The sequence below is a fragment of the Dactylosporangium sp. NPDC051087 genome, assembly GCF_055586325.1.
The window spans coordinates 1-55,085 of sequence record NZ_JBVJIJ010000052.1; the positions used below are offsets into that span (position 1 = coordinate 1).

Genomic DNA, 55,085 nt, shown 5'->3' on the forward strand with positions numbered 1-55,085 from the left:
TAGATGCCTCAAGAACCTCTATCTTTCCAGCTCGCGGGGGCATTGTCGCGTCCGAGATGCCTCCGCCACATCAATCTCATCGGTGGATCAGGGCTAAGGCTGGTTCTTCCATTCGGTGTACATGTACGGGTTGTCGAGCACCTTCGTGGCTGGGACGTCCGGGTTCATGCCTTGCCGCCACGCTTCGGGGCCCATGGCCGTGATGAGGTGCTCGACGGTCCGCTCGACGTCGAGGCGGGCCTTGGCGAGGTCCGCGCCGACGAGCCTGCCGTCGCGCTTCACGATCCGCCCGTTCACGAGCACCGTGTGCACGTCGCCGCGCTGAGCCTGGAAGGCGACGTGGCCGTACGGGTTGAGGATCGGGAACATGACGGGGGAGTCGTCGTTCTTGAGCAGCACCACGTCCGCCGCGCGACCGGGCTGGAGGCTGCCGACGACGCCGTCCAGGCCGAGGGCCCTGCTGCCGCCGCGGGTCGCCCAGTCGACGACCTGCTCGGCGCGCAGGTGCAGGTGCGTGACGGTCTCCGCCCGGTCGTGCGCCCGCAGGTGCTCGCGGGAGCGGTCGGCGCCGAGCGTGGCCCGCATCGCGGAGAACAGGTCACCGCTCCACCACACGCTGGTGTCCATCGACAGCGACACGGGGATGCCGTGGTCGCGCAGCTGCCAGGTCGGCGGGTAGCCCTGCCCGGCGCTCTGCTCGCTCTCCGTCGACACCGAGACGGACCCTCCGGTCGCGGCGATGCGATGGTACGAGTCACCGGACAGCGTCGCGGCGTGCACGTAGATCGTCGACGGGGTCATGAACCCGTGCTCGTGCATGAGCCGGATGCCGTCGTCGTTGGTGGCGCCCCACACCCCGGCGTGCGTGGTGACGGGCACGTCGAGCTCGCGGGCCACCTCGAACGCCGCCCGCTCCGGGAACGCGGGGTCGCCGGTCACGTCGAACGCCATCTGGAAGCCGAGCGCGCCGCGCGTGCGCCGCTCCACGAAGTCGCGGAAGCCGGGACTGGTCGCCCACTCCCACGGGCCCTGCTGGATGTTGCCGTAGGCGAGGACGAACCTGCCCGGCACCGACTCGAGGGCGTCGGCGGCGGCGTCGGCGTGCTGCGGGGTCTGCAGGCCGTGTGACCAGTCGACGGTCGTGGTGACGCCGGCGTCGAGCGCCTCCCAGGCGCCGAGGACGTTGCCGGCGTGGATGTCCTCGGGCCGGAAGTGCCGGCCGGACTCCAGGTAGTACCAGACGAAGTACTGGGTGAGCGTCCAGTCGGCGCCGTAGCCGCGCATCGCGGTCTGCCACAGGTGCCGGTGGGTGTCGATCATGCCGGGCATGACGATGCCGCCGCTCGCGTCGATCTCGACGGTGCCGGGCGGGGCGGTGAGGCCGACGCCGACCTCGGCGATGCGCCCGTCCACTGCGAGGACGTCGGCGCCGGGCAGGACGGTGTGCGCGTCGTCCATCGTGAGGACCAGACCGTTGCGGAACAGCACCGGCTGTGCGTCCATCGCTGTCAACTCCTTCCGGACAGATGTCCGTGTAGCGGTCAGAGGAGCGATCGGCGAAAGTGTGTGCCCCGTCACGGGCGCTGTCAAGGCACCCGCCTCGCCTTCCCGTGTCGTACCGGCGCGGCAAACGACGACGGTGCGGCGGTTGACATCGCGAGGAGCATTCTTGAGACTGGCGTGGCGGACAAGTGTCCGTATCGCGGACGAGAGGAAACCGATGGCGGCGCCAGAGCGCGAGGGACCACTCAGCGGGCTGCTGGTCGCCGACTTCTCACGGATCCTCGCCGGGCCGTACGCCACGATGCTCCTCGCGGACCTCGGCGCCGACGTGATCAAGGTCGAGGGGCCCGGCGGCGACGACACGCGCACCTGGATGCCGCCGACCCGCGACGGCGTCTCCACGTACTACCTCGGCGTCAACCGCAACAAGCGGTCCATCGCCCTCGACCTGCGCGACCCGGAGGACCTGGCGGCGGCGCGGGCCCTCGCCGCCCGCGCCGACGTCATGATCGAGAACTTCAAGCCCGGCGGACTGCGCCGCTTCGGCCTCGACCACGCGACCGTCGCCGCCGGCAACCCGGCGATCGTCTACGCCTCGATCAGCGGATTCGGGTCCGGCGCGGGCGCGGCGATGCCGGGCTACGACCTGATGGTGCAGGCGGTGTCCGGCCTGATGAGCCTCACCGGCGACCCCGGCGGCCCGCCGTTCCGCGCCGGGATCTCCGTCTTCGACGTGATGGCGGGCATGCACGCGAGCATCGGCATCCTCGCCGCCCTGCATCACCGCACCGCGACCGGCGCCGGCCAGCACGTCGAGGTCAACCTCCTGTCCTCCGCCCTGTCCGGCCTGGTCAACCACAGCAGCGGCTACGTCGCCGGCGGCACCGTGCCGTTCCGCATGGGCAACGCGCATCCGAGCCTGTTCCCGTACGAGCCGCTGCCCACCGCCGACGGCGACCTCATCGTCATCGCCGGCAACGACGGGCAGTTCCGCAAGCTCTGCGCCGTCCTCGGCTGCGAGGACCTCCTCGACGACCCCCGCTTCCAGCACAACCAGGACCGCACCGCGCACCGGGAGGCACTGCGCCCGCTGCTCGTCGAGCGGCTGCGGGCCAAGGGCAAGCAGGAGTGGTTCGACGAGCTGATCGCCGCCGGGGTGGCGTGCGCGCCGATCAACACCGTCGACGGCGGCGTCGCCCTCGCCGAGTCGCTCGGCCTCGACCCGGTCGTCGAGACCGGCGAGGTGCCCGGCATCCGCAACCCGATCACGCTGTCGGCGACCCCGCCGCGCTACGAGCTGCCGCCGCCCGGCCTGGACGAGCACGGCGAGGAGATCCGGCAATGGCTGAAGAGCTGAGCTTCCCCACGTCCATCGGCACCTCCGACGCCGACCGCATCACGCTGCTGGGCCAGGACCTCGCCGCCGACCTGATGGGCAACGTCGGTTTCGGGGAGCTCGCGTTCTGGCTCGTCGCCGGGCGCCGGCCCTCGGCCGGGGAGACCCGCGTCTTCGAGGCGGTCCTGGTCGCGCTCGCCGACCACGGGTTCACGCCCACCGCCATCGCCGCCCGGGTCACGTACGCCAGCGCACCCGAGTCCCTGCAGGGCGCGCTCGCGGCGGGGCTGCTCGGCGGCGGCTCCCGCTTCCTCGGCGTCACCGAGGACTGCGGCGTGTTCCTGCACTCGGTGGTGTCGTCGCTCGCTTCGACCCCCGCCGACGACGCCGGCTGGGACGAGGTCGCCGCCGGCGCGATCGCCGCCCGCCGTGCCGCCGGACAGTTCGTGCCCGGCCTCGGCCATCCGGTGCACAAGGTCGAGGACCCCCGCACGCCGGTGCTGATCCGGATCGCCGCCGACGCCGGTGTACGGGGGCCGCACCTGCGACTGTTCGAGGCCGTCGGCCGGGCGCACCCGGCGATCCTCGGGCGGACCCTGCCGCTCAACGGCGCCGGCGTGTGCGGCGCCGCCCTCGCCGACCTGGGCCTGCCGGTCACCATGCTGCGCGGTTTCGCGCTCCTCGCCCGCGCCGCCGGGCTCCTCGGGCACCTCGCCGAGGAGCAGCGCACCGGCCTCGGCCTCGAGATCTACCGCACCGTCGACCGCAACGCCCGCTACGTCAACCCACCCGACTGAGAGGATCCGCGCCATGGCCCAGGTTGTCGCGGTCATCGCCTCGACCCACCATCCGTTCTACTTCAAGGCCAGCACCGCCACCGGCGAGGACCGCCCGCCGTTCGCCGACGAATGGGTCCGCAAGGTCACCGCGTTCCGGGAGACGCTGACCCGCGCCCGCCCCGACGTGCTCGTCATGGTCGGCTCCGACCACTTCCACCAGCTGTGGCTGGACAACATGCCGCAGTTCCTCGTCGGCAAGGCCCCGTTCTACGACGCCAACTGGTACAACGAGGAACGCGAGTTCGGCCTGCCGCGCATGCTGCTGCGCGGCCAGGAGGACCTGTCCGCGCACGTGCTGCGCGAGGGTCTCGACGCCGGCTTCGACCTCGCCTTCAGCAACGAGCTGCGCATCGACCACAGCATCACCTGTCCGATCATCACGCTGCGGCCCGAGGCGGACCTGCCGATCGTGCCGATCTACACCAACATCTTCGCCCCGCCCCTGCCGCAACCCCGCCGGTTCGTGCAGCTCGGACGGACCATCCGGGAGCTCGTCGAGTCGTGGCCCAGCGACCTGCGGGTCGCGGTCGTCGGCACCGGGCACCTGTCCCTGGAGCTCGGCGGACCCCGCCAGTTCGGCCCGCACGGCCCCGACCCCGAGTTCGACCGGCGGGCCGTGGAGTGGATCGCCAACGGCGACCTCGACGGCTGCCTGTCCGAGGTGACCCTGGACAGCCTGCACGCGCCCGGCAACGCCACCCACGGGTTCATGGACTTCATGCTCATGATGGGCGTCGCCGGCGACGGCGTGAAGGCCGACTACGTCGACACCTACGACCTGTTCCACACCATGGAGGCGTACTTCACCTGGTACCCGCAGGGGGCGTTGTCATGAGCAGATACCTGCTGAACAAGTTCCTGTACACGGTGGACAGAGACCCGGCACTGGTGGAGCGCTACCGGGACGATCCTTCGGGGACCGTCACCTGGTGGGAGAGCGGTCCCGGCCTGTCCCTGCTCAACTGCCACTCCGGCGAGGCGAGCAGCTGGCTGCGGTTCACCGACGAGGAGCGGGCCGCGCTGACCGGACACGACCACATCGCCCTGTTCGGCCTCGGCGCCCACCCGTTCCTCACACTGACCCTGTTCATCGCGATGTTCGAACGCGACCACGACGAGCCGCTCGCCTACCAGAAGCAGTACGGCGCCCTGCTCGCCCACTTCGATCTGCCGTACCCCGACATCGCCACCTGATGCGCGCCGCCACCATCGTCCGCTGCGGTGCGCCGCCTGTCGTCGTCACCCGCCCGGCGCCGGTCGCTCCGGCCGGTGCCGTCACGGTCACGGTCACCGCGGCCCCGATCACGCCGCTGGACGTGCTGTGCGCGTCCGGCACGTCCTACTTCGGGACGCCCGCGCTGCCGTACGTGCCCGGCGTGCAGGGCGTCGGCACCCTCGACGACGGCACCGCCGTCTGGTTCCCGACCGACGCCGGGATGCGCCCCGGCGACGGCAGCATGGGCGAGGTCGTCACCGTGCCCGCCGCCGACGTCGTGCCGCTGCCGGCCGGCGTCGACCACCGGCTCGTCGCCGCGCTCGGCCTGTCCGCCGTCGCCGCCTGGCAGGCCCTCACCTGGCGCGGCGCGCTCCTGCCCGGCGAACAGGTCCTCGTCCTCGGCGGCGGAGGCGTCGTCGGGCAGGCCGCGATCCAGCTCGCCCGGCTCGCCGGCGCCCGCAGGGTCATCGCCGCCTGCCGGTCCACGGCCGCCCGGGAACGCGCGCACCGTCGCGGCGCCGACGCCGTCGTCGCCCTGCACGACACCGACGACGTCGCGACCCTCGCCCGGCGGCTCCAGGACGCCACCGACGGCCCCGTCGACCTGGTCCTCGACCCCCTCTTCGGGATCCCGGCCGCCGCGGCGCTGCGCACCCTGCGCCGCGGCGGCCGCCTCGTCAACCTCGGCAGCGCCGCCGGGGAGACCGCGCCGCTGGACTCCGCGACGCTGCGCAGCGGCTCCCTGCGCGTCCTCGGCTACACCAACTCCGAGCTCAGCGCCGCCGAGAAGGGCGCCACCATGCGGTACCTCGCGGACCACGCCGCCGCCGGCCGCCTCGTCGCCGACCACGACGCGGTGCCGCTGTCCGAGATCGGCACCGCCTGGACCGCACAGGCCGCCGGCGTGGCCACCCGGCGGCTCGTCGTCGTCCCCTCGTTGCCGTTGCGCAAGGACTAGTGTTCGCTGGGCGAACTCCAACCACGATTGAGGCGGCGATGGCACAGCGCGGAGAAGGACCCGACTTCATCGAGGCCCTGGCACGAGGGCTCGACGTGATCCGGGCGTTCCACGCCGACCACCCGCGGATGACCCTCGCCGAGGTCGCCACCGCCACCGGCCTCGCCCGGCCCACCGCCCGCCGCATCCTGCTCACCCTGGAGGAGCTCGGCTACGTGCGGGCCACGGCCGGCGTGCACGAGCTGACCCCCCGCGTGATGGAGCTCGGCATGGCATACGTGGGCGCCCTCTCCCTGTGGGACATGGCCCGCCCGCACATGGAGCGGCTGGTCGCCGCGACCGGCGAGTCGTCCTCGATCAGCCAGCTCGACGGCTCCGACATCGTCTACCTGGCCCGCGTCGCCGTCCCGAAGATCATCGCGCTGCGCGTGCAGATCGGCACCCGTTTCCCGGCCGTCGCCACCTCCCAGGGGAAGGTCCTCCTCGCCGCACTGCCCCCCGACCGCCTCGACGCCGCGCTCGCCACGCCGAGCCGGTCCGGCATCCAGCCATGGGTCCAGCACGGCCGCCGCGCCGTCGACGCCCTGCTGCGCGAGGTCAACACGCGGGGGTTCGCGGTCGCCGACAACGAGCTCGCCCCCGGCATCCGCTCCGTCGCCGTCCCGATCCGCGACGGTCGCGGCGAGGTCCGCGCGGCGATGAACGTGACCGTCAACTCCGCCGAGACCACGCTGAAGGAGCTTCTCGACAAGCACCTGCCGCACCTGCAGCGGTCGGCGGGCGCGATCAGCTCCGACTGGGCACTGTGGCAGTCCCGCCCGCAGGTCGACCTGCCCACCAGGGACCCCGCCCCCGCCCACCCGTGACCCCGCTCGCGCCCTGACCTCTGCCCTGCCCCGGCCCCTGCAGCGGTCAGCGGGTGGCCGCGCGGCGGACGAGGGTCCGGATGCCGGGCAGCGTGACCGCACGGACGGTGACGTCGCCGAGCCAGACGTGGAAGCGGGTCGGCGGGGCGTATTGCCGCATGCCGCGCCTGGCGAGCGCCTGCCGCCGGGTGACCTCGGGGCGCAGCGCCCGCTCCCACCCGGCCAGGGCGGCAGGGACGTCGTCGTGGGCAGACAGGGCGGCGCCGAGGGCGTCGGCGCCGGCGAGGGCGAGGCCCGCCCCGTGGCCGGCGAACAGCGTGACGCACCAGGCGGCGTCGCCGAGCAGCACCACCCGGCCGGCGCTCCACCGTGGCATGACCACCTGGCTGACCGTGTCGAAGTAGGCCGCGCCGGGGTTCAGGGCGAGGTGCCGCAGCGCGCCGGGCACGCCGCCGCCCAGGTCGCCGAACGTCCCGCCGAGCGCGCCGGCGGGACCGCGGTCCAGGTCCGAGCCCGGGGTTTCGCTGCGGTACGCGAAGAACGCCGACGACCGTCGCGGCCCCAGGTTGATGACGGCCGCGGTGCGGCCCGGGCCGATGAACGTCGTGCCGGACCGTTCGGGGACTTCCGGCGGCGGGCCGGGCAGGTCGACGGCGCCCACCACGTACGGCAGCGGCACCCGCCAACCGTCGCCGAACACCGCGGTCCGGGTGGCGGAGTGCACGCCGTCGGCGCCGATGAGCAGGTCGGCGCGTTCGACGCTGCCGTCGCTCAACGTCACCCGGACCTCGTCGTCGTCCTGCGTGACCGCCGTGACGGTGGTGCCGAAGCGGAGATCGGCGCCTGGTCGTACCTCCGCGAACAACGCCGACTCGAGGTCGCCCCGGAAGACCGTGAGGGCCCGCTTGCCGAGGGCGGCGGCCGCGAGCTCCGCGGGCACCGTGAGCTTGGCCCGGCCGTCGGCGCGCACGAGGACCGTGGTGAACAGGCCCAGGTCGCGGTCGGCCAGGCCGGGCAGCAGCCGCTCGGCGGCGTCGAACCCGGGGCCGAGGAGGTTCACCAGGTAGCCGCCGCTGCGCCGGGCCGGGGCCTGCTCCACGACGAGCGTCTCCCAGCCGTCGCGGCCGAGCCTGACGGCGGCGGCGAGACCCGCCACGCCCGCTCCGACGATCACCGCACGCATGTGTCCCCCAAAGAAATGAGCGAGTGTTCAAACTAGTATGAGCAGATGCTCATTCTGTGCGCAACGCCTAGAATCCGGGGATGCCCCGCGGAGTCGCCATCCTTGAGCCCAGGCAGCGGCTGTTCGCCGCCGTCGAGCGCGTGATCGCCGCCGAGGGGCCGGGTCACCTCACGGGACGTGCCGTGACCCGCGAGGCCGGCGTCGCCACGGGGCTGCTCTACGCGCACTTCGCCGACTTCGACGACTTCCTCGTCGGGTACGCCGTCGACCGCGCCTTCCAGCTGGCGGCCGCGGTCGCGGGCCTGCCGGAGCGGGCGGGGTCCGGCACGGTCGCGGGCAACCTCGCCGACGCGCTGCTCGCCGTCCCTTTCGAGGGGCTGATCCCGCTGACCCGGCTGGCGGCCGCGAAGCCCGGACTCGCCGCCGCCGTCCGCGCCGTACTGGGGGAGCGGACCGCCGGCCTGGAGGCGGTCGAGGCCGCCGCGGCCCGGTACCTGGCCGCCGAGCGGCGCCTCGGCCGGGTCCCGGCCGGCCTGGACACCGACGACCTCGCCCTCGCGGCGGTCGCCGTCCTGCACCACGTCGCGCTCACCGCCCCGGACGCCGACCGGGTCCGGCGCGCGATCGCCGCTCTGACCAGTGGATTTCCGGTCGCCGCCGGGCCGTGACCGGGGATCGGCACGGGCGTCGCCAGGCCAAGCGCGCGGATGTATTGACAGATATCTGTTAGTCAGGTTACCTGTCCGGTACCCCCGCCGCCCGCCCGACGACGTCTGGAGCCCCCATGCGCAGAACCGTCCTGGCGCTCGCATCGGTCGCGCTGACCCTGGTCGCGACCGCCGCCTACGCCCTGACCAGCACCTCCCCGGCACTCGCCGCCGGACCCACCGCCGCCCAGCTGCTCGCCAAGACCGCCACCTGCAGTCAGGTGTCCAACGGGAAGTACGCGACCGACGACGGCGCCGCCGAGACCGTCGCGATCTGCAAGAACGGCTCGGCGTACTTCTGGACCGCCGACATGGACATCGACTGCGACGGCATCTCCACGTCGCGCTGCAACGCCTCGACCGACCCCTGGTACCAGGCGCAGACCTCGTTCACGACGTCGACCGGCGCGTACTTCACCTCCGACGTGACCCGCTACTTCGTCGTCCCGCTGCCCAGCAGCCGCTTCACGTACTCCGCCAACGGCATCCGCGCCGGCAGCGTCGCCGCCGTCGTCTACAACGGCAAGGTCGCCTACGCGGTCTTCGCCGACGAGGGTCCGAGCAGCATCATCGGCGAGGGCTCCTACGCCCTGGCGGTCGCGCTCGGCATCGACCCCAACCCGGCCAGCGGCGGCACCGCCGGGCCCGTCACGTTCATCGTGTTCCCGAGCAGCGTGCCGAACCCGGTGGAGAACAACGCGACCATCGACACGGTCGGCGCCGCCGCGGCCAACGCCTGGGTCGGCGGCACCACGAACCCGCCCACCACCCCGCCGGCCGGCGGCACCGGCCCGATCCGCGGCTACGGCGGCAAATGCGTCGACGTCGCCGCCGCCAGCACCGCCAACGGGGCCGCGGTCCAGATGTACGACTGCAACGGCACCAACGCGCAGAACTGGACCCGCGCGTCGGACGGCACGCTGCGCGCCCTCGGCAAGTGCATGGACGTGACCGGCGCGGGCACCGCCAACGGCACGAAGATCCAGCTGTGGGACTGCAACGGATCCGGCGCGCAACGCTGGACCCGCAGCGGCTCGACGCTGGTCAACGCCGGCTCCGGCAAGTGTCTCGACGCGACCGGCCCCAGCTCGGCCAACGGCACCCGCCTGCAGATCTGGACCTGTACCGGCGCCGCCAACCAGCTCTGGACCTACTGACGCACCGCGTCGTCGCACGGCCGGACGGCACCGGCCCGCCGGTCGTGCGACGATGCAGCGGTGCCACCGCCACCGCGCCCGTCCCGGGTCTTCCACGCCAACGACATCGCCACCGGCCGGGCCGTCCTCGACGGCTACCCGTTCCGGTACATCGTCCTGGGCCCGTCGATGACGGTGTCGACCGCGCTCGGCGCCACCTTCAATCCCTCCGCAGGCCAGAACGCGTTGTTCGACGAGGTGCTGACGGCGGTCGAATACCTGGAGGGCCGCGGCTGGGAGCTCGTCAGCATGGACCAGGGCTTCGTCGCCTGCCTGCGCCGCGTCGCCCCGCGCTGAGCCTCCCCCTTCCGTGCCGGACGGTGGTCACAGCTCCAGGCGGTAGCCGAGCCCCGGCTGGGTGACGAGATGCTGCGGGCGGGCCGGGTCGCGTTCCAGCTTGCGGCGCAGGTTGGCGAAGTGGACCCGCAGGTAGTTGGTCTCCGTCTCGTACCTCGGCCCCCACACCTCCCGCAGCAGCCGGCGGTGCTCGACGAGCGTGCCGGGGGAGCGGGCCAGGACCTCGAGCAGATGCCACTCGGTGGGGGTGAGGCGCACCTCGCCGGACGGGCCGACGGCGCGCTTCGCGGCCAGGTCCAGGGTGAACGCCGCCGTCGTGACGACCGACGGACCGGCCGTGGCGCCGGCGGCCGCGGTACCCCGGCGCAGCGCCGCACGGACGCGGGCCAGGAGCTCGTCGACGCCGAACGGTTTCGTGACGTAGTCGTCGGCGCCGGCGTCGAGGGCGGCGACCTTCGCCGGCTCCGAGTGGCGCGCCGACAGGACGATGATGGGCACCTCGCTCCAGTCGCGCAGGCCCTTCACCACCTCGATGCCGTCGAGGTCGGGCAGGCCGAGGTCGACGATGGCGAGATCGGGGTGGTGGTTGCCGGCCGAGATGAGGCCCGCCGCGGCGGTGCCGGCCGTGTCGACCTGATAGCCGCGGGCGGTGAGGTTGATCCGCAGCGCCCGCAGCAGCGGCTCGTCGTCGTCGACGATGAGGATCCTGCTCACGATCCGTATTGTCCCCCGCCCACCACGGCCGCCGCACCGTGGTCCGGCCCACGCCCGCCGGTGGCCCGCGCCCGCCGGCAGGGCCCGCGCTCGCCGGCAAGGCCCGCGGTCACCGGCAGGGCCCGCCGGTGCGGGGCACGGGTAGGGTCGCGAGGTGTCGTCGCCCATCTCGCTGACCGGACCCGGCAGCCACCGCATCGTGCGGAAGCCCGGCGTCGGTGTCGTCGTCATCGGGCCGCCGGGCAGCCGGCCGCGGCCGGACCTGGTCGTCGAGGCCGGCGACGCGATCGACTGGACCGTGTTCGACCCGTTCACCGTCCCGGCGGGCTATCCATGGCCGCGCCGCATCGTGTACGACGGCGACGACACCAGCTTCGTCCGCTGGGCGGACAGGCGTCCGATCGAGACGTTCGACTGGCGGCCCCGGGCGGCGCACGTCGTCGACGCGGGCACGGCGGACATCGGCACGTTCGGCATCACGCTGCGCGACGCGCCGCTGCACCTGAACGTGCCGGTGCCGCGGTACGCGCGCCTCGCCGTCACCGGCGACTGGGACCTGCTGACGGTCACGCTCCCGGACGGCGCCGAATGCCCGGCGCTGACGTTCGCGCCGGACACGGCACCGTCGCCGGACGCGGCACCGTTGCGGCTGCCGGACCTGCCCGCGTTCGCCGGCGCGCGCACGGTCGGCGTGACGGTCGCGCCGCTGCGGCAGCCGTTCGACTGCGCGAGCCTGCTGCGGTTCCCGGACATCCGCGGCCTCACCCTCAGCGGGCGGCTGGCCAACGTGGACGCCCTCGCGCACCTGCGGCACCTCAGCGGCCTGCACCTGACGTACTGCCCCGACCTCACCGGCCTGCCCGCCCTGGACACCTGGCCGGACCTCGAACGGCTCCTCGTGTCCAATGTGGACGACGTCGCCGGCCGCCGGTTGCGGGCCGCGTGGCCGCACGCCACGGTGACGAAGCTGCGCAAGCCGGCGTGGTTCGCCACCGGGTACGGGCTGCCGTTCTCCGGCTGGCCCACCCGCACCGCGAAGGCGGCGACGACGGCCTACCGCGCGGCGGAGCAGGCGATCGGGGCCGCCACGGCACCGGCGGCCGTCGAGGCGGCGGTCGTGGCGTTCGTCGAGGCCGTCAACGCGCTGCCGGGCATCGAGACCACGCAACGGGAGGATGCCGGCGAGGCCGTACACCGGCTGACCGCGCAAACCCCGGCGGGCGACCTCACCGAGGCGGCGGCCCGCTGGTTCGACGCCACCAGGGACTTCTAGGCCAAGTCGATCCGGGCGAAGTCCGCGGACAGTTTCGCGGCCGCGCGCCGCAGCGGCCGCCGGAGGTCCTCGGCAGTGGCGCCGTAGAAGTCGGCGGTGCACACGGATCCGTCGCGGGTGAGCGTGTGGTAGATCCGGGCGGCCTCGTCCTCGGGGCGGCCGAGCCGCAGCTCGGTCAGGTGCCCGCTCAGCTTGTCCGACAGGCGCCGGACCGCGTCCACGGACAGCGGGTCGGTGAACGTCGCCGTCAGTGTCGGGGCGTCCACCGGCGGCGGGCAGCGCAGGTCCAGCAGCGCCGCGAACCGGGCCGCCTCGCGCAGCACCGGCAGCGGCCGCGGCCCGGCGTCCGCGACGACCCGGTCGAGCAGGTCCTGGGCGAGATCCGGCGCGCCGGCGGTCGCGGCGAGGTACACGTGCCGCAGCCCCGGCGTCTCCGGTGCCCGCGACCCCGGTGTGTCCGGTGTGGCCGGTTTCTCTGGGGGCCGCCGCAACGGTGACTCAGGTGTCGTCACTGTCCGCCGCAGCCAGTCGAGGACGCCGGCGTCGGTGGCGAGCCGGTCGAAGCACGGCAGTGCCCCGTCCCGCACCCGTGCACCGGCCTCCGCGCCGAGCGCCCGCAGGTCGGTGGCCGCGCCGAACGTCCACCAGTGCCGCTCGCCGGGCGCCGCGAACCACCCGCCGGCGGCGACATCGCCGATCCCGCAACGGATGTGACACCGGAGCTGGTCCGGCGGCTCCCCGGGCGGCGCCGGCGACGCGGCGGCGTCGAGCGCGTCGACGAACACCCCGAGGTCGACCGTGAACGCCCCGCCGTGCCGGCTGTTCCACCGGTGCGGCTCGACCGTGAGCAGCTCCTGCCGGCCGGGCGTGACCCGGCGGAAGGTACGGCCGTGGCCGGTGAACCCGTGCCGCCGCAGCACCGGCGTGACGTCGCGGGCCAGCAGCTCGGAGATGACGGCCTTCGCGGACCGGTCCATGGCCGGCCCGCGCTCGTCGGGCGGCACCAGCATCAGCGCGCCCGCCTGCTCCTCGACGGTGCCGTCACCAGCGGCGGTGAAACCACGGGCGGTGGTGGCGTCATGCGCGTGGGGGAGCGGTGCTGGCGCGGACGACGAGCTGCGTGGCGAGCTCCACCCTGGACGGCTCGACCGGCTCACCGACCGCCAGCTGCAGCACCATGCGGGCCGCGGTGGCGCCCATCTCGGCGAACGGCTGCCGGACCGTCGTCATCGGCGGGCCGCACCACCGGGTGACCTCGATGTCGTCGAAGCCGACGACGCTGACGTCGTCGGGGACGCGGCGGCCCAGGAGCCGGGCGGCCTCGTAGACGCCGAGCGCCTGCAGGTCGTCGCCGCACAGGATCGCGGTCGGCGGGTCCGGCAGCGCCAGCAGCTGGCGGCCGAGCAGGACCCCGTCGTCGAAGTCGAACCGGCCGTGCCGCAGCAGCATCGGGTCGAGCGGGACGCCCGCGGCGTCGAGGGCGCCGCGGCACGCCTCCAGACGGGCGCGGGCGCACAGGTGCTCCATGGGGCCGGTGATGACGCCGACCCGGCGGTGACCGAGGTCGAGCAGGTGCCGGGCCGCGGCGATCCCGCCGCTCCAGTTGGTGGCGCCGACCGACGGGATCGCGTGCATCGGCTCACCCGTCGGGTCGAGGACCACCATGGGCACGCCGCCGGCGGTGAGCTGCTCGTACTGCCGGGTCCGGAACGCCGTGTTGACGGCGATGACGCCGGTCGGCCGGCGAGCGAGGAGCCGGTCCGCGGTGCGCCGGCCGCCCGGGGCAGGACCCTGCAGGTCGGTGAAGCCGACGGCGAGCCCGCGGTCGCGGACGACCCGCTCGACACCGCGGAGGATCTCCATCGCGAGGTGGCTCTCCAGGCCGTAGAACGCCACCTCGACGCTCGGCGACGCGGTCGCGGGCTCGCCGCGCCGGTAGCCGTGCTCGCGCAGCAGCGCCTCCACCCGGTCGCGGGTCTCCACCGCGATGCCGGACCGGCCGTTGAGGACCTTCGAAACCGTCGGCGGGGACACGCCGGCGAGCTGTGCGATCGCCGCGACCGTCACCTCGCCGCGGCGCCGGCGGCCGCCCGGACCCTGCGGCCTCCCGGAATCCACGGCGCCAGTCTATGACCGTGCCGAAGACATGGAAATGTCTCCAAGCGCCGCCGTGCCGGCCCGCACCACCAGCGGGAGGACGGACCGCACCGGCCGCGTCCCCGTCAGGACTGCTGCTGCAGCGCCCGGCGGATCGTGGCGGCGACGGCGTCGGGGTCGCGCTGGTCGTGCAGGACGATCACCGCGGTCCCGTTGCTCTTCCCGCCCGGCGGCTCCGCGAACAGCGCCACCACCTCCGTCATCGCGGCGTCGAGCTCCGCGGCCGGCTCGGTGGTGTCGCGCCGCAGCCACCGGCGCAGCACGTGGTTGTGCGCCGACACGACGGCCGCCGCCATGAGCTCGGCCCGCAGCGCCGCGCCCGGGGCCTGACCCATCCACTCGGCGATGAACTCGCGGAAGAGTCGCTGGTACCGCGCGACGCTGGCGATCTCCCGGTCCCGCAGCGTCGCGATCCGGCTGGTCAGCGCATACCGCAGGCGGGCCCGGTCGCCCTCCTCCACGTACCGCAGCAGCACCAGCCGGACCGTCTCGGTGACCGCGACGATCGCGGTGTCGGCCTTGCTCGCCGTGGCCAGGCGCTCCTTGACGATCGCGAGCATGCGGTCGTGATCGGGGAAGATCACGTCCTCCTTCGACCGGTAGTGGCGGAACAGGGTGGTGCGGCCGACGCCCGCCCGGTCGGCGATGTCATCGGCCGTCGTCTGCTCGTAGCCCCGCTCGTCGAACAGCGCGAGGGCGGCGTCGACCAGTCGGTCTCGTACGGGAATCGCGGTCACGGTCCCATCCTTGCGCATCGCTCTGACCTGTTGCTTTCCGGTCGCGGTATCCAGTACCGTCCCAATGGTACGCAGTACCGCACCGTTCTGGGGAGAGCACATGGTCCTGACGTTTCCGTCCGGCGCAGCGACGTCCGGGACCGTCGGTGCGCTCGCCTATGACCCGACGCTTCGCTCCACCGACCTGTTCCGCAGCGTCGACCCCGACTCCGCCGCCGCCCTGGCGCAGGAGTTCGAGCGGCTCGACGCGGAGCGCGGCACGGTCCTGTTCGCCGAGGGCGACCCCGGCGACCGGCTCTACATCGTGCTGTCCGGCAAGGTGAAGCTCAGCCGCAGCTCCCGCGACGGGCGCGAGGGGCTCATGGCGCTGCTCGGGCCGGCCGACCACTTCGGCGACTTCGAGCTGCTCGACGGCGGCCCCCGGGTCGTCGCCGCGGCCGTCGTGGCCGACGCCCGCCTCGCGGTGCTGCCCAAGACCGTCCTGGACCGGTGGATCGCGCACCACCCGCACGTGGCGGAGCAGCTGCTGCGCGTCATCGCCCGCGGCATCCGCGGCCACCGCGCCGCCGTCGACGACCGGCTCTTCAGCGACGTGCCCGGCCGGGTCGCCAGCCGGATCATCCAGCTCGCGCAGCGCTTCGGCGTGGCCGAGGACGGCGCGACCCGGGTCATGCACGACCTCACCCAGTCGGAGCTGGCGCAGTTCGTCGGCGCGTCACGCGAGTCGGTGAACAAGGTCCTCGCCGAGTATTCCAGCCGCGGCTGGCTGCGCCTGGAGCACAAGTGCGTGGTCATCCTCGACAACGCGCCCCTGGCGCGCCGGGCGCAGCACGGCAGGCGCCGCTGACGTCACGCATCTACGCTGGTCGGCGTGGATCTGGAGTTCAGCGGCGAGGTGTGGCACTGGCGCGGCCCGGCACCGTTCCACTTCGTGACGGTGCCCGAGGACGACTGTGCGGTGCTGCGCTCGGCGGCGTCCTTCGTCACGTACGGCTGGGGCATGATCCCGGTCTCGGTGCGGATCGGCGGCACGACGTGGACGACGTCGCTGTTCCCCAAGGACGGCGGCTATGTCGTGCCGCTGAAGGACCGCGTGCGCAAGGCCGAGGAGATCGACCTCGGCGACACCGTCACGATCCGCCTGGTCGTCGACGCCTAGATCGGCCAGTGCCGCAGCGCCCGGTCCAGCCACGGGATGACGATCAGCACCGTCGGCAGCACCAGGATCGCGACGGCGAGCACGTAGACCGCGGCGCCGAGCCGGGCGTCGGTGCGCGGCGCGCCCGGCGCCAGCCGGTCCAGGCGCCACCGGCGCTCGCGGTCGGGGTCCTCGGTGCCGGTGACGCCGGGCGCCTCGGCGAGGGTCCGCAGTGCCTCGCGCACCGGCCCGTCGCCGTGCCGGCGTCCGGCGTCGTCGTCCGCGAGCGCCTCCAGCAGCAGGTGTACGGCGTCCAGCGGCGCCCGGCTGCGCAACGGCCGCGGCACCGCCTCGTAGAAGGCGGTGAACGACTCCATCACCACGTCGTGCCGGGCGCGCAGGTGCGCCCGCTCGTGGGCGAGGACGGCGGCGACCTGGGTCGCGTCCAGCAGGCGGAGGGTGCCCTGACTGAGCACGATCCTGGGGGAACGGCCGGGCACGCAGTACGCGAACGGCAGCCCGCCGTCGAGGACCCGCACCTGCTCGTCGAGGTCGGCCCGGTCCTCCGCCCGGTCCAGCAGGTCGGCGAGGAGCCGGTGACGGGCGCGGCGCACGCGTGAGCGGTACGCCACCTGCCACAACGACACGAGCAGCCGCACGACGATCACGGCGGCCACCGCCAGGGCGGCGATGAGCGCGGCGACGGCGAGGGTCTGGTCGGCGCCGCGCGCCCTGACGACCTCCTCGGGCGCGGCGAGCACCACGCCGAGCGCGCACAGCACCGCGGCGAGGGTCACCGCCTGCCACAGCGCGACGGCGGCACCCGGCGCCCGGGCCGTCCAGCGGGCCCGCGCGAGGGGGCCGGGCACGACGAGCGACAGGGTCAGCCCGAGCGCGCCCAGCAGGAGCGCGGTCACCGCTTCGCTGCGGCCTTCAGTGCCGCGGCGAGGGCGTCGGCGCCGATCCGGCCGACGAAGTGCGCGAGGGCCGCGTCGCGGGCGGCGCCGTCGGGAGCCGCGCTGAGCGCGTCGAGCATGAGCGCCGCGGTCATCTCCTCGCGGGTCTGGGTGGCCGCGTACCGGTAGGCGCGGTCCGCCTTCTGCTGGGTGACGACGCCCTTCTTCGCGAGCCGGTCCAGCACCGTCATCACGGTCGTGTACGCCAGACCCCGGTCAGGGTCGAGCCGCTCGTGCACCTGCCGGACGGTCAGCGGCTCCCCGGCGTCCCACAGCCGCGCCATGACCTCGCGCTCCAGCTCCCCAAGCCCGCTCATGCCGCCACCTCCGCTGCGCTCCGGCGTCGGCCTGAGCTGAACCTGTCACATGATGAGCGGCCCGAGCCGCTGCGCTGGCCGCTCATGCCGCCACCTGCGCTGCGCTCCGGCGTCGGCCTGAGCTGAACCTGTCACATGATGAGCGGCCCGAGCCGCTCCGCTGGCCGCTCATGCCGCCACCTCCGCTGCGCTCCACTGCCTCGAGTGTAACCGGAATTACGGTGCGCGTCGTACTACGGCACGTAGTATGTACTACGAAGTGTCGTAGAGGGGGGTGTCATGGACGTGCTCGACCTGACACGGCTGCAGTTCGCCGTGGTCACGATCTATCACTACCTGTTCGTGCCGCTGTCGATCAGCCTGTCCGCGACCACCGCCGGGCTGCAGATCGCCTGGCTGCGCACCGGCAACGACCGGTACCGGCAGCTCACCATGCTCGTCGGCAAGCTGCTCATCGTCACCTTCGCCGTCGGCGTCGTCACCGGCCTGGTGCAGGAGTTCCAGTTCGGGCTCGCCTGGAGCGAGTTCGCCCGCTTCTACGGCGACGTGTTCGGCCCGACCCTCGCCATCGAGGGCATGCTCGCGTTCTTCCTCGAAGCCACGTTCCTCGCCCTGTGGTACTTCGGCTGGGACCGGCTGTCGCGCCGCGTCCACCTCGCCACCATCGTCGTCGTCGCGGTCGGCACCCTGCTCTCGGCGTTCATCATCCTCGCCGCCAACTCGTTCATGCAGCGCCCGGTCGCCTACGAGCTGGACCCGGTCACCGGCCGCGCCCACCTCACCAGCTTCCGCGAGCTGCTGCTCAACGAGGTCAACCTGGCCGCGTTCCCGCACACCATGTCCGGCGCCGTCATGGTCGGCGGCGCCCTGCTGCTCGCCGTCGGTGCCTGGCGCCGCGGCGACCTGCGCGACGGCGCCGCGTTCACCACCCTCGCCCGGATCGGCGCCTGGATGACCGCGGCCGGCGGCGCGCTCACCGCCCTCACCGGCGACCACCTCGGCAAGGTCATCACCCAGGTGCAGCCGATGAAGATGGCCGCCGCGGAGGCGCTCTACAGCACCACGACCGGCGCGCCGTTCTCCATCTTCTCCACCGGGGCCGGCGGCTTCAGCATCGAGGTGCCCCGGCTGCTGTCGATCCTCGCGTACGGCAGCCCGAACGCCACCGTCGCCGGCATCGACGACCTGCAGGCGCAGTACAGCGCCGCGTACGGACCCGGCAGCTACATCCCGATGGTCCCCGTCGCGTTCTGGACGTTCCGCCTCATGATCGGCGCCGGCATGCTCGCGATGGGGTTCGCGCTGCTGTACCTGTGGGCCACCCGCCGCGGCCGCACGCCGAACCCGTGGCTGGTCCGGGGCGCCCTGCTGCTGCCCCTGCTGCCGTCCGCCGCCAACAGCCTCGGCTGGATCTTCACCGAGACCGCCCGGCAGCCGTGGATCGCGTTCGGGCTGACGAAGGTCGCCGACGGCATCTCCCCGGGCCTGACCAGCGGCGAGGTCCTCGCGTCGCTGCTCGCCTTCGCCGCCGTCTACGGGGTCCTGGCCGTCGCCTGGCTGCGCCTCGTGCGCCATCTCGCCCGCAAGCCGCTCAGCACCGCCGACGCGGGCGCACCGGCACCGGCCGAGCCCGCCGCCGTGAGCTACTGAGGAGACCTCGATGAGCCTGGTCGTCATCTGGTACGCGCTGATCGTCCTCTGCTGGGTCCTGTTCTTCGTCCTGGAAGGCTTCGACTTCGGCGTCGGCCTGCTCAGCCCGCTGCTCGGCCGCGACGAACACGAGCGCGCCGCCGCCGTGCGGACCATCGGCCCCTTCTGGGACGGCAACGAGGTGTGGCTGGTCGCCGCGGTCGGCGTCACGTTCGCCGCCTTCCCGTCCTGGTACGCCGCGCTGCTGTCCGGCCTGTACCTGCCGATGGTCGCGATCCTGCTGCTGCTCGCCGGGCGCGGCGTCGCCCTGGAGTTCCGCGGCAAGCACGCCGACCCTCGCTGGCGCCGCCGCTGCGACCTCGTGCTCGCCGGCTGCTCCGCCGGGGTCGTGCTGCTGTGGGGCGCGGTGCTCACCGTCTTCGTGCGGGGCCTCGCCCTCGACGCCACCGGCGACGTCACCGGCGGCGGCCTCGGCCGCACCCTCGCCCCGATCCTCACCCCGGCCGCCCTCGCCGGTGCGCTGGTCGCGCTGGTCGCGGCGGTCCTGCTCGGCGCCACCTTCCTGGCGCTGCGCACCACCGGCCCGGTCCGGCGGCGGGCCGCGCTGCTCGCCCGGCGGGTCTCCCTGGGCGCCGCGGTCGCCGCGCTCGTCGTCGCGGCCGGGGCCCTGATCACCGGGGGGCCCGCGCTCGCCGCCGTCTTCGCGGTGCCGCTGGCTGGCGTCGCCGTCCTGAGCCGCCGCCCGGGCACCCGCTGGGAGGCGTCCGCGTTCGGGCTGACCGCGTTCGCCGTGGCCGCCGCCGTCGTCGTCGTGCTGACCGCCAACGGCGACGTCGTCCTGCCCAGCACCCTGTCCGGCGCGTGGTCGCTCACGATGGACGAGGCCGCCGCGACCGGGCCCGCGCTGCGGCTCATCAGCGCCGCCGCCGTCGTCGTGCTCCCCGGCGTCCTCGTGTACCAGGCCTGGTCCTACCGCGTGTTCCGGCAGCGCGTGGCGAGCGAACGGATCGCCTCATGAGCACCCCCGCCGCCGCCGCGCAGGCGGCTGACCGTTTTGTCGGGGCCGAGCCCGCGTCCGGGGGGTCCGCCGCGACCGCGAGGCCAGCGCCCACCGAGCCCGGTGTGACAGGTCCGGCCGCGACGCCGCCGGAAACCGCGCCCGGCGCGATAGGTGTGGCCGTGACGTCGGCGGAAGCCGCGCCTGGTGCGACAGGTGCGGTCGTGACGCCGGGGCGGACCGCGCCAGGTGCGACAGGTGCGGTCGTAGCGCCGGCGGAAGCCGCGTCCGGTGCGATGGTTGTGGCCGTGACGCCGGCGCAGACCGTGTCCGGTGCGGCGGTGACGCCCACCGAGGTCGATTCGACGGGTGCGGCCGCTCGCAAGGCTCGGGGGCCGGTCGACCCGCGGCTGCTGCGGCACGCCCGCAGCAGCCGGGCCGGGATCGCCGCGCTCGCCGTCATCGGCGCCGCGCAGGCCGCCGCGACCGTCGTCCTGGCCGTCGTGCTCACCGGCATCGTCGTCGGTCTCGCGGGCTCCGGCCGGGTCGGTGCCGGGGCGGTCGCCGCGCTCGCCGCCGTGTACGCCGCCCGGGCCGCGCTCGCCTGGGCGGAGCAGGTCGCCGGGCGGCGCACCGCGGCCCGCGTCACCGACGAGCTGCGCCGGTCCGTGCTGCACGCGGCGCTGCGCCGCGGACCCGCCTGGGTCGCCGGCTACGGCACCGGCCGGCTCGTCGCGGTCCTCGGCGGCGGGCTCGACGCGCTGCGGCCGTGGTTCAGCGGGTACCTGCCGTCGCTCGTCCTCGGCGTCGCCCTGCCGCCGCTCGTCGTGACCACGATGCTGTTCGTCGACCCCGCCTCGGCCGTCATCGTCCTGGTCACCCTGCCGCTGATCCCGCTGCTCGGCGCGCTCATCGGCTGGGCCACCCAGCGGCGCGCCGAGGAACGCTGGCAGGCGGGCGCCCGCCTGGCCGGCCACTTCCTCGACGCGGTCCGCGGGATCGCGACGCTGCGCCTGTACGGCCGCGCCGAACGCCAGACCGCCGCCGTCGCCACGATGACCGCCGGGCACCGCGCCGCGACCGTGCGGGTGCTGCGGGTCGCGTTCCTCTCCTCGACCGCCCTGGACCTGGTCGGCACGCTGTCCGTCGGCCTCGTCGCGGTCGAGGCCGGCCTCCGCGTCGCCGCCGGCCGCCTCGACCTCGGCCCCGCCCTGCTGGTCATCCTCCTGGCCCCGGAGGCGTACCGGCCACTGCGCGAGGTGGCGGCCCGCTTCCACGCCTCCGCCGACGCGGGCGCGGTCATCGCCGACGTCGACGCGATTCTCACCGGTGTCGCCGCCGCCCCGGATCCGGCCACCGTCCCGGGCCCGGCGACCGCGCCGGGTCCAGCCGCCGCGGTGAGTCCGGGCGCCGTTCCGGGTCCGGGTGCCACGGCGGGTCAGGGCGCCACGGCGGGTCCGGGCACGGCGGATCCGGGCGCGGCGGCCGGTCCGGGGGTCGAGCTGGGTCGAGCCGTCTCGGCGGGTCCGGGTGTCGCGGCGGCGGGCCTGCGGGTCCGGCACGAGGGCGCGGCCGTCGACGCGCTGCGGCTGCCGCACCTGACCGTCCACAGTGGAGAGCTGGTGGCCCTCGGAGGGCCTTCGGGTGCGGGCAAGACCACGGCGCTGCGGGTGCTCGCGGGACTGCACCAGCCGGCGGCGGGCACGGTGGCGGTGCGCGGGGAACGGCCGCTGTACCTGCCCCAGGACCCCACCCTGCCGCACGCCCGGACCGTCGCCGAAGCGGTCGCCCTCGACGGCGAGACCCGGCCCGACGACCGCACCGTCCTCGCCGCGCTGCGGACCGCCGGCCTCGACACGGAGATCCTCGCCATGCCCGGCGGGCTCGACACCCCGCTCGGCGAGCGCGGCCAGGGCCTCTCCTCGGGCCAGCGGCAGCGGCTCGCCCTCGCCCGGCTGCTCCGGCAGGCCCGGACCGCCCCCGCGGTGGTGCTGCTCGACGAGCCGACCGCCCACCTAGACGCCGCCGCCGAACGTCTCGTCATCGCCGAACTCCGCGCCCTCGCCGCCCAGGGCTGCGCGGTCCTCGTCGTCGCGCACCGCCCCGCCGTCCTCGCCGCCGCCGACCGGACCGTGCGGGTCACGCCTCCCGGACGTACCGTCGCCGCAGCGAATCCCGTCCAGGAGAACCCCGCCGTCGCGTCTGAGACAGTCGCCCCTGAACCCGCGGCAACCGCTCCTGAACGGGGCACTGCGCCGCGGTGGATGAGCAGCGCGGGCGTGGCCGTCGTGCTCGGTGCGGCGTCGTGGCTCGCCGGGATCACGCTCACCGGGGCGGCGGTGTGGCTGCTCGTCCGGGCCGCGGACCTGCCGCCGGTGCTCACCCTGTCCGGTGCCGTGGTCCTGGTGCGGGGCAGCGCCGTGGCCAGGCCGCTGCTGCGCTACCTGGAGCGGCTCGTCTCGCACGAGGTCGCGTTCGCCCGGCTCGGGGCGTGGCGGGCCGAGGTGTACGCCGCCCTGGTCCCGCGCATCCCCGGCCCTGCCCTGCACCGCCGCGGCGACCTGCTCACCAGGGTCGTCGACGACGTGGACGCGCGGGTGGACGGGGTGCTGCGGGGGAGGCTGCCCGCGTACGCCGCCTGGGCCGCGCTTCTCGTCGCCGTCGCCGCAGCGGCGATGGTCAGCCCCGCCGCCGCTGCCGCGCTGGCCGCCGGGATCGCCGTCGCGGGGCTCCTCGCGCCGTGGCTCGCCGCCCGGCACGCGGCCCGGGCCGACGCCGCCACCGGCCGGGCCCGCGCCGAACTGCGTGACGCCGTCGTCGAGACCGTCGAAGGCGTCGAGGACCTCGCGACCCGCGACGCCGCAGCCGCGCTCGCCGTCCCCGACCGCCGCAGCCGGGCCCTGTCCCGCCTGGAGGCGACGGCCGCGTCCACCGCCGGCGCCGCCTCGGCCGTCGCCCACCTCGGCTGGGGCGCCGCCGTCACGGGCGTGGCCCTCGCCGTGCCGGCGGCCACCCACCCCGCCGAGGTCGCCGCGATCCTGCTGCTCGGCGCGGTCGTCCTCGCCGAACCGGCCCTCACCCTCCCGGACGCGGCCGTCGCCCGCCGCGCGGCCACCGGTGCCCGCGCCCGCCTGCACGCCCTCACCACCCTGCCCCGCCCCGTCACCCCGTCCTCCCCGTCCACCTCGGACGATCCGGCCGGACCGCCCGCCCCGACCGCGCCGGAAGAGCCGCACCGCGCCGGCGACGCCGCCGGACGCGTGGACGGTGCGGCCGGACCGCCCGCTGTGACCGTGGCGGAAGAGATGCGCCGTGCCGGCGACGCCGCCGGACGAACGGGCGCGGGCGAGCGACCGGCCGCCCGGAGCGGCACGGTGGGGGAGTCCACTGTGGATGGCGGGGTCGTGCTGGCGGTGGAGGGGGTCACGGCGGGGTGGGATTCGCGGCGGCCGGCCGCGTTGCGGGGGCTCGACCTCGAGCTGCGGCAGGGGCGGCGGGTCGCGGTGTTCGGGGCGTCCGGCAGCGGCAAGTCGACCCTCGCGGCCGTTCTCGTCAGGATGCTCGACCCCCGCGAGGGTCGGGTGCGGCTCGGCGGGGACGACCTGCGGGACCTGCCCGACGCCGTCCTGCGGGCCAGGATCGGGCTGGTCGGGGATGCCGCGGACCACGTGTTCGCCACGACGGTGCGGCAGAACCTGAGGCTCGCCCGGCCGGCGGCGACCGACGACGAGGTGCGGACCGCGCTCGGGAGGGCGCACCTCGGGGCGTGGCTGGAGAGCCTGCCGGCGGGGCTTGACACCTGGCTGGGGGAGGGCGGCGCGACCATCTCCGGCGGGCAGCGGCGCCGCCTGGCGATGGCCCGGGCGCTGCTGGCCGGCCCGCCGGTGCTGGTGCTCGACGAGCCGACAGAGGGCCTGGACGAGCAGGAGGCGGCCGCGCTCATGGCCGACCTGCTGGCCGCGGCCGCCGGGCGGACGGTCCTGCTGCTCACCCACCGCGGCGACGGTCTGGAGCACATCGACGAGGCCTACGACCTCGAAGGGGGCCGGCTCAGGCGGCGAGCAGCCGCACCAGCACCTCGGTGAGCTCGTCCGCGGTCCGATCGAGTGAAGCGGCGGGCGACGGCTGGACGATGTGGCTGACGACGAGCCGCACGATCGAGTCCGCGGCGAGGGCCACGACTCCGGGGTCGTGGCCGGGCAGGTGTGTGGCGGCCCATTCGACGATGACGGCGCCGGCCGTGGTCAGCACCAGGGTCGACCGGGTCGTCAGGTAGGGCAGCAGGTCGTCGGCGCTGGTCAGGATCGACTTGATCAGCGGGTTGGCGGCGGCCTCGGTGAGGGTGTGACCGATGGCGGCGCGGGCGGCGGCGCGGACGTCGGGGCCGTGCCGGTGCAGCGCGGCCCGCACGTCGCCGACGAACCCGCCGATCTCCCGCGTCGCCAGGGCTTCGGCGAGGCCCGCCTTGTCGCCGAACTCGTTGTAGACCGTCTGGCGGCTCACCCCGGCGGCGTCGGCGACGTCGGCCATCCGGACGCCGTCCCAGCCGCCGGCGATCGTGAGGTCCCGGGCGGCGGTCACGAGGGTGTCGCGGAGCCGCTCACGGTTCGTCTCGCGGTACGTCACCGGCAGCATGCTAGACGTCGAGCCTGCTCGTGTCCAGATTCTTGACACAAGACAGCAATATGTAAAGCATGGCGGCATGACCGTCGATGTGTGGCGGGACCGCCGCCTGCCGCTGTGGCCCCTGGCGCTCGTGGTGCCCGCCCTGCCCTTCGCCGCCCTCGGGGTCGCGGGTGCCGGGGCCGGACCGTGGGGCTGGTGGCTGACCCCGGTCGTCGTCTTCGGGTTGATCCCGCTCATCGACCTGGCGTTCGGCGACGACCTGCGCAACCCGCCCGAGGAGGCGGTGCCGGCGCTGCAGCGCTCGCCGTACTACCGCTGGATCACGTATCTGTACCTGCCGGCCCAGTACGCCGCGCTGGTCGTGGCGTGCCGGGCCTGGGCGGACGGGGTGGGGCTCGTCGACGGCGCCGGGCTGGTGCTCACCGCCGGGATCGTCAACGGCATCGCCATCAACACCGCGCACGAGCTCGGTCACAAGCGCGAGCTCGTCGAGCGGCGGCTGTCGCGGATCGCCCTTGCCCCGACCGGCTACGGGCACTTCTTCGTCGAGCACAACCGCGGCCACCACGTGCGGGTCGCGACCCCGGAGGACCCGGCCAGCGCCCGGCTCGGCGAGTCGTTCTGGCGGTTCTGGCCGCGCACCGTCGGCGGCGGCCTGCGCTCGGCGTGGCGGCTGGAGACCGCGCGGTTCCGGCTGCGCGGCCGCAGCCCGTGGACGTGGCGCAACGACGTGCTCAACGGCTGGGCGATGACCGTGCTGCTGTTCGCCGGGCTGAGCGCGGTGTTCGGCTGGACGGTGCTGCCGTTGCTGGTCCTGCAGGCGATCGCGGGGTTCTCGCTGCTGGAGGCGGTCAACTACCTGGAGCACTACGGGCTGCTGCGGCAGCGCACCGCCGCCGGGCGGCCGGAGAAGGTCGACCCGCGGCACAGCTGGAACAGTGACCGGCTCGTCACCAACGTGTTCCTGTTCCAGCTGCAGCGGCACAGCGACCATCACGCCAACCCGCTGCGCCGGTACCAGACGCTGCGCACGTTCGACGAGTCGCCGCGGCTGCCCGCCGGCTACGCGACGATGGTCGTCGTCGCCCTGGTCCCGCCGCTGTGGCGCCGGGTCATGGACCACCGGGTGCTCGCCCACTACGGCGGTGACGCCACCCTCGCGAACCGAAACTTTCACGCCCCCGCCACGGCGCGACCCTCCACCGGTTGACCGTTGTCGATACACGACCCTACGTTGCCGAGTCGAAGCGCTTCGACAGAGCGCCAGATGGGGAGGGTCGTCATGCGAAGGCGCACCGCTGTAGTCCTGTCCACCGCGGCACTCGGCGCGGCCGCGGCCGGCGTCGTCATCACCGCGCCGCCCGCCTCGGCCGCGACCGGCTGCCGGGTGGCGTACTCCGTCGCCAACCAGTGGCCCGGCGGGTTCGGGGCGAACGTCACCGTCACCAACCTCGGCGACCCGGTCAGCTCCTGGACCGTCGTCTGGTCGTTCGGGTCCGGGCAGTCGGTGACCCAGGCGTGGAACGCGACCGTGACCCAGAGCGGGTCGCAGGTCACCGCCAGGAACGCCGGCTACAACGGCTCCCTCGGCACGGGCGCGAGCACGTCGTTCGGGTTCAACGGATCCTGGACGGGCAGCAACCCGGTCCCGGCCGGCTTCACGCTCAACGGCACCGCCTGCACCGGGGGAGTGACCAGCAGCCCGACCCCGAGCCGGACCCCGAGCAGCACGCCGTCCGGTGGGGTGCCGTCCGACGCGGCATGGGTCGCCACCGGCGCGTGGGACCAGTGGACGAACAACGGGTACACCGTCATCAACGACGTCTGGGGCTCCGGCGCCGGACCGCAGACCATCTGGGCCCGCACCGGCACCAACTGGGGCGTCGTGGCCGAGCACCCGCGGACCAGCGGCGTGAAGTCCTACCCGCACACCGGCAAGACCCTCAACCGGACGCTGAGCTCGCTGAGCTCGGTGCGCAGCTCGTTCGGCGTGACCGTGCCCGCCGACGGCGACTACGCGACCGCCTACGACATCTGGGCCGACAACAACGCCTACGAGGTCATGATCTGGGCGAACCAGCACGGCGCGGTCGGCCCGATCGCCGAGTCCTACGACAGCAACGGCGCGGTCCCCAACGCCCGCAACGTCAGCGTCGGCGGCCACACCTGGAACGTCTACCGCGGCTCGAACGGCGCCAACGCCGTCTTCTCGTTCGTGCGGACCAGCACCACCACCGCCGGCACCGTCGACGTCCTCGCCGTTTTGAACTGGCTGCGGACCCAGAACTGGTGGGGTGACGTGACCGTGGGCCAGGTCCAGTTCGGCTTCGAGATCACCGGCACCGCCGGCCGGTCGTCGTTCACCAACGGCAGCTTCTCGCTCGACTACAGCTGACCCGTGTTCCGGCCGCTGCTGGTGTACCGGCAGCAGCGGCCGCGACGGTCAGATCGGGATGCCGTGCCGCTGGGCGATCAGGTCCACGGCTTCCTTCGCCTCGCGCAGCCCGGCGCCGGTCGCTGCCCGGAGCTCCTTGATGGCCTGGATCCTGCGGCCGGCGAGGAGCTCCCGCAGCACGGCGTCGGGCACCTGCGGCTCCGGCTCGCGGATGCCGAGGTGGTCCATGACGAGGTCCAGCTTCCGCTCGATCGCGGCCAGCCGGCGGGCGTGGTCGTCGGCGGCGGCCCGGCGCCCGCTGCCGGAGACCAGCAGCACGAGCACGAACGGCAGCAGCACGGCGAACGGCACGATCCATTCCATGCCGCCATTGAACACCGTCACACCGCGGCGGGCACCGCGGCGACGGGGGCGGGTGCGGTCCGGCGCACGCCGCGGACGAGCAGGTAGCCGACCATCCACACCTCGCCGGCGGTCGCCGGCACCACGAGGACGTCCGCGAGGACCGGCGCGCCCGGCAGCAGATACGCGGCGAACGCGGCCAGCACGTAGCCGGCCCCGCCGGCGACGAGGACCCAGCCGAGGGCGCGCGGCATCCAGCCCGACCGGATCGCGCACCAGCCCATCGGGATCAGCCACAGCCCGAAGAAGATGCCGCCGACGCTCCACAGCGCGCCGCTGACCAGATACAGCACCTGCACGTTGGCGGCGGTGTCGCCGACCGGGTCGCCGGCGAGGGCGACCGTCGTGCCCAGCAACGCGGCGCTGACCAGGATGACGACGGCGTTGACGGTGCCGAACACCGCGATCCCACCGGCGGCGAACCGGTCGACGGACTGGAACAGCCGGTAGAACCACAGCGCCGCGAGGGCCTGGGTGAGGACCGTGAGCAGCTCCAGGGCGACGCCCGCGCGGGCCAGCGTCGCGTGCGACGCGACGTTGGCCAGCGTCGCGGCCGCGTCGCCGTCGACGAACAGCTTGGACCGCACGAGCAGGAACCCGAGCCCGCCAGTGACGGCGAGAGCGAGATAGAGCAGACCGGTGACACGAGCGGTGCGGACCATGGCGGCCTCCGAGGAATATCCAACCTTACCTCGTAAGGTAACCATACCTTGTAAGGTGAAGGCAATGAGGAAAGCGCTCAGCCGGGAACGGGTCTTCGCCGCGGCCGTGACACTGGCCGACGGGCACGGCATCCAGGCGCTCACGATGCGCCGGCTCGCCGCCGACCTGGGCGTCGAGGCGATGTCGCTCTACTACCACGTGCCCGACAAGGAGACCCTGCTCGACGGTGTCGCCGACACCGTCGTCGCCGAGGTCGTGGCGGAGGCGGCGGGCACAACCGCGGACGCGGCGGGCACAACCGCGGAGGCGGCGGGCGCGACCAAGACAGCGGCGGACGGGGCCGGGGCGACGTGGCGGGACGTCCTGCGCGGCCAGTTCCTCGCCGCCCGCCGGGTGATGCTGCGGCACCCGTGGGCGCCCGGGCTCCTCGGTACCAGACGGACCGTCCCGGCCAGCGTGTTCGGCTACTACGACGGGATCCTCGGCACCATGGTCGGGGCCGGGTTCAGCTACCGGATCGCGCACCGCGCCCTGCACGCCTTCGGCAGTATGCCGCTCGGCTTCGCGCAGGAGGTGTTCAGCCCCGCCGCCGCGGGCGGCAGCATGGACGCCGAGGCCACCGAGGCCGGGCTCGAGGCCCTCGCCGCCACCATGCCGCACCTGACCGCGATGGTCGCCGCCGAGGTCCACGCCGCGACCGACCCCACCCTCGGCTGGTGCGACGGCCAGGTCGAGTTCGAGTTCACCCTGGACCTGCTCCTGGACGGTCTCGAACGGCTGCGCGGATAGGTAAGGTGACGGCGTGGAGTACCGCGCGCTCGGCAGGTCAGGTCTGATGGTCTCCGTCCTCACCATGGGGACGATGACGTTCGGCGGCAAGGGCGGCTTCGCGGCCGTCGGCGCCACCGACGTGACCGAGGCCCGCCGTCAGGTCGACATGTGCCTCGACGCCGGCGTCAACCTCATCGACACCGCCGACGTCTACTCCGCCGGCGAGTCCGAGCGGATCGTCGGCGAGGCCATCAAGGGCCGCCGCGACGACCTGCTCGTCGCCACGAAGGTGCGGATGCCGATGGGGCCCGGCCCCAACGACGCCGGCCTGTCCCGCCAGCACGTCATCGCCGGCTGCGAGGCGAGCCTGCGCCGCCTCGGCGTCGAGCACATCGACCTCTACCAGCTGCACGAGTGGGACGGCGTCACCCCGCTGCAGGAGACGTTCGAAGCGCTCGACCTGCTGGTCCGCCAGGGCAAGGTCCGCTCCGTCGGGCTGTCCAACTACACCGGCTGGCAGCTGATGAAGGCCGTCGGCACCGCGATCCGGCACGGCCTGCCGCGCCCCGTCAGCCAGCAGATCTACTACTCGCTGCAGGCCCGCGACGCCGAGTATGAGCTGATCCCCGCCGCCGTCGACCAGGACCTCGGCGTCCTCGTGTGGAGCCCCCTCGCGGGCGGGCTGCTGTCGGGCAAGTACCGTCGCGGCGTCGCCGCCCCGGCCGGCTCCCGGCAGCTCAGCGACTGGGACGAGCCGCCGGTGCACGACCAGGAGCGGCTCTACGACACGGTGGAGCTCCTCGTCGAGATCGGCGCGGGGCACGGCGTGTCGGCGGCGCAGGTCGCCCTCGCCTACGTCCTCGGCCGGCCGGCCGTCACGTCGCTGGTGATCGGCGCCCGCACCGGCGAGCAGCTCGCCGACAACCTCGCCGCCGCCGACCTCACCCTCACCGGCGAGGAGCGCCGCCGCCTCGACGAGGTGAGCGCCCTGCGGCTGCTGTACCCGTACTGGCACCAGGCGAAGACGGCCCGCGACCGGCTCTCCCCGGCCGACCTGACCCTCCTGGGCCCGCACCTGTAGACCGCGACCCCCGTCTGGGCCTGCGGGGGAACGCATGGACGGGCCGGCGGCGGGTATCCCGGCGGTATGGCAGCACGCAGACAGAGCAGGCACGAGCTGGACACCGACGACCGCAACGCGATGCCCGACAGCGCGTTCGCGTTCCCCCGGCTGCGCAAGGAGCCGCTCAACGACGCGTCGCACGTGCGCAACGCGATCGCCCGGTTCGACCAGGTCCGCGACGCGACCGACGCCGAGCGGACCGAGGCGTTCAAACGCATCAAGCGGGCCGCGAAGCGCCACGGCGTCGACATGACCGAGACCAACTGGCACGAGCTGGGCAAGCCGTCGGCGACGATGCGGTCGTCGGACCGGCCGAGGCAGGGCGGCTCGCGCGACGAGCTGTACGCGGAGGCGAAGCGCCGCAACGTCAAGGGGCGCTCGTCGATGACCAAGGACGAGCTGCGGCGGGCGCTGAGCAGCAGGTGACACCGCCCGCTGCGCTATGTTGATCGACATGGAGCAGCAGCGTCCCAAGCTCGCCGACGTGGCGCGGGTGGCCGGCGTGTCCCGGGCCACCGCGTCGCGGGCGATCAACGGCCTGCCCGGCACCACCGACGCGATGCGCAAGCGGGTCCGCGACGTCGCCGAGCGGCTCGGCTTCGAGCCGCACGCGGCCGCGCGCGCCCTTGCCACCGGCCGGGCCGGCGCGGGCTGCCCTGAGCACATCGAGATCCTCATCGTCGACCCCGACCCGGCGGCGCTGGCCGGCAAGCCCTTCTACGGGCGGGTCCTGACCGGTGCCGTCCGCGCCCTCGAAGGCCACGACGTGGCACTGCAGGTCAGGCAGGTCGCGACGCCGGCGGCACGGCAGGAGGACCCGCCGTTCGGGCAGGTCCTCATCAACATGCCCGCGGCGGCCGCCGCCGGGCTGCGGCGCACCCGCACGGTCGCGCTGGGGCAGACCGCGCCCGGCATCCCGTTCGTCGCACCCGACAACTACGGCGGCGGTCACCAGGCGGCGATGCACCTGGTCGCGACCGGCCGGCGGCGGGTCGGCGCGGTGTTCGGCCCGCCGACGCCGTGCGCGGACGAGCGGAAGGCCGGGTTCCTGCGGGCGATGGCCGGTGCGGGCCAGTCCGTCCTCGCCGCCGACGGCGACTTCACCCGCCCGACGGCGTATGCGGCGATGCGGGAGCTGCTGCTGCGCGAGCCGGACCTCGACGCCGTGTTCACCGCCTGCGACGTGTCCGCGATGGGGGTCCTGCAGGCGCTGCGCGAGGCGGGCCGGCGCGTCCCCGACGACGTCGCCGTCGTCAGCTTCGACGGCAGCGCCCTCGCCGAGGCCGCGGACCTGTCGTCGGTCTACATGCCGGTGGAGGAGGAGGCGGCCGCCGCGGTCCGCCGCCTTCTGGATCCCGCCCTGCCCACGGGCGGGCGCCTGCCGACGACCCTGACCCTGCGCGGCTCCAGCTGAGCGGACCCGCGCAGGGCAGGGAAGGTCAGGCGATCCCGGGGCGCCGGCGGCGTCGCGGGCTGCCGAACGCGACGAGCGTCGCGCCGGTCGGGATCATCGTCGAGCCGACGAGGATCAGGTCGAGCAGCCCGAGCCCGGTGACGGCCAGGGCAGTGCCGAACACGAACGCCGAGTACGTCGACTCGGCCGTCTGACCGTAGGCGTCGGTCACCCGGTAGCGGACCGCCTTCGCCTGCCCGGCGAACCCGGGCACCGCGACGAAGCTGATGTGCCCGCTCGCCGGCTGCAGCACGTACGTGCCCTGGTTCGGGATCCGCACGACGATCGCCGCCCGGCCCTTGGCGTCCAGCAGCGTGATCGAGCCGCCGGCCGGGACCGTCAGCGTCGCCGACTGCGTCTGGTCCGGCTGCCCCTGCGTGGTCTTGCTCGGCGGCGCCGGCGGGGCCGGGATCGTGACCAGCGGCGTGTACGTCGCCTTCGCCGTCTGCCCGTACGCGTCGGTGACCTGGTAGTCGACCGGCGGCAGCTGGCCGTGGAAGCCCAGCACCGGGGTGAAGATGACGGTCGCGGATCCCGGCGACTGCGACGGGTTCGGCACCGAGCCGGCCGCCGCGATGGAGGCGCCGGCCGCGGCGACGGATGCCGAGGACGCGGCCACGAGCTGCAGCGTGTACGTGCCCTGGTTCGGGAAGAACAGCGACGTGACCGCGTTGCCGTTGGCGTCGACCAGCGAGATCGTGCCTCTCGCCGGCACCGGCAGCGTCGCCGTCTGCGGGGTGACGCCCTCACCGCTCGTGGTGCGGTCCGGCGCGGTCGGCGGCGGCGGGATCGTCACCGTCGCGGTGTAGGTCGCGTCCGCGTGCTGCCCGTAGCTGTCGGTCACCCGGTACGTGGCCGCGGTGACCACGCCGATGTAGCCGGGGAACGGCGTGAACGTGAGCGCCTTGCCGGCCGCGTCGAACCCGTAGGTGCCCTTGCCCTCCACGTTCAGCGTCGGGGTCACCGTGCCACCGGACACGAACCCGACCGTCCCGGCGGCGGGCACCTCCACGGCGGCGGACTGCACGACCGTGCCGAGGCCCGTGCTGGTCTTCGCGGCCGCGGCCGGTCCTGCCGGTTTCGTGACCGTCGGCGTGTACGTGGCGGTGCCGGTCAGACCGGCGGCGTTCGTCAGCCGGTACGTCACCGGCGTGGCCGTGCCCACGTACCCGGTGACGGGTGTGAACGTGATGACGCCGGTGGACGCGTTGAGCACGTAGGTACCCTGCTGCGCGACCGTCACCGTGGTGGTCGGCTGCCCGCCGGTGCCGAGCAGCGTGACGGTGTTCCCGGCCGGGACGCTCGCCGTGGCGGTCTGCGGCGCGGTGCCGACGCCGGTGCTGGTCAGCGCCCCGGGCGCCGGTGCCGGATGCACCGGTGCCGGCGCCGGCCCGACCGTCGGCGTGTACGTCGACGTCGCGCCCAGCTCGCCGGATCTCCGCTTGAACGTGACCGGGGTCGCGGTGCCGGAGAAGCCCGCGTCCGGGGTGAAGGTGATGACGCCGGTGGCCGGGACCACCGTGTAGACGCCCTGCCCGGCGACGGTCACCGTGTTGACGTCGGACGGCGTGCTGTCGACCAGTTTGACCGAGCCGCCGGCCGGCACCGGCACGGTCACCGTCTGCACCGCGCCGTACTCGCCGGACGACGTCAGCGGCGACGCGGTCAGCGGGGTCGTCCACTGGATCACGACCTCGCCGTTCTGCTCGTGGTCGCCCTTGCCGGCCGTCTTCGCCGAGTCGCCGTCGGCGGCGGACTTCTCGTCGCTCGCCGCGTAGAGGTAGCCGCCCGAGACACCGGTGCTGTTCTTGTACCCGGAGCCGCCGCCGCCGGAACCGGCGAAGGTCGGGCTGCCGAAGCTCGCCTGGCAGTCGCCGCCGCCACCGCCGAACCAGCCGCCGCCACCGCCGCCGCCCGGCTTGTAGCCGTCGCCGCCCGCACCGCCGGCGAGCGCGGCGCCGTCGTCGCCCTCGCCGCAGCCGTTGTTGCCGGCCGCACCGGCCGCGATCTGCGTGCCGCCGCCGCCGGCCGTCGCGCCGCCGGCGCCGCCGGTGCCGCTGCTGCCGCCGCCGTATCCGCCGTCGTCGGCCGTGGTGGTCGCGGCCGCGCCGCCGCCACCGGCGATGAGCACCGGGCCCACGCCGTACGACGTCCGCCAGATCGCGGACATGCCGCCGCCGCTGCCGCCGTCGTCGTTGCCGTTCTCCTCGCGGCCGCTGCCGTGCTCCTGCAGCACGCCGCCGTCGATGATGCCGCCGCGTCCGCCGCCGCCGTAGGTGGCGACCGAGGAGTTCGGCTTGCCGCCCTCGCCGACGGTGATGGTGAGCACCTCGCCCGGGGTGACCGTGACGGTCCCGACGGCCCAGCCGCCCCCGCCGCCCTTGCCCTCCAGCGAGTCGGCCCCGCCCGCGCCGAACACGTCGACGCCGACGTGGGTGATCCCGGCCGGCACGGTGAACGTCTGGTCCGATCCCGTGTATGCGAACCGCATGCAGTCGGTGCCGCCGTCGGTGGGTGTGCACGGCACCCCGGCCGCCGCGGCCGGAGCCTGCTGGAAGAGCGGCACCACCACGCCGGTGAACGCGACGGTCAGCGCCATCGCGCCCAGTGCCCGTCGCCTGCGGGTGCCTGCCGCACCGAATCTCTGCTTCAACTGCTTCCCCCGTACGCCTGATATCAGAAATCACCTTAAACAGTGAAAACAATCACCTAGGGGGTAATTCGGATATCAGGTATACGGCGGTACGGGGAGTGCGAGACGGCCCAGCGCGGTTCGCCACGGGAGGCACCCGGCAGGCATAGGCTCGGCGGCATGGTGCAGACGCAGACACACACCCTCGCGCTGCCGGGGGCCGACCTGGTCTACGACGTCCGCGGGCCGCTGCCGCCCGCCGGCGGCCAGCCCGTGCTGTTCATGATCGGCCAGCCGATGACCGCGGAGGGATTCACCGTCCTCGCCGGGCACTTCGAGGACCGCACGGTCGTCACGTACGACCCGCGCGGGCTCGGCCGCAGCGTGCGCTCCGACGGCGGGACCGACAACACGCCGCAGCAGCAGGCGGTGGACCTGCACGCGCTGATCGGCGCGCTCGGCGCGGGACCGGTCGACGTGTTCGCCAGCAGCGGCGGCGCCGTCACCGCCCTCGAACTGGTCGCCACGCACCCCGGCGACGTCGCCACCCTGGTGGCGCACGAGCCGCCGCTGAGCACCGTGCTGCCCGACGCGGCCGGCGCGGAGCGGGCCCGGGCCGGCTTCAACGACGCGTACGAGGCGAAGGGCTGGGGCGCGGGCATGGCCGCGTTCATCGTCATGACGTCGTGGCAGGGCGAGTTCACCGAGGAGTACTTCGCGCAGCCGGCCCCGGACCCGGCGATGTTCGGGATGCCGGCCGAGGACGACGGGACCCGCGACGACCCGCTGCTGTCGAAGCGGTCGTGGGCGGTCACCGACTACCGGCCGGACGTCGCGGCCCTCGCCGCCGCCGCGCCGGCCCGGATCGTGGTCGCGGTGGGGGAGGAGTCGGCGGGGACCTACACGGCGCGGACCGCCCTGGCGACCGCCGCGCTGCTCGGCCAGGAGGCCACCGTGTTCCCCAGTCACCACGGCGGTTTCCTGGGCGGTGAGTTCGGCTACGCCGGCAAACCCGAGGAGTTCGCCGTCAAGCTCCGCGAGGTCCTGACGGGGCCGGCGCCGGCCTGACGGCGGGCCTACCGGGTGAGCAGCACGGTGATGGCGATCAGGCCCAGCACGACGATCGCGGAGCGCAGGACCACTTCGGGCAGGCGGCGGCCGTAACGGGCACCGGCTGACCCGCCGATGATCGAGCCGGCGGCGAGGAGACCCGCCGCCGGCCAGTCGACGCGGTCGGTGGCCACGACGACGTATGCGGCGGCCGCGACCGCGTTCACGCCCGTGGTCAGCACGTTCTTCATGGCGTTGAGCCGTTGCAGCGGCTCGCGCAGGAGCAGGCCGAAGATGCCGATCAGCAGCACGCCCTGGCTGGCGGCGAAGTACCCGCCGTAGGTGCCGGTCGCGTAGGCGCCGGCGAACAGCCCGGCGTGCCGCGCCCGGCCGGGGCCCTCCACGGCGGGGGCGACGGCGTCCGGGGACGACCGCCGGTCCAGGGCGCGCTGCAGCGCGGGCTGGACGGCGACCAGGACCACCGCGAGACCGACCAGCGCCGGCACGACCGCCTCGAAGCTCGCCGCCGGCAGGTGCAGCAGCAGGAACGCGCCGCACAACGCCCCGATCACCGACGCGGGCAGCAGCCGCAGCACCAGGCGCCGCTGGCCGCGCAGTTCGCGCCGGTACCCGACGGCACCGCTCACGTTGCCCGCGACCAGGCCGAGGGTGTTGCTCACGGTGGCGGTCACCGGCGGCAGGCCCACGGCCAGCAGCACCGGGAACGTGACCAGGGTCCCCGAGCCGACGACGGCGTTGATCCCACCGGCGGCCAGCCCGGCGACGGCGACCGCCGCCATCTCCCACCCTGTCATGCGCCCATCGTCGCCCAGCGTCGCACGCGCCGCCCGCCGGGCCGCACCGCCGGCGCCTTGACCTGGGTGGCGGTGAGGGCGCACGCGTCGATCTGCCGGGCGAGGACCCCGTCGACGTGGAGGCTCAGGTGCCCGCGTTCGCGTCCCGCACGCCCGCCAGGTGATATCAGCGGCCCGTCACCGGCGTGAACGGGCGGGTCAGATGTCGACGTCGATGTGCATGGTGCCGGTGCTGACGTCGCAGACCTGGGTGGTGCCGCCGGCCATGGTGAAGTCGACGTTGAACGGGTGCTCGGCGCCCGCGCCGTCGGTGAGGGTCAGGTTGACCGTGCCGGTGCCGCCCGGGGTGTGCTGCGAGGAGACCATCTTCGTCCGCCACGGGCGCTGCAGCCCGGTGAAGTCCTCCCGCAGCTCGTCGGCGGTCGGCGGGGTACCGGACGAGGCGCACCAGTGGGACGCGGCGGTGCTGTAGTCGGCGCGTTCCAGCTCGCCGAAGAGCTGCTCGACGGCGAGCCGGATGCGCTTGCCGTCGCCGTCCTCGAACGGCTCCACGGCGCAGGCGGAGAGCGCGAGGACCAGGAGGACGAGGGCGAGCCGCTGCATGCCCGCCACGGTAGGTGCCGGCGGCCGACCGTACGGTCGCGCCGCCGACACCTGCCGTGCGTCGTGCGACACACGCACCGGCTACCGCAGCGGCACGTCCACATAGGAGCCGCCGGCGACGGTGACGGAGCCGCCGAGGGTGTTCGCGTCGTAGTACAGCGGGTCGGTCGTGTCGACGACGAGGGTCAGCGAGTGCCCGGCCGGCACGTCGTAGGCGGTCGCGGACAGGGACACGTCCACGCTGCGGCTCCCGGTCGCGGTGCCGAGCCACGACACGGGCGCGTGCGTGATGAGCTTCGCGTTGCCGGCGGTGTCCAGGTCGTACAGGTACGCCACGACCGTGCCCTGGGCGGCGGTGCCCGTGAGGTTCAGGTGCACCTTCGGCACGCCCCGGATCCGCTGGACGGTCGACGGCCGGTCGGAGGCCCAGACGCCGGCGCGGAGACGGTCGACGGTCGGCAGCCAGATCTGCGGCAGGATGCCGGTGAGGGCCGCCGCGCCGTTGGTGAGCAGGACGACCCCGCCGTCGGCGGTGGTGTTCAGGTCGGACGGCAGGGTCTTGCTCCAGCCCGTGCTCGGGCTCCCGCCGAGCAGCCCGGTGCCGTCCCACCAGCGGATCTGGCTCAGGCCGTACCGGCGGACGCTGCCGCTGAGCGAGGACCACGCGGCGTAGCTCTCGCTCGCGGCGTTGTGCGGCTTGACGAGCACCGGCGGCTCCGAGCCGATCCCCGTGTCGAGCCCGGCGAGGTACTGGTCGAACCACCGGTACGCGCTGGCCCACACCTCGTTGGGCAGGCCGATGACGCCGGTGAGCTCGGCGATCGCGTGGTCGCCGGGGCGCAGCTCCAGGCGTTTCGGCCCGGCGAGGCGGCCGTAGAAGTCGACGAGCTGGTTCGGCGGGAAGATCGAGTCGCCCCACGAGTTCGCGATCAGGACGGCCGGCCGGTTGGCGTTGATGGCGTCGAGGTAGGTCGCCGCGGACCGTACCCCGGCCCAGGCCATGATCTGGGGGACGTTGCGGTTGGCGTTGAAGTCGGCGAGCTTGCCCGACAGGTCGGGCCCGGCGTTGCCGAGCAGCCCCGCGGCGAGCTGCAGCAGCCCGGCCGACTGCTGGTGCCGGGTCTGGTCGCCGTAGAGCGAGTAGACGAGGTCGGTCCAGCCGCTCATCATGACGACGGCGCGGATGCGGGGGTCGAAGGCCGAGCCGAGGAGGCTGATGCCGGCACCGTACGAGATGCCGGCCGCGCCGATCCGGGACGGGTCGGCGGCGGTGTTCGCGATCGTCCAGTCGATGACGGCCGACAGGTCGGCCATGTCCTTCGGCCCGGCGGTGTCGATCTCGCCGCCGGAGGCCCACCAGCCGCGCGGCGTGTAGGACACGACGACGTAGCCGCGGCCCGCGAGGGTCCTGGCCTGGGCGATGTACTCGAGGTCGTTGAGCCCCCAGCTGGCGGGGAACACGATCGCCGGGTAGCGGCCGGCGGCGGACGGGGCGATCACGTTGGCCTTGAGCACGACACCGCCGGAGCCGGCGATGTCCACGAACCGGAACCCGGTCGTGGGCACCGCGGCCGTCGCGGCGGCGGCCGGCAGCGGCGCGGCGGTGGCGGGGGCGGGGGCCGCCGCGGTGAGGGCGGCCGCGGCGAGCACGGACAGCAGGCAGACGGACAGGCGCTTCGCCATGCGCTCTCCTTCAGAGGGAACGGGGTGGCGGGAGCGTAGAAGCGGGTACCGAGAATTTGAAGTTCATGACATTATCGTTACCAGCGGGTAACATGAGTCGCTGTCGTGGCTGCTGGGAGGTGGTCGGCCCGTGCTGTACGGAGTCCAGACGCCGCGTCGCCGGGACGCGCAGCGCAACCGCTCGGCGATCCTGCGGGCGGCCACGGAGATGATGCTGGGCCGGCACTCCACCGTGCTCATGCCGGAGATCGCCCGCCGGGCCGGCGTCGGCCAGGCCACCCTCTACCGGCACTTCCCGGACCGGCAGGCGCTGACCGCCGCCGTCATCGCGCACGAGCTGGCGCGGCTGGAGGCTTTCGTCGCCGCGCACGCCGACCGGCCCGCCGCCTTCCGCGACCTGCTCGCCGAGCTGCTGCGCACCCAGATCGCGATGCGGCCGCTGGTGCTGCACGTGCGGCGCCTCGATCGGCAGACGCGGGACCGCTACCAGCAACGCATGATCACGACGCTCACCGCGCCGCTGCGCCTGGCCCAGCAGGCCGGTCACGTCCGCGCCGACCTGGCCCCGTCCGATCTGGCGCTGCTGTGCACGATGGTCGAGGGCGTCGTGGAGACCGCCGACGCGGACGCCGCGATCCGCTCGATCGACCTCATGCTCGAAGGTGTGTGCCGTCCCGCAGGGCCTCCCACAGCTGGGCGGGCACCGGATGGGCCAGGAGATCCACGCTCGCCGTGACCTCCTCGGGGGTCCGCGCGCCGACGAGGACCGCGGCGACGGCCGGGTGCCGGAACGGGAACTGGACGGCCGCCGCGAGCGGCGGCACGCCGTGCGCGGCGCAGATCTCGCGGACCGCCCGCACCTTGCGCAGCATCGCCGCCGGCGCGTCCAGTCCGTCGAGGTCCGGCGCGGTGAGCAGGCCGCCCTGATACACGCCGGCGGCGAGCACCGCGACCCCGCGCTCGGCGCACAACGGCAGGAGCTCGTCCAGCCCCGACTGGTCCAGCAGCGTGTACCGCCCGGCGAGCAGCACGCAGTCCGGCCCCGGCGGCGGCGCGTCCCGCAGGAAGCGGGCGGCGACGTCGGCGTGGTTGACCCCGAGCGACACGGCCCCGATCACGCCTTCCCCGCGCAGGTCGGCCAGGGCGCGGTACGCCTCGGTGACGGCGACCGGGTAGTCGAGCTCGGGATCGTGGATGTGCAGGACGTCGACCCGGTCGAGGCCGAGCCGATCCAGGCTGTCCTCGACGCTGCGGCGCACGGCCCGGTAGCCGTAGTCGAGGCGGGGCCCGACCCCCGGCGGCGGGTCCGCCCAGATGTCCTGCGTGTCGGGGCCGCCGGGCTCGATGAGCCGGCCGACCTTCGTGCACAGCACGTACCCGTCGCGGGGGCGCCCCCGCAGGGCCGCCCCGGCACGGGTCTCGGACCGGCCGTAGCCATACACCGGTGCCGTGTCGAACAGGCGGATCCCCAAGTCCCACGCCCGGTCGACGGTCGCCGCCGCGTCCTCGTCGCTCACCGGCGTGAACAGGCCGCCGAGCGAGGCGAGCCCGAGCCCGAGCCGGCTCGTCGTCAGCCCGGTCCGCCCCAGCGGGACAACGTCATCTGCTCGCATGCGTTAATTTTTGCAGGTGTTCAGCAGCGTCCCCTACCACCGGCTGGCGCGCACCGCCGCGCACCGCTGGTGGCGGCCCGTGGTGGGCACCCTGGTCCTGGCGGTGTCCTGGTTCTTCATGGTCGGCGTCGTGTACGCGTTCTCGGACGCCGTCGGGATGGTCGTGGGCCGTCCGGTCGGCGCGGACGGCGTCAGCGACTGGGGCGACACCGGCGGCTTCGGGGTCGAGCTGCTGATGCTCGGCGCCCTGATCCCGTGCGTGGCGCTCGCCGCCTGGTGGGTGCAGCGCCGCCGCCCCGGGACGGTCTCGTCGGTGCAGGGCCGGCTGCGGCTGCGCTGGCTCGGCGTCTGCCTGCTGGTGGCGGTGCCGGCGATGGTGCTGATCGTGGTGGCCGCCACCGTCCTGTCCGGCATGACGACCGGCCTCGACGAGGAGGTCCCGTCCGATGTCGGCTGGGTCGGCGCGGGCGCGTTCGTGGCCGCCCTGCTGATGCTGCTCGTCCTGGTGCCGTTGCAGACCGCCGCCGAGGAGTACCTGTGCCGCGGCTGGCTCCTGCAGGCCGTCGGCGCGTTCGTCCGCGCACCGTGGCTGCCGATCGGCGTCCAGGCGGTCGCCTTCGCTGCCATCCACGGCGCGGGCACCCCCTGGGGCTTCATCGACCTCATCCTCTTCGGCGTGGTGACCGGCTGGCTCACGATCCGCACCGGCGGCCTGGAGGCGGCGATCGCCCTGCACCTGGTCAACAACCTGATCGCGATGGGCGCGTCGGCGGCGTTCGGCGAGCTCGCCTCGTCCGAGAACGCCGCGGACGCGGAATGGCAGATCCTCGCCGTCGACCTGGTGATCTTCCCGCTGTACGCCGTGGCGGTCACCGCGCTGGCCCGCCGCCGTGACCTGGTCACCGTCGCCGAGGTCCCCGCCGCGCCGGACCCGGTCCTCGAGTCGGCCTGACCCGTCGCGTCTCCCGGCGCGACCGGCGAACCAGCCTATGCTGGCGGGCATGTCGCGGCTCGTCGTCCTGCCCGGGCGCGGCACCCTGCTGGCCGCCACCGACCTGCACGGCAACCTGGCCGACTTCCGCGCCCTCGTGCGCCGCTTCCACGCCGCCGACGACCCGCACCTCCTGCTGTGCGGCGACCTCGTGCACGGTCCGGCGCTGAGCCCGGACGAGTGGCCGGAGCACCTCGGCACGTATTACACCGACGAGTCGGCCACTCTGCTCGACGAGGCGTGGCGGCTGCGGCGCCGCTTCCCGGGCCGGGTCCACTACCTGCTCGGCAACCACGAGCACGCGCACCTCGGCGGCCCACGCCTGGCGAAGTTCCACCCCGACGAGGCCGCGCACCTGGAGGCCACGTGCGGCCCGGCCCGCTTCGCGCCGCTGCGGGACTGGCTGGCCGGCTGGCCCCTCGCCGCCGTGGCGCCCGGCGCCGGGATCGCCTTCACCCACGCGGCCCCGCACGCCGTCATCAGCTCGGCCGCAGACCTCGACACCGCTCCGCTCGCCGGCTTCGAGCACGTCCCGCTGTCCGACATGCCGTCGTCCGGCGTGACCGGCGCGCTGCTGTGGGCCCGCACCACCACCGCCGCCCGCGCGACGGCGTTCCTGCGCGCCCTGCACCCGTCCTGCCGGGTCGCCGCCTTCGGCCACGACGTGATCCGCGAGGGCCACCTCGTCGAGCACGAGCCCCTGCTGTGCTTCTCCACCAGCTACGCCTGCCACGACGGCGACAAGGTGTTCCTGGAATGGGACCTCGCGACGCCGGCGCCGAGCGCGGCGGAGGTCGCCCGGCTCGGCCTGCGCCCCCTGTACCCCGCCGCCACCCCGGTCCACCGGTCCGCCTGACCCCGCGTCGCGGAAGTTTCCACGGGTCGATCAACACCTCCCGCGCCGTGCGTTCAAAGAATCCGACAGCCGGCTGGTCGTGAAACGGTAATCCTCGGCGCTGATCAATGAAAGTTTCAGTATCAGTTTTTCGAAAATTGCCAGGTCGGACCGTGTCAGCAGGGCAACCCGGCGACCGTGCGGAAATCCGTCCTCCGGCGGGTCTGGCGGGGTGGCGATTCCCCGATGCTGATCGGGTCCCCGCCGAAGAATGTTTCGAAACGAAGGGCCGAACAATGGACAGGAATCGAAAGCGGGCGCTCGGCGCCGCCGGGGCGGGTGCCCTGGCCGTCGTGGTGGCGCTCGGTATCGCGTCGACCGCGGACGCCGCCGCGTCCACGCTGGGCGCGGCCGCCGCCGAGCAAGGGCGCTACTTCGGCACGGCGGTCGCGGCGTACAAGCTGAGCGACGCCGTGTACAGCGGCATCCTGGACCGCGAGTTCAACATGGTGACGCCGGAGAACGAGATGAAATGGGACGCGACCGAGCCCACGCAGGGATCGTTCTCCTACGGGTCCGCGGACCAGATCGTGTCCCGGGCGCAGTCGCGCAACCAGCGGGTCCGCGGGCACGCGCTCGCGTGGCACTCGCAGCAGCCGGGCTGGGCGCAGAACCTGTCGGGCACCGCGCTGCGCAACGCGATGGTGAACCATGTGACGCAGGTGGCCACCCACTACAAGGGCAAGATCTACGCGTGGGACGTCGTCAACGAGGCGTTCGCCGACGGTGGCGGCGGCGGGCGGCGGGACTCGAACCTGCAGCGGACCGGCAACGACTGGATCGAGGTCGCGTTCCGCACCGCGCGGGCCGCCGACCCGGGCGCGAAGCTCTGCTACAACGACTACAACACCGACGGGCAGAACGCGAAGTCCAACGCCGTCTACGCGATGGTGCAGGACTTCAAGGCGCGCGGCGTGCCGATCGACTGCGTCGGCTTCCAGTCGCACTTCAACAGCGCCAGCCCCGTCCCGTCGGACTACCAGGCCAACCTGCAGCGCTTCGCGAACCTCGGCGTCGACGTGCAGATCACCGAGCTGGACATCGAGGGCTCCGGCACGACCCAGGCCAACAACTTCGCCACCGTGACCCGGGCCTGCCTCGCCGTGACCCGCTGCACCGGCATCACCGTGTGGGGCATCCGGGACAGCGACTCGTGGCGGGCGTCGGGCACGCCGCTGCTGTTCGACGGCAACGGCAACAAGAAGGCCGCGTACACGAGCACCCTCGCGGCGCTGGGCGGTGGCAACCCGACCAGCACGCCGCCGAGCACGCCCCCGGTGAGCAGCAGCAGCAGCCAGCCGCCGATCCCGTCCGGTGGCTGCACGGCGAGCGTGTCGGTGAACCAGTGGCAGGGCGGGTTCGTCGCCACGATCCGCGTCACCGCCGGCGCGAACGGCACCAACGGCTGGGCCGTCACCCTGCCGCTGCCGTCCGGCGTCACGCTCACCAACTCGTGGAGCACCACCCGGTCCGGCAACACGTTCAGCAACGTCTCGTACAACGGCCGCCTCAACGCCGGTCAGTTCACCGAGTTCGGCTTCCAGGCCACCGGCACCGCCGGCACGCTCAGCCCCACCTGCGCCGCGAGCTGAGGAGGACCCACATGCGTCTGTTGAAGGCGGCCCTGGCGGCCGCGGTCCTCGCCGTCGCCGGCGTCACGTACTTCGCGGCGCCGGCAGCCGCGGCGACCCTCACCGAGGTGACGAACTTCGGCACCAACCCGACGAACCTGCGCATGCACCTGTACGTGCCGAACACCGTCGCCGCCCGCCCGGCGGTCGTGGTGGCCGTGCACTACTGCACCGGCTCGGGCCCGGCGTTCTACTCCGGCACGGAGTTCGCGTCGCTCGCCGACCGCTACGGGTTCATCGTCGTCTACCCGTCGGCGACCCGCAGCGGCAACTGCTTCGACGTGTCGTCGCCGCAGGCGCTGCGGCGCGGCGGTGGCAGCGACCCCGTCGGGATCATGTCGATGGTCACGTACGTGCAGCAGCAGCACAACGCGGACCCGAACCGCGTCTACGTCACCGGCGCGTCGTCCGGCGGCATGATGACCAACGTGCTGCTCGGCGACTACCCGGACGTGTTCAAGGCCGGTGCCGCGTTCATGGGGGTGCCGTTCGGCTGCTTCGCCACCACCGACGGCTCCTCGTGGAACAGCACCTGCTCCAGCGGGCAGCTGAACAAGACCCCGCAGCAGTGGGGTGACCTGGTCCGGGCCGCCTACCCGGGGTACACCGGGCCGCGCCCGCGCATGCAGGTCTTCCACGGCACCAACGACACGACGCTCGCGTATCCGAACTTCGGTGAGGAGATCGAGCAGTGGACGAACGTGCTCGGGGTGAGCCAGACGCCGGTGCTCACCGACCAGCCGCAGTCCGGCTGGACCCGCACCCGGTACGGCAACGCGGGCACCACGGCACCGGTCGAGGCGGTCAGTCTCGCCGGCGTCGGGCACAACCTGCCGCTGTCCGGGCAGGCCGCGATGGCGATCGCGTTCTTCGGGCTGTCCGGCGGGACGAGCCCGTCGCCGTCCAGCTCGTCGGCGTCGCCGTCGAGCCCGCCGCCGTCCAACCCGCCGGTCGGGGGGTGCCGGGTCTCGTACACCGCGAACGCCTGGAACACGGGACTGACCGCGGCCGTCACGGTCACCAACGGCGGCACCACCGCCGTGAACGGCTGGACGCTCGGGTTCACGCTCCCGTCGGGGCAGAGCGTCACGTCGGCGTGGAACGCGACCGTCGCACCGGCCTCCGGGGCGGTGACGGCGCGGAACGTGAGCTACAACGCGGCGATCCAGCCGGGCGGTTCGGTGTCGTTCGGGTTCCAGGCGAACCACGCGGGCAACACCGGCAGGCCGTCCGCGTTCACCTTGAACGGCGGCGCCTGCACCGCCGTGTGACCGCATGACGAAGGGCGGGACCCTGATCGGGGGTCCCGCCCTTCCGGCGCGACTAGGACAGCGTGACGGTCGGGTGCAGCACCCGGTCGTGGCCGACGACGCGGCGCGGCCCGGCGACCGGGAGGCGCACCGCGGCGTGGACGTCCACACTGGACCGTGCCACCCGCAGTTCGACGTCGCCCGGCTCGACCAGGCGGTGCCCGTCGCGGCCCGTGTAGGACAGCAGGTCGGCGTGCAGCCCGAACGTGACGCGCCGCCGCTGCCCCGGCGCCAGGTCGACCCTGGCCGCGGCGATCAGCTGCCGCTCCGGCCGGGCCACCTCGGCGACCGGGTCGTGCAGGTACACCTGCACGACGGTGCTCGTCGCGCGCTCGCCGTCGTTGGTCACCGGCACCGTCACCTCGACCGTGCCGCCGGTCGGCCAGCTCCCGGCCGCCTCGACGTCGCCCCAGGTGGTCGGCGTGTACGACAACCCGTGGCCGAACGGGAACAGGGGCGTCGGGTCGACGGTGCTGACGCCGCTGCGCCGGCCCAGGGGAGCGGCGAGGTAGGTCGACGGCTGGGCGGCGCCGGCGCCCGGGAAGCTCACCGGCAGCCGCCCCGACGGGTCGATCCGTCCACTGAGGACACCCTCGATCGCGGCGGCGCCCTCCTCGCCGGGGAAGAACCCGCACACGACGGCGGCGAGCCGGTCGACCTGCCGGGCCAGCTCATACGGCCGGCCGGCGAGCAGCACCAGCACGACCGGGGTGCCGGTCGCCAGGAGCGCCTCGAGCAGCTCCTCCTGCCGGCCGGGCAGCCGCAGGTCGCTCGCGTCGCAGCCTTCGCCGCTGGTACCGCCGCCGAACAGCCCCGACAGGTCGCCGAGCACCGCGACACACACGTCGGCGCCCGCGGCGGTCTCGGCGGCCGCGGCGATGTCCGCGTCGTCGCCGCCGGTCACGGGGCAGCCGGGGGCGTAGGTGACGTCGTGCCCGGCCCGCAGCGCGTCGAGCACCGACGGGACCGCCACCCCGGTGGGCACGTCGGGGTGGTGCACGAGCACGTGCCGGGGAAACGAGTAGCAGCCGAGCATCGCGCCGGGCTCCGCGGCGCCGGGGCCGGTGACGGCGAGCCGGGTGCCGGGCCGCAACGGCAGCGCGGCCTCGTTGCGCAGCAGCACGACGGAGCGCTCCGCCAGCTCCCGGGCGAGCGCCCGGGACTCCGGCGGGTCGATGTCCACGGTGGAGCTGTCCAGGGGTGGCCGCCAGTCCGGGTCGAGCAGGCCGAGGGCGCACTTCTGCAACAGGATCCGGGTGACGGCCCGGTCGACGAGGGCCTCGCCGACGTCGCCGGCCTCGACGGCGGCCAGCAGCGGCGCGCCGTAGCAGTTCGCGCCGGGCAGCTCGACGTCGATCCCGGCGCGCAGCGCCAGGGCGGCGGCGTCGGCGCGGGACCCGGCGACGCCGTGCAGCGTCTGCAGGAACGCGATCGAGAAGTAGTCGGACACGACGGTGCCGTCGAAGCCGAGCCGCCCGCGCAGCAGGTCGGTGAGCAGGCTTCCGTCGGCGGCGACGGGGACGCCGTCGACGTCGGTGTAGCTGTTCATCACCGAGCGGGCGCCGGCGCGCAACGCCATCTCGAACGGCGGCAGCAGCACGTCGGCGAGCTCGCGCGGCCCGACGGACACCGGCGCGAGGTTGCGCCCGGCGCGGGACGCGGAGTAGCCCGCGAAGTGTTTGAGGGTGGCGACGACCCCGGCGGACTCCAGGCCGCGCACGTACGCGGCGCCGATGGTGCCGACCAGGTGCGGGTCCTCGCCGATGGTCTCCTCGACGCGGCCCCAGCGCAGGTCCCGCACGACGTCCAGGACCGGGGCGAGGCCCTGCTGGATGCCGAGGCGGTGCATGGTGCGGCCGATCTGGGCGCCCATCCGCTCGACGAGGTCCGGGTCGAAGCTGGCGCCCCACGACAGCGGCGCCGGGTAGATCGTCGCCTGCCACGCGGCCAGGCCGGTCAGACACTCCTCGTGCACGATCGCCGGGATGCCGAAGCGGCCGGCGGCGACGACGTCGCGCTGCAGGCGGGCGACCCGCCGGGCGCCGTCGGCGGGCGCGATCGGGGTGGTGCCGTAGGCGCGGGTGATCTGGCCGAGGCCGTGGGGGATGAGGTCGGGCCAGTCGATCGGGTCCGGGGTCTGCTCGTGCTGGTGCGGGGCCACCTCCCCGGCGGTGTCGTCGACGTCGAGCCAGGCGCCGTACATCTGCGCGACCTTCTCACGCAGGGTCATCCGGGTCATCAGGTCGGCAACGCGTGCGGACGCGGGCGCCGTGGTGTCCTGCCAGGTTCCGGCGGAGACGCCGCTGTCGAGGGTCACGCTGGTGGCTCCAATGCGGCTCAGGATCGGTGAAAGTTTCAGGCGGCGCTGGTCGACTGCCGCACCACGAGCCGGGTCGTCAGCCGGACGTGGGTGTCCGACACCGGTGCGCCGTGCATGAGCTTGATGAGCAGCTCGATCGCGTGCTGGCCCATCGCGTGGATCGGCTGCTCGACGGTGGTCAGGGCGGGGCTCGCCAGGGCCGCCTCGGGCACGTTGTCGAAGCCGACGACGGACAGGTCGTCGGGCACCCGCAGGCCCATCGACGTGGCGACCTCCACGGCGGCGATCGCCGAGACGTCGTTGGCGCCGAAGATCGCCGTGGGCCGGTCCGGCCCGTCGAGCAGGAGCCGGGCCGCGGCCGAGGAGGAGTCCGGGTCGTAGTCACCGACCTGGACCAGCGCCGGGTCGACGGGCACGCCCGCGTCCCGCATCGCGTCGCGGAAGCCCTGCTCGCGCAGCCGGGACGACTCCAGGTCGGGCCGGCCGGTGATCATCGCGATGCGGCGGTGGCCGAGGTCGAGCAGGTGCTGGGTGCCCAGCCGGGCGCCGTTGAGGTTGTCCGAGTCGACGGTCGGCAGGCCGGACGGGCCGGCGTGCGGGTCGACGGCCACCACGGCGGCGCCGTAGTCCACGTCGACCACGGTCGGGGTGACCAGGACGGCGCCGTCGATGAGGGTGCCGGACAGCCGCGACAGGTAGCGCTGCTCCCAGCCGGCGTGGTCGCTGGTGCGCCCGCCGGCGGAGTAGACGACCAGCTCGTAGCCGGTGCCCTTGATCGCCTTCGCGGCGCCCTTGAGCAGCTCGGTGCTGAAGGGCTCCAGGTCGGCGACGAGGATGCCGATCACGTTGGTCTTGTGGTTGCGCAGGCTCTGCGCGACGAGGCTGGCCTCGTAGCCCAGCTCCCGGATGACGGCCTGGACGTGTGCGCTGGTGGCGGCGGACACCCCGTAGCGGGCGTTGAGCACCTTGGACACCGTCGCCACCGAGACGCCCGCAGTGGCGGCGACGTCCCGGATCGTGATTCGAGAGCTGGGCTTCACGAGGGCAGAGTAACTTCCGATAACGATATCAACAACGATTGACAAGCGTTGTTCCTGAGGCGGAGACTCTGCGGTCATCGAGGGCCGAGCCCTTCGGCTCGGCTCGCCCCCGTCAGGAGATGATCACTTTGAACGTCCGCCTGAGCACCCCACGGAGGCTGGCCACGATCGCCGTCGCATTGACGATGGCCGTGCCCTCCCTGACCGCATGCGGCGACGACGAGACCGGTTCGAGCGGCGACCCGAACGCCGCCACGACCTTGACCTGGTGGCACAACGCCGCTCAGGAGCCCGGCAAGGGCATCTGGCAGTCGATCGCGGACCAGTACCACGCCGATCACCCCAACGTGTCGTTCAAGGTCGAACCGACACAGAACGAGGCACTCAAGACGAAGATCTCCGTCGCGCTGCAGTCGCCGACCCCGCCGAGCATCTTCCAGCAGTGGGGCGGCGGCGCCCTGGCCACCCAGGTGGAGTCCGGCAAGATCCTGGACATCACCGACGCGACGTCGAGCTGGATCAAGGAGCTCGGCGCCGGCGCCACCGGCTGGCAGGTCGAGGGCAAGCAGTACGGGGTGCCCTACGGCCTGCACGTCGTCGGCTTCTGGTACCGCACCGACCTGTTCGCCCAGGCCGGCATCACCGCCCCGCCGACGACGATGGAGGAGCTCAACGACGCCGTCGTCAAGCTGAAGGCGAAGAACATCGCCCCGATCGCCATCGGCAGCAAGGACAAGTGGCCCGACGCGTTCTGGTGGTCCTACTTCGCGATCCGGGAGTGCTCCCTGGACACGGTGAAGAACACCGTGAAGAACCTCAAGATGGACGACCCGTGCTGGGTCAAGGCCGGCGAGGACCTCAAGGCGTTCCTGGACACCAAACCGTTCCAGGACGCGTTCCTCGGCACCCCCGCCCAGCAGGGCGCCGGCAGCTCCGCCGGGCTCGTCGCCAACGGCAAGGCCGCGATGGAGCTGCAGGGCGACTGGGAGCTGCCCACGATGATCCCGCTGACGGAGGACAAGGAGTTCGCGAAGAAGCTCGGCTGGTTCGCGTTCCCGACGGTCGCCGGCGGCAAGGGCACCCCCGGCACCGCGCTCGGCGGCGGCGACGGCTTCTCCTGCGCCGTCAAGGCCGGACCCGCGTGCGCCGACTTCCTCAAGTACGTCGCCAGCGCCCCCGTGCAGCAGAAGCTGGTGCAGACGAACACGATCAGCCTGCCCTCGAACCCGGCGGCGATCTCCGCCATCCAGGACCCGTCGCTCAAGACCGTGCAGGAGTACCTGAACAAGGCCCCGTACATCCAGGTGTACTTCGACCAGGCGCTGCCCACCAGCGTCGGGCAGGCGCTCAACGACGCCGTCGCCGACTTCTTCGCCGGCAAGGGCACCCCGCAGGGCATCGTCGACGCCTTCACCAAGGCGGTCGCGAACAAGTGACGGCCTCCGCAGTCACGGCACCGACCCGGAAGGCCGGCCGCGTCGACCCGCGGCCGGCCCGCCGGCCGGGGCGCCGGACCACCCGGCTGGAGCTCACGCTGCTGCTCGGCCCGGCGCTGCTGCTGTTCGCCGGGTTCGTGCTGCTGCCGATCGCGGTCGCGGTCTACTACAGCTTCTACAAGTGGACCGGGTTCAGCCCGCGCACCCCGTACGGGCTGGGCAACTACCAGCGGGTCCTGGAGGACCCGGTGTTCCGCTCCGCCCTGCTGCACAACCTGATCATCGCCGGGCTGTCCGTGCTCATCCAGCTGCCGCTGTCGATCGGTCTCGCGCTGCTGCTCAACCGGAAGATCCGCGGGCGGGCCGTGCTGCGGCTGGTGGTCTTCGCGCCGTACGTGCTGTCGGAGGCCATCACGGCGGTCGTGTGGCTGCTCATGCTGCAGCCCGACGGCCTCGTCGACCAGCTCCTCACCGCGGCCGGGCTCGGCGGCCTGACCCAGGACTGGCTCGCCGACGGCGACCTGGTGCTCTACACGCTCTTCGTCGTCATCACCTGGAAGTACATCGGCTTCGGCATCATCCTGCTCCTCGCCGGGCTGCAAGGTGTCCCCGCCGAACTGCGCGAGGCGGCCTCGACCGACGGCGCGTCGGCGTGGGAGACCACCCGGCACATCGTGCTGCCGCTGCTCGGCCCCACGATCCGGATCTGGATCTTCCTGTCCATCATCGGGTCGCTGCAGCTGTTCGACCTGGTGTGGATCATGACGCTCGGCGGGCCGGCCGGCGCGTCGACGACCATGGCGACCTACCTGCTCGACCACGGCTTCAGCCGCTACGAGTTCGGGTTCGGCAGTGCCGTCGCCGTCGTGCTCTTCGTCGTGTGCTTCATCTTCGCCCTGCTGTACCAGCGTTTCGCCCTGCGCCGCGACACCGGCGGCGCCCTCACCGGGGAGGCCGGCAGATGAGGGGAGGCCGGGTCGCCGCCTATCTCGTGGCGTTGTTCGTGGTCGGCGTGACCGTCGTGCCGCTGCTGTTCACGATCATCGGCGGGTTCCGCACCAACGCGCAGATCAACAACGACCCGGTCGGCTGGCCGGACCCGTGGAACCTCGGCAACTACGCCGACGTGCTCACCTCCGACGTGTTCTGGCGGGCGATGGGCAACAGCGCGCTGATCGCAGTCATCACCACCGGCCTGGCGGTCACCGTCGGCGCGATGGCCGCGTTCGCGCTGTCCCGCTACACGTTCAGCGGCCGGGAGTCGCTGTACACCCTGTTCACCCTCGGTCTGCTGTTCCCGCTCACCGCGGCGGCGCTGCCGCTGTACCTGCTGCTGCGCGAGCTGGACCTGCTGGAGAACCCGCTCGGGGTGGCGCTGCCGCAGGCCGCGTTCGCCCTGCCGATCACGATCGTCATCCTGCGCCCGTTCATGGCCGCGATCCCCGGCGAGCTCGAGGACGCGGCCGCGATGGACGGCGCCGGGCGGCTCGGGTTCTTCTGGCGGATCCTCATCCCGCTGAGCCGGCCGGCGCTGACGACCGTGGCCATCCTGGCGTTCGTCACCAGCTGGAACGCCTACCTGCTGCCGCTGCTGGTGCTCAGCGACCCGGGCAACTTCACGCTGCCGCTCGGCGTGGCCGCGTTCCAGTCCCAGTTCTCCCAGGACACCGCCCGGATCCTCGCCTACACGGCGGCGTCGATGATCCCCGCGATCGGCTTCTTCGTGTTCGCCGAACGGCACATCGTCGGCGGCCTCACGGGATCGGTCAAGGGCTGAGCCGCCGCGCCCTCGCCGGGGACCGATCGGCGCGGTTCCCAGGCGAGGGCGCGGCCGACGCTCACAGCAGCGAGCGGACGGCCGACGCGCAGCCCCAGGACAGGGTCACCCCGGCGCGGCCGTGGCCGTAGTTGTGGATGACGCGGGTCGCGCCGACCGGGGTGCCCTCCTCGACGCGGACCCGCGGGCGGGCCGGGCGCAGCCCGACGCGGTGCGCCAGGACCCGGGCCCCGCGCAGGCGGGGTTCGACGGCGACGCACCGCGCGAGGATGCCGGCGGCGACCAGCGGATCCGGCTGCAGGGACCAGTTCCCGGGCTGGGCGACGCCGCCGAGCACGGCGCTCGGTCCGTGCGGGTAGATGTAGCACTGCTCGGGCGCGGCGCCGCTGTCCTCGGAGAAGAACTCGGTCAGGCCGGGGTTCTCCACGACGACGAGCTGCCCGCGCACCGGCACCAGCGCCGGGTCGGGCACCAGGGCGTGGGCGCCGATCCCGGTGCAGTTGACCACGACGGGCGCGTGCCCTTCGGCCTCGGCGAGGGAGCCGATCCGCCGCGTCCGCACGGTGACGCCGGCGTCGGCCAGGCGGGACTGCAGGAACGCCAGGTACACCGGCATGTCGACCAGCGGCGCGGTGACCCGGTCGCCGCGCACGTATCCGGGCGGCAGCTCGCGGGGGTCGCACGGGGTGCTGCCGCCGGGGTGCGCGCCGCGCGCGCCGGTCGCGGTCCGGGCCGCCGCCACGCCGTGCGTCAGCCGGACGCCGGTGCCGGGGCGGTCGGCGAGCCGGGTCAGGACCCGGTGGGTGCGCTCCCGCCAGCGGATCACCTGGTCGAGGGGTTCCAGCTCGTACGGTGCCCAGAGCGCGCCGGCCGAGGCGGACGTCGTCCCGAGCGGTGGCCGGTCCGCCCAGATCTCGGGACGCAGCCCCGCCTCGACCAGGACCAGGGCCGTGGTCAGCCCGGCGCAGCCGGCGCCGACGACCAGCACATCGATGGGCCCGGATGACATGGGATCAACGGTATCGTGCGCCGGTCAGCCGCTCCGCGAGGTCCAGTCGCGGCGGCGGAGCCCCTCGATGCCGTCGAGGAGCAGGTCGAGGGAGAACTCGAACTCGAACTGGTCGTCGCACCCGCTGCCGACCACGGACGCCTCGTCGTGCGCGACCCTCGTCGTGATCTCGGTGATGTACGGATACCGCCCGGCCATCTGACGTGCGGTCTCGTCGTCCGGGGGCGGGGCGGCCGGCTGCGGCGCGCCGAAGAGCTCCTGCGAGAAGCCGAGGATCCGGCTGCCCATGGCGTGCATGACGTGGTGGGTGAGGTCCACCGACAGGCCGCCGGTGCGGAACATGCCGATCATCGAGTCCATGTACGCCAGGACGACCGGCGTCGGCGCGGTGCGGGACTCGATGACCCGCGACGCCCACGGGTGGTGCAGCAGGACCCGGCGCGCGGACAGGATCCGCTGCCGGACCGCGATCCGCCAGTCGTCCGCCGCGGCCGGCGGGTCGATCTCGCCGACGAGGACGTCGAGCATCCCGTCGAGGAGCTCCTCCTTGTTGGCGACGTGCTTGTACAGCGCCATCGGCACCACGCCGAGGGTCTGTGCGAGCTTGCGCATGCTGAGCGCGTCGATCCCGGTCCCGTCGGCGAGCGTGACCGCCGCGCGCAGGACGCGGTCCCGGGTCAGCGGCTCCCTTCGCACCTGCTGAGACATTCCGGTCACGATATCGCCCCTTGACTGGTGTACGTCGTACACCCTACCGTCGAACGCGTGGGTGTACGCCGTACACCTGTCGCGTCCGTCGATGGAGGAGTTCGTGATGAAAGCGATCGTGCAGGACCGCTACGGCCCGTCCGACGTGCTGCGCCTCGGCGAGGTCGACCCGCCGGTGCCCGCCGCCGGCGAGCTGCTCGTCCGGGTCCACGCCGCGTCCGTGAACGCCCGCGACTGGCACGTCATGCGCGGCGACCCCTACGTGGCCCGCATGGCGTTCGGGCTCGGCGCGCCGAAGGTGCGGGTCCGCGGCACGGACTTCGCCGGCCGGGTCGAGGCGGTCGGCGACGGGGTGACCACGTTCGCCCCCGGCGACGAGGTCTACGGCGAGGTCGACGCGGCGTTCGCCGAGTACGTGCGGGTCCCGGCGGCCGGCGCGGTGGACCGCAAGCCGGCGAACCTGACGTTCGAGCAGGCCGCCGCGGTGCCCCTCGCGGGCAACACCGCCCTGATGGGCCTGCGCGACGCCGCCGGGGTCCGCGCCGGGCAGCGCGTGCTGATCAACGGCGCGTCCGGCGGCGTCGGGACGTTCGCCGTGCAGCTCGCGAAGGCGTCCGGAGCGGTGGTGACCGGCGTGTGCAGCACCCGCAACGTGGACCTGGTCCGGTCGCTGGGCGCCGACCACGTCGTGGACTACACCCGCGAGGACTTCACCCGCGGCGGTGGGTACGACGTCGTGTTCGACCTCGTCGGCAACCGCTCACTGGCCGACCTCCGGCGGGTGCTGACGCCGTCGGGGACCCTGGTGCTGTCCGGCGGCGGGGTGTCCGGCGGCGGGAGCCTCCTCGGCCCGGTCGGCCTCATCACCAGGGGCCGCCTGGTCGCGCGGTTCGTGCGGCAGCGGGTGCTGGTGCTGACCGCGGTGCCGGGCCGGGACAACCTCGCGGCGCTGCGCGAGCTGATCGAGTCCGGTGCGGTCACCCCGGTCATCGACCGCACCTTCCCGTTCGGCGAGGCGGCGGAGGCCGTCCGCTACCTGGAGATGGACCACGCCAGGGCGAAGGTCGTCATCACTGTGTGACGAGCCGGCGGGCGTCGGCCCCCAGGTCGGACCTCAGGTCGGCCTCAAGGTCGGCCTCCGCGAGCAGGCGGCGGGCTCCCGACACGTACTGCTCGCTGAGGGCGATGGTGTGCAGGGCGGCGGTGCGGCGTTCACCGGGCGCGACCCGCCGGGTGGCCGCGAGCTGGTCGCGGACCGCGAACAGCTGCGCCAGATGGGCGTCGAGCATTGCGAGCATGTCGTTGTGCATGGTTGCCTGACCCTCGACGTCGCGGGTGGTGGCCGCCGTGGCGCGGAGGCGACGGCGGCGCGACCGGTTACTTCTTCTTCTTGTTCTTCTTGTTCTTCTTGTCCTTCTTCGACTTCTTCGCCATTGGTGCCACCCCCGTTTCCTGCCCCGTACCTGCGGATCTGTTGATCATCCTAGGGCTGGGCCGGGGCCTGCCGGGTACATATCGTCCGATGTGCGGGTCAGGCGCTGCCGTAGGTGGCGTTCGGGCCGTAGTGCTCCAGGGTGTGCCCCGCGTCGTGGATCTTGTCGACGCGGTCCATGCGGTGGTCGCCGTCGGTGTCGCGGACCAGCTGGTCGAGCACGCCGTCGCCGTCCTTGTCGTACTGCACCAGCTCCGCGAACCCGTCGTGGTCGCTGTCGAGGCGGACCTCGTCGATCAGGCCGTCGCCGTCCCGGTCGTACTCCTTCTGGTCGATCGAACCGTCGCCGTCGACGTCGTGCCCGGCCATGTCGATGACGCCGTCGCCGTTGAGGTCGTACTGGTAGACGTCGACGACGCCGTCCCGGTCGACGTCCGCGGTGACCACGTCGACCCGGCCGTCGTGGTTGAGGTCCTGCTCCTCGACCAGGGGCCCGGTGAGCTGGTGGTAGGTGTTCGAGGCGCCGAGCGAGTCGGAGAGGTGGTTGGAGTCGGCGGTGTACGTGTCGGCGTCGGCGCCGCCGATGAAGTGGTCGTTCGCGCCGAAGTCGTAGTCGGTCATGCTGCTCCCTCTGCGGTGGAGCTCAACCGTAGGGCGGCATCGACGG

At 73.6% G+C, this 55,085-nt stretch carries 53 protein-coding genes; 31 read left to right on the top strand and 22 right to left on the bottom strand.

Annotated elements, in window-relative coordinates; genetic code table 11:
- Window positions 1–93: 93 nt before the first annotated feature.
- Entirely contained in the window at window positions 94–1,503 is a 1,410-nt protein-coding gene (locus ACZ6TV_RS51925) for an amidohydrolase family protein (RefSeq protein ID WP_465308569.1), read from the bottom strand.
- 217 nt (window positions 1,504–1,720) lie between these two features.
- Between ACZ6TV_RS51925 and ACZ6TV_RS51930 the strand changes: the two genes are divergently transcribed.
- The 6 genes from ACZ6TV_RS51930 to ACZ6TV_RS51955 are packed head-to-tail and all read left to right on the top strand — an operon-like array spanning window position 1,721 to window position 6,718.
- On the top strand, window positions 1,721–2,860 hold the full coding sequence (locus tag ACZ6TV_RS51930) for a CaiB/BaiF CoA transferase family protein (RefSeq protein WP_465308571.1): 1,140 nt from the start codon (window positions 1,721–1,723) through the stop codon (window positions 2,858–2,860).
- On the top strand, window positions 2,845–3,636 hold the full coding sequence (locus tag ACZ6TV_RS51935; RefSeq protein WP_465308573.1) for a citryl-CoA lyase: 792 nt from the start codon (window positions 2,845–2,847) through the stop codon (window positions 3,634–3,636). The genes ACZ6TV_RS51930 and ACZ6TV_RS51935 overlap by 16 nt, the downstream gene beginning before the upstream one ends.
- A 13-nt stretch (window positions 3,637–3,649) precedes the next feature.
- The gene (locus ACZ6TV_RS51940) at window positions 3,650–4,513 is read left to right on the top strand and encodes a DODA-type extradiol aromatic ring-opening family dioxygenase (protein ID WP_465308575.1); all 864 of its coding nucleotides are present in this window, start codon (window positions 3,650–3,652) and stop codon (window positions 4,511–4,513) included.
- Window positions 4,510–4,872 carry a hypothetical protein gene (locus ACZ6TV_RS51945; RefSeq protein WP_465308577.1) on the top strand — a complete coding sequence of 121 codons (363 nt, stop codon included), beginning with the start codon at window positions 4,510–4,512 and terminating at the stop codon, window positions 4,870–4,872. The genes ACZ6TV_RS51940 and ACZ6TV_RS51945 overlap by 4 nt, the downstream gene beginning before the upstream one ends.
- Window positions 4,872–5,852: a quinone oxidoreductase family protein gene (locus ACZ6TV_RS51950; RefSeq protein ID WP_465308579.1), complete on the top strand. Its 981-nt coding sequence runs from the start codon at window positions 4,872–4,874 to the stop codon at window positions 5,850–5,852. The genes ACZ6TV_RS51945 and ACZ6TV_RS51950 overlap by 1 nt, the downstream gene beginning before the upstream one ends.
- 38 nt (window positions 5,853–5,890) lie before the next feature.
- Window positions 5,891–6,718 carry an IclR family transcriptional regulator domain-containing protein gene (locus ACZ6TV_RS51955; RefSeq protein WP_465308581.1) on the top strand — a complete coding sequence of 276 codons (828 nt, stop codon included), beginning with the start codon at window positions 5,891–5,893 and terminating at the stop codon, window positions 6,716–6,718.
- Between the two features lie 46 nt (window positions 6,719–6,764).
- Here ACZ6TV_RS51955 and ACZ6TV_RS51960 read toward each other — a convergent pair whose 3' ends face one another.
- Window positions 6,765–7,901 (bottom strand): FAD-dependent monooxygenase, encoded by a 1,137-nt coding sequence (locus ACZ6TV_RS51960; RefSeq protein WP_465308583.1) that lies wholly within the window; start codon window positions 7,899–7,901, stop codon window positions 6,765–6,767.
- 80 nt (window positions 7,902–7,981) lie between these two features.
- Here ACZ6TV_RS51960 and ACZ6TV_RS51965 point away from each other — a divergent pair, with 80 nt between their 5' ends.
- The 3 genes from ACZ6TV_RS51965 to ACZ6TV_RS51975 all read left to right on the top strand — a co-directional run bounded on the left by ACZ6TV_RS51965 (window position 7,982) and on the right by ACZ6TV_RS51975 (window position 10,101).
- Window positions 7,982–8,569: a TetR/AcrR family transcriptional regulator gene (locus ACZ6TV_RS51965; protein ID WP_465308585.1), complete on the top strand. Its 588-nt coding sequence runs from the start codon at window positions 7,982–7,984 to the stop codon at window positions 8,567–8,569.
- Between the two features lie 116 nt (window positions 8,570–8,685).
- Complete coding sequence (locus tag ACZ6TV_RS51970; RefSeq protein WP_465308587.1) at window positions 8,686–9,765, top strand: ricin-type beta-trefoil lectin domain protein; 1,080 nt, start codon at window positions 8,686–8,688, stop codon at window positions 9,763–9,765.
- 60 nt (window positions 9,766–9,825) lie between these two features.
- Window positions 9,826–10,101, top strand: coding sequence for a hypothetical protein (locus tag ACZ6TV_RS51975; protein ID WP_465308589.1), 276 nt, complete (start codon window positions 9,826–9,828; stop codon window positions 10,099–10,101).
- A 27-nt stretch (window positions 10,102–10,128) separates the two neighbouring features.
- Here ACZ6TV_RS51975 and ACZ6TV_RS51980 read toward each other — a convergent pair whose 3' ends face one another.
- Window positions 10,129–10,815 carry a response regulator gene (locus ACZ6TV_RS51980; protein WP_465308591.1) on the bottom strand — a complete coding sequence of 229 codons (687 nt, stop codon included), beginning with the start codon at window positions 10,813–10,815 and terminating at the stop codon, window positions 10,129–10,131.
- 154 nt (window positions 10,816–10,969) lie between these two features.
- Between ACZ6TV_RS51980 and ACZ6TV_RS51985 the strand changes: the two genes are divergently transcribed.
- Complete coding sequence (locus ACZ6TV_RS51985; RefSeq protein ID WP_465308593.1) at window positions 10,970–12,088, top strand: hypothetical protein; 1,119 nt, start codon at window positions 10,970–10,972, stop codon at window positions 12,086–12,088.
- Here ACZ6TV_RS51985 and ACZ6TV_RS51990 read toward each other — a convergent pair.
- The 3 genes from ACZ6TV_RS51990 to ACZ6TV_RS52000 all read right to left on the bottom strand — a co-directional run bounded on the left by ACZ6TV_RS51990 (window position 12,085) and on the right by ACZ6TV_RS52000 (window position 14,982).
- Window positions 12,085–13,098, bottom strand: coding sequence for a DUF4304 domain-containing protein (locus ACZ6TV_RS51990; protein ID WP_465308595.1), 1,014 nt, complete (start codon window positions 13,096–13,098; stop codon window positions 12,085–12,087). The two genes, ACZ6TV_RS51985 and ACZ6TV_RS51990, sit on opposite strands and share 4 nt — an antisense overlap.
- Before the next feature lie 67 nt (window positions 13,099–13,165).
- Window positions 13,166–14,206, bottom strand: coding sequence for a LacI family DNA-binding transcriptional regulator (locus tag ACZ6TV_RS51995; protein WP_465308597.1), 1,041 nt, complete (start codon window positions 14,204–14,206; stop codon window positions 13,166–13,168).
- 104 nt (window positions 14,207–14,310) lie between these two features.
- Window positions 14,311–14,982, bottom strand: a complete 672-nt coding sequence (locus tag ACZ6TV_RS52000) for a TetR/AcrR family transcriptional regulator (protein WP_465308598.1) — start codon at window positions 14,980–14,982, stop codon at window positions 14,311–14,313.
- Window positions 14,983–15,082: 100 nt separating this feature from the next.
- Between ACZ6TV_RS52000 and ACZ6TV_RS52005 the strand changes: the two genes are divergently transcribed.
- Both ACZ6TV_RS52005 and ACZ6TV_RS52010 read left to right on the top strand, forming a co-directional pair.
- Window positions 15,083–15,829 carry a Crp/Fnr family transcriptional regulator gene (locus ACZ6TV_RS52005; protein ID WP_465308600.1) on the top strand — a complete coding sequence of 249 codons (747 nt, stop codon included), beginning with the start codon at window positions 15,083–15,085 and terminating at the stop codon, window positions 15,827–15,829.
- Between the two features lie 24 nt (window positions 15,830–15,853).
- Complete coding sequence (locus tag ACZ6TV_RS52010) at window positions 15,854–16,141, top strand: DUF1905 domain-containing protein (protein ID WP_465308602.1); 288 nt, start codon at window positions 15,854–15,856, stop codon at window positions 16,139–16,141.
- Here the strand turns inward: ACZ6TV_RS52010 and ACZ6TV_RS52015 are convergent.
- Window positions 16,138–17,037, bottom strand: a complete 900-nt coding sequence (locus ACZ6TV_RS52015; RefSeq protein WP_465308604.1) for a M56 family metallopeptidase — start codon at window positions 17,035–17,037, stop codon at window positions 16,138–16,140. The two genes, ACZ6TV_RS52010 and ACZ6TV_RS52015, sit on opposite strands and share 4 nt — an antisense overlap.
- Complete coding sequence (locus tag ACZ6TV_RS52020; RefSeq protein WP_465308606.1) at window positions 17,034–17,393, bottom strand: BlaI/MecI/CopY family transcriptional regulator; 360 nt, start codon at window positions 17,391–17,393, stop codon at window positions 17,034–17,036. The genes ACZ6TV_RS52015 and ACZ6TV_RS52020 overlap by 4 nt, the downstream gene beginning before the upstream one ends.
- Window positions 17,394–17,672: 279 nt before the next feature.
- Here ACZ6TV_RS52020 and ACZ6TV_RS52025 point away from each other — a divergent pair, with 279 nt between their 5' ends.
- From ACZ6TV_RS52025 to cydD, 3 genes are all read left to right on the top strand, one after another.
- The gene (locus ACZ6TV_RS52025) at window positions 17,673–19,043 is read left to right on the top strand and encodes a cytochrome ubiquinol oxidase subunit I (RefSeq protein WP_465308608.1); all 1,371 of its coding nucleotides are present in this window, start codon (window positions 17,673–17,675) and stop codon (window positions 19,041–19,043) included.
- Window positions 19,044–19,053: 10 nt separating this feature from the next.
- Window positions 19,054–20,061, top strand: a complete 1,008-nt coding sequence (gene cydB, locus ACZ6TV_RS52030; RefSeq protein WP_465308610.1) for a cytochrome d ubiquinol oxidase subunit II — start codon at window positions 19,054–19,056, stop codon at window positions 20,059–20,061.
- A gap of 287 nt (window positions 20,062–20,348) precedes the next feature.
- Complete coding sequence (gene cydD, locus ACZ6TV_RS52035) at window positions 20,349–24,125, top strand: thiol reductant ABC exporter subunit CydD (RefSeq protein ID WP_465308611.1); 3,777 nt, start codon at window positions 20,349–20,351, stop codon at window positions 24,123–24,125.
- Here cydD and ACZ6TV_RS52040 read toward each other — a convergent pair.
- Complete coding sequence (locus ACZ6TV_RS52040; protein WP_465308613.1) at window positions 24,091–24,675, bottom strand: TetR/AcrR family transcriptional regulator; 585 nt, start codon at window positions 24,673–24,675, stop codon at window positions 24,091–24,093. The two genes, cydD and ACZ6TV_RS52040, sit on opposite strands and share 35 nt — an antisense overlap.
- A gap of 67 nt (window positions 24,676–24,742) precedes the next feature.
- Between ACZ6TV_RS52040 and ACZ6TV_RS52045 the strand changes: the two genes are divergently transcribed.
- Together ACZ6TV_RS52045 and ACZ6TV_RS52050 are read left to right on the top strand one after the other, a co-directional pair.
- Window positions 24,743–25,876 (top strand): alkane 1-monooxygenase, encoded by a 1,134-nt coding sequence (locus ACZ6TV_RS52045; RefSeq protein WP_465308615.1) that lies wholly within the window; start codon window positions 24,743–24,745, stop codon window positions 25,874–25,876.
- A gap of 72 nt (window positions 25,877–25,948) precedes the next feature.
- Window positions 25,949–27,061 (top strand): glycoside hydrolase family 12 protein, encoded by a 1,113-nt coding sequence (locus tag ACZ6TV_RS52050; protein ID WP_465308617.1) that lies wholly within the window; start codon window positions 25,949–25,951, stop codon window positions 27,059–27,061.
- A 48-nt stretch (window positions 27,062–27,109) separates the two neighbouring features.
- On the opposite strand, the gene ACZ6TV_RS52055 is transcribed toward ACZ6TV_RS52050, so the two are convergent.
- Together ACZ6TV_RS52055 and ACZ6TV_RS52060 are read right to left on the bottom strand one after the other, a co-directional pair.
- Window positions 27,110–27,424 carry a ribosomal protein L7/L12 gene (locus tag ACZ6TV_RS52055; protein ID WP_465308619.1) on the bottom strand — a complete coding sequence of 105 codons (315 nt, stop codon included), beginning with the start codon at window positions 27,422–27,424 and terminating at the stop codon, window positions 27,110–27,112.
- 17 nt (window positions 27,425–27,441) lie between these two features.
- Window positions 27,442–28,125, bottom strand: a complete 684-nt coding sequence (locus tag ACZ6TV_RS52060) for a DUF4386 domain-containing protein (protein ID WP_465308621.1) — start codon at window positions 28,123–28,125, stop codon at window positions 27,442–27,444.
- Window positions 28,126–28,189: 64 nt separating this feature from the next.
- Between ACZ6TV_RS52060 and ACZ6TV_RS52065 the strand changes: the two genes are divergently transcribed.
- From ACZ6TV_RS52065 to ACZ6TV_RS52080, 4 genes are all read left to right on the top strand, one after another.
- Window positions 28,190–28,915 (top strand): TetR/AcrR family transcriptional regulator C-terminal domain-containing protein, encoded by a 726-nt coding sequence (locus ACZ6TV_RS52065; protein WP_465308623.1) that lies wholly within the window; start codon window positions 28,190–28,192, stop codon window positions 28,913–28,915.
- Between the two features lie 13 nt (window positions 28,916–28,928).
- Window positions 28,929–29,978 (top strand): aldo/keto reductase, encoded by a 1,050-nt coding sequence (locus ACZ6TV_RS52070; protein ID WP_465308625.1) that lies wholly within the window; start codon window positions 28,929–28,931, stop codon window positions 29,976–29,978.
- A gap of 66 nt (window positions 29,979–30,044) precedes the next feature.
- Complete coding sequence (locus ACZ6TV_RS52075; protein ID WP_465308627.1) at window positions 30,045–30,446, top strand: DUF6582 domain-containing protein; 402 nt, start codon at window positions 30,045–30,047, stop codon at window positions 30,444–30,446.
- 28 nt (window positions 30,447–30,474) lie between these two features.
- Window positions 30,475–31,434, top strand: coding sequence for a LacI family DNA-binding transcriptional regulator (locus ACZ6TV_RS52080; RefSeq protein WP_465308629.1), 960 nt, complete (start codon window positions 30,475–30,477; stop codon window positions 31,432–31,434).
- Window positions 31,435–31,459: 25 nt separating this feature from the next.
- Here ACZ6TV_RS52080 and ACZ6TV_RS52085 read toward each other — a convergent pair whose 3' ends face one another.
- Entirely contained in the window at window positions 31,460–34,072 is a 2,613-nt protein-coding gene (locus ACZ6TV_RS52085) for a glycine-rich protein (RefSeq protein ID WP_465308631.1), read from the bottom strand.
- Window positions 34,073–34,285: 213 nt separating this feature from the next.
- Here ACZ6TV_RS52085 and ACZ6TV_RS52090 point away from each other — a divergent pair, with 213 nt between their 5' ends.
- Entirely contained in the window at window positions 34,286–35,173 is an 888-nt protein-coding gene (locus tag ACZ6TV_RS52090; RefSeq protein WP_465308633.1) for an alpha/beta fold hydrolase, read from the top strand.
- An 8-nt stretch (window positions 35,174–35,181) separates the two neighbouring features.
- On the opposite strand, the gene ACZ6TV_RS52095 is transcribed toward ACZ6TV_RS52090, so the two are convergent.
- The 3 genes from ACZ6TV_RS52095 to ACZ6TV_RS52105 all read right to left on the bottom strand — a co-directional run bounded on the left by ACZ6TV_RS52095 (window position 35,182) and on the right by ACZ6TV_RS52105 (window position 38,256).
- Window positions 35,182–35,970 (bottom strand): sulfite exporter TauE/SafE family protein, encoded by a 789-nt coding sequence (locus tag ACZ6TV_RS52095; protein WP_465308635.1) that lies wholly within the window; start codon window positions 35,968–35,970, stop codon window positions 35,182–35,184.
- A gap of 198 nt (window positions 35,971–36,168) precedes the next feature.
- A complete protein-coding gene (locus ACZ6TV_RS52100; protein WP_465308637.1) occupies window positions 36,169–36,573 on the bottom strand; it encodes a hypothetical protein in 405 nt (134 codons plus the stop codon).
- A gap of 81 nt (window positions 36,574–36,654) precedes the next feature.
- Complete coding sequence (locus ACZ6TV_RS52105; protein ID WP_465308639.1) at window positions 36,655–38,256, bottom strand: CocE/NonD family hydrolase; 1,602 nt, start codon at window positions 38,254–38,256, stop codon at window positions 36,655–36,657.
- Window positions 38,257–38,386: 130 nt separating this feature from the next.
- Between ACZ6TV_RS52105 and ACZ6TV_RS52110 the strand changes: the two genes are divergently transcribed.
- Entirely contained in the window at window positions 38,387–38,992 is a 606-nt protein-coding gene (locus tag ACZ6TV_RS52110; RefSeq protein ID WP_465308641.1) for a TetR/AcrR family transcriptional regulator, read from the top strand.
- On the opposite strand, the gene ACZ6TV_RS52115 is transcribed toward ACZ6TV_RS52110, so the two are convergent.
- Window positions 38,907–39,869 carry an aldo/keto reductase gene (locus tag ACZ6TV_RS52115; protein ID WP_465308643.1) on the bottom strand — a complete coding sequence of 321 codons (963 nt, stop codon included), beginning with the start codon at window positions 39,867–39,869 and terminating at the stop codon, window positions 38,907–38,909. The two genes, ACZ6TV_RS52110 and ACZ6TV_RS52115, sit on opposite strands and share 86 nt — an antisense overlap.
- 16 nt (window positions 39,870–39,885) lie before the next feature.
- Here ACZ6TV_RS52115 and ACZ6TV_RS52120 point away from each other — a divergent pair, with 16 nt between their 5' ends.
- From ACZ6TV_RS52120 to ACZ6TV_RS52135, 4 genes are all read left to right on the top strand, one after another.
- Window positions 39,886–40,821, top strand: coding sequence for a lysostaphin resistance A-like protein (locus ACZ6TV_RS52120; protein WP_465308645.1), 936 nt, complete (start codon window positions 39,886–39,888; stop codon window positions 40,819–40,821).
- Window positions 40,822–40,870: 49 nt separating this feature from the next.
- The gene (locus ACZ6TV_RS52125) at window positions 40,871–41,716 is read left to right on the top strand and encodes a metallophosphoesterase (RefSeq protein WP_465308647.1); all 846 of its coding nucleotides are present in this window, start codon (window positions 40,871–40,873) and stop codon (window positions 41,714–41,716) included.
- A 275-nt stretch (window positions 41,717–41,991) separates the two neighbouring features.
- Window positions 41,992–43,347 carry a glycoside hydrolase family 10 protein gene (locus ACZ6TV_RS52130; protein ID WP_465308649.1) on the top strand — a complete coding sequence of 452 codons (1,356 nt, stop codon included), beginning with the start codon at window positions 41,992–41,994 and terminating at the stop codon, window positions 43,345–43,347.
- 11 nt (window positions 43,348–43,358) lie between these two features.
- Window positions 43,359–44,657: an extracellular catalytic domain type 1 short-chain-length polyhydroxyalkanoate depolymerase gene (locus ACZ6TV_RS52135; RefSeq protein ID WP_465308651.1), complete on the top strand. Its 1,299-nt coding sequence runs from the start codon at window positions 43,359–43,361 to the stop codon at window positions 44,655–44,657.
- Between the two features lie 52 nt (window positions 44,658–44,709).
- On the opposite strand, the gene ACZ6TV_RS52140 is transcribed toward ACZ6TV_RS52135, so the two are convergent.
- Together ACZ6TV_RS52140 and ACZ6TV_RS52145 are read right to left on the bottom strand one after the other, a co-directional pair.
- Window positions 44,710–47,013, bottom strand: coding sequence for a beta-xylosidase/alpha-l-arabinosidase (locus ACZ6TV_RS52140; protein ID WP_465308653.1), 2,304 nt, complete (start codon window positions 47,011–47,013; stop codon window positions 44,710–44,712).
- Window positions 47,014–47,051: 38 nt separating this feature from the next.
- Complete coding sequence (locus tag ACZ6TV_RS52145; protein ID WP_465308655.1) at window positions 47,052–48,056, bottom strand: LacI family DNA-binding transcriptional regulator; 1,005 nt, start codon at window positions 48,054–48,056, stop codon at window positions 47,052–47,054.
- Between the two features lie 119 nt (window positions 48,057–48,175).
- On the opposite strand from ACZ6TV_RS52145, the gene ACZ6TV_RS52150 reads away from it, so the two are divergent.
- From ACZ6TV_RS52150 to ACZ6TV_RS52160, 3 genes are read left to right on the top strand one after another with little or no spacing between them, the layout of a single operon-like run.
- A complete protein-coding gene (locus ACZ6TV_RS52150) occupies window positions 48,176–49,492 on the top strand; it encodes an ABC transporter substrate-binding protein (RefSeq protein WP_465308657.1) in 1,317 nt (438 codons plus the stop codon).
- Window positions 49,489–50,457, top strand: a complete 969-nt coding sequence (locus ACZ6TV_RS52155) for a carbohydrate ABC transporter permease (protein WP_465308659.1) — start codon at window positions 49,489–49,491, stop codon at window positions 50,455–50,457. Before ACZ6TV_RS52150 ends, ACZ6TV_RS52155 begins: the two co-directional genes overlap by 4 nt.
- Entirely contained in the window at window positions 50,454–51,269 is an 816-nt protein-coding gene (locus ACZ6TV_RS52160; RefSeq protein ID WP_465308661.1) for a carbohydrate ABC transporter permease, read from the top strand. Before ACZ6TV_RS52155 ends, ACZ6TV_RS52160 begins: the two co-directional genes overlap by 4 nt.
- A 61-nt stretch (window positions 51,270–51,330) precedes the next feature.
- Here ACZ6TV_RS52160 and ACZ6TV_RS52165 read toward each other — a convergent pair whose 3' ends face one another.
- Together ACZ6TV_RS52165 and ACZ6TV_RS52170 are read right to left on the bottom strand one after the other, a co-directional pair.
- The gene (locus ACZ6TV_RS52165; protein WP_465308663.1) at window positions 51,331–52,278 is read right to left on the bottom strand and encodes an FAD-dependent oxidoreductase; all 948 of its coding nucleotides are present in this window, start codon (window positions 52,276–52,278) and stop codon (window positions 51,331–51,333) included.
- 24 nt (window positions 52,279–52,302) lie between these two features.
- Window positions 52,303–52,995, bottom strand: coding sequence for a TetR/AcrR family transcriptional regulator (locus ACZ6TV_RS52170; RefSeq protein ID WP_465308665.1), 693 nt, complete (start codon window positions 52,993–52,995; stop codon window positions 52,303–52,305).
- A gap of 97 nt (window positions 52,996–53,092) precedes the next feature.
- Here ACZ6TV_RS52170 and ACZ6TV_RS52175 point away from each other — a divergent pair, with 97 nt between their 5' ends.
- Window positions 53,093–54,067, top strand: coding sequence for an NAD(P)-dependent alcohol dehydrogenase (locus tag ACZ6TV_RS52175; RefSeq protein ID WP_465308667.1), 975 nt, complete (start codon window positions 53,093–53,095; stop codon window positions 54,065–54,067).
- On the opposite strand, the gene ACZ6TV_RS52180 is transcribed toward ACZ6TV_RS52175, so the two are convergent.
- Together ACZ6TV_RS52180 and ACZ6TV_RS52185 are read right to left on the bottom strand one after the other, a co-directional pair.
- Entirely contained in the window at window positions 54,057–54,296 is a 240-nt protein-coding gene (locus ACZ6TV_RS52180) for a hypothetical protein (protein ID WP_465308669.1), read from the bottom strand. The two genes, ACZ6TV_RS52175 and ACZ6TV_RS52180, sit on opposite strands and share 11 nt — an antisense overlap.
- 221 nt (window positions 54,297–54,517) lie before the next feature.
- Entirely contained in the window at window positions 54,518–55,039 is a 522-nt protein-coding gene (locus tag ACZ6TV_RS52185; RefSeq protein ID WP_465308670.1) for a hypothetical protein, read from the bottom strand.
- Between the last annotated feature and the right edge of the window lie 46 nt (window positions 55,040–55,085).

Coding starts and splice junctions, on each gene's coding strand:
- ACZ6TV_RS51925 (WP_465308569.1), bottom strand. CDS start 1,503: ATGGACGCACAGCCGGTGCTGTTCCGCAACGGTCTGGTCCTCACGATG.
- ACZ6TV_RS51930 (WP_465308571.1), top strand. CDS start 1,721: ATGGCGGCGCCAGAGCGCGAGGGACCACTCAGCGGGCTGCTGGTCGCC.
- ACZ6TV_RS51935 (WP_465308573.1), top strand. CDS start 2,845: ATGGCTGAAGAGCTGAGCTTCCCCACGTCCATCGGCACCTCCGACGCC.
- ACZ6TV_RS51940 (WP_465308575.1), top strand. CDS start 3,650: ATGGCCCAGGTTGTCGCGGTCATCGCCTCGACCCACCATCCGTTCTAC.
- ACZ6TV_RS51945 (WP_465308577.1), top strand. CDS start 4,510: ATGAGCAGATACCTGCTGAACAAGTTCCTGTACACGGTGGACAGAGAC.
- ACZ6TV_RS51950 (WP_465308579.1), top strand. CDS start 4,872: ATGCGCGCCGCCACCATCGTCCGCTGCGGTGCGCCGCCTGTCGTCGTC.
- ACZ6TV_RS51955 (WP_465308581.1), top strand. CDS start 5,891: ATGGCACAGCGCGGAGAAGGACCCGACTTCATCGAGGCCCTGGCACGA.
- ACZ6TV_RS51960 (WP_465308583.1), bottom strand. CDS start 7,901: ATGCGTGCGGTGATCGTCGGAGCGGGCGTGGCGGGTCTCGCCGCCGCC.
- ACZ6TV_RS51965 (WP_465308585.1), top strand. CDS start 7,982: ATGCCCCGCGGAGTCGCCATCCTTGAGCCCAGGCAGCGGCTGTTCGCC.
- ACZ6TV_RS51970 (WP_465308587.1), top strand. CDS start 8,686: ATGCGCAGAACCGTCCTGGCGCTCGCATCGGTCGCGCTGACCCTGGTC.
- ACZ6TV_RS51990 (WP_465308595.1), bottom strand. CDS start 13,098: ATGCTGGTGCCGCCCGACGAGCGCGGGCCGGCCATGGACCGGTCCGCG.
- ACZ6TV_RS52005 (WP_465308600.1), top strand. CDS start 15,083: ATGGTCCTGACGTTTCCGTCCGGCGCAGCGACGTCCGGGACCGTCGGT.
- ACZ6TV_RS52020 (WP_465308606.1), bottom strand. CDS start 17,393: ATGAGCGGGCTTGGGGAGCTGGAGCGCGAGGTCATGGCGCGGCTGTGG.
- ACZ6TV_RS52025 (WP_465308608.1), top strand. CDS start 17,673: ATGGACGTGCTCGACCTGACACGGCTGCAGTTCGCCGTGGTCACGATC.
- cydB (WP_465308610.1), top strand. CDS start 19,054: ATGAGCCTGGTCGTCATCTGGTACGCGCTGATCGTCCTCTGCTGGGTC.
- ACZ6TV_RS52040 (WP_465308613.1), bottom strand. CDS start 24,675: ATGCTGCCGGTGACGTACCGCGAGACGAACCGTGAGCGGCTCCGCGAC.
- ACZ6TV_RS52045 (WP_465308615.1), top strand. CDS start 24,743: ATGACCGTCGATGTGTGGCGGGACCGCCGCCTGCCGCTGTGGCCCCTG.
- ACZ6TV_RS52050 (WP_465308617.1), top strand. CDS start 25,949: ATGCGAAGGCGCACCGCTGTAGTCCTGTCCACCGCGGCACTCGGCGCG.
- ACZ6TV_RS52055 (WP_465308619.1), bottom strand. CDS start 27,424: ATGGAATGGATCGTGCCGTTCGCCGTGCTGCTGCCGTTCGTGCTCGTG.
- ACZ6TV_RS52060 (WP_465308621.1), bottom strand. CDS start 28,125: ATGGTCCGCACCGCTCGTGTCACCGGTCTGCTCTATCTCGCTCTCGCC.
- ACZ6TV_RS52065 (WP_465308623.1), top strand. CDS start 28,190: ATGAGGAAAGCGCTCAGCCGGGAACGGGTCTTCGCCGCGGCCGTGACA.
- ACZ6TV_RS52075 (WP_465308627.1), top strand. CDS start 30,045: ATGGCAGCACGCAGACAGAGCAGGCACGAGCTGGACACCGACGACCGC.
- ACZ6TV_RS52080 (WP_465308629.1), top strand. CDS start 30,475: ATGGAGCAGCAGCGTCCCAAGCTCGCCGACGTGGCGCGGGTGGCCGGC.
- ACZ6TV_RS52085 (WP_465308631.1), bottom strand. CDS start 34,072: ATGGCGCTGACCGTCGCGTTCACCGGCGTGGTGGTGCCGCTCTTCCAG.
- ACZ6TV_RS52090 (WP_465308633.1), top strand. CDS start 34,286: ATGGTGCAGACGCAGACACACACCCTCGCGCTGCCGGGGGCCGACCTG.
- ACZ6TV_RS52095 (WP_465308635.1), bottom strand. CDS start 35,970: ATGACAGGGTGGGAGATGGCGGCGGTCGCCGTCGCCGGGCTGGCCGCC.
- ACZ6TV_RS52100 (WP_465308637.1), bottom strand. CDS start 36,573: ATGCAGCGGCTCGCCCTCGTCCTCCTGGTCCTCGCGCTCTCCGCCTGC.
- ACZ6TV_RS52105 (WP_465308639.1), bottom strand. CDS start 38,256: ATGGCGAAGCGCCTGTCCGTCTGCCTGCTGTCCGTGCTCGCCGCGGCC.
- ACZ6TV_RS52115 (WP_465308643.1), bottom strand. CDS start 39,869: ATGCGAGCAGATGACGTTGTCCCGCTGGGGCGGACCGGGCTGACGACG.
- ACZ6TV_RS52125 (WP_465308647.1), top strand. CDS start 40,871: ATGTCGCGGCTCGTCGTCCTGCCCGGGCGCGGCACCCTGCTGGCCGCC.
- ACZ6TV_RS52130 (WP_465308649.1), top strand. CDS start 41,992: ATGGACAGGAATCGAAAGCGGGCGCTCGGCGCCGCCGGGGCGGGTGCC.
- ACZ6TV_RS52135 (WP_465308651.1), top strand. CDS start 43,359: ATGCGTCTGTTGAAGGCGGCCCTGGCGGCCGCGGTCCTCGCCGTCGCC.
- ACZ6TV_RS52150 (WP_465308657.1), top strand. CDS start 48,176: ATGATCACTTTGAACGTCCGCCTGAGCACCCCACGGAGGCTGGCCACG.
- ACZ6TV_RS52160 (WP_465308661.1), top strand. CDS start 50,454: ATGAGGGGAGGCCGGGTCGCCGCCTATCTCGTGGCGTTGTTCGTGGTC.
- ACZ6TV_RS52165 (WP_465308663.1), bottom strand. CDS start 52,278: ATGTCATCCGGGCCCATCGATGTGCTGGTCGTCGGCGCCGGCTGCGCC.
- ACZ6TV_RS52175 (WP_465308667.1), top strand. CDS start 53,093: ATGAAAGCGATCGTGCAGGACCGCTACGGCCCGTCCGACGTGCTGCGC.
- ACZ6TV_RS52180 (WP_465308669.1), bottom strand. CDS start 54,296: ATGCACAACGACATGCTCGCAATGCTCGACGCCCATCTGGCGCAGCTG.
- ACZ6TV_RS52185 (WP_465308670.1), bottom strand. CDS start 55,039: ATGACCGACTACGACTTCGGCGCGAACGACCACTTCATCGGCGGCGCC.